This window comes from Streptomyces sp. 8N616 (assembly GCF_052246385.1).
Lineage (GTDB): Bacteria > Actinomycetota > Actinomycetes > Streptomycetales > Streptomycetaceae > Streptomyces.
This window is the reverse complement of sequence record NZ_JBQQBY010000006.1, coordinates 56,709-114,138: the sequence shown is the minus strand read 5'-3', so window position 1 is coordinate 114,138 and position 57,430 is coordinate 56,709. Positions and strand designations below refer to the sequence as shown.

Annotated in this window: 50 protein-coding genes, 2 pseudogenes and 1 riboswitch (2 of these 53 only partly in view); of the genes and pseudogenes, 27 read left to right on the top strand and 25 right to left on the bottom strand. The window is 70.8% G+C overall.

The annotated features are described in order from the left end of the window. From ACTWQC_RS07475 to ACTWQC_RS07450, 6 genes and pseudogenes are all read right to left on the bottom strand, one after another. Positions 1-363, bottom strand: partial view of a hypothetical protein gene (locus ACTWQC_RS07475; RefSeq protein ID WP_443314756.1) — the 5' portion only. Its footprint begins 1,911 nt before the window's first position; 363 of the gene's 2,274 nt are visible here — the first part of the coding sequence; it begins with the start codon at positions 361-363; its stop codon lies off the left edge, out of view. Continuing rightward, a complete protein-coding gene (locus tag ACTWQC_RS07470) occupies positions 360-1,124 on the bottom strand; it encodes a hypothetical protein (RefSeq protein ID WP_443314755.1) in 765 nt (254 codons plus the stop codon). Before ACTWQC_RS07470 ends, ACTWQC_RS07475 begins: the two co-directional genes overlap by 4 nt. A gap of 485 nt (positions 1,125-1,609) precedes the next feature. Further along, a pseudogene (locus ACTWQC_RS07465) lies at positions 1,610-2,146 on the bottom strand (hypothetical protein); the annotation flags it as partial. A 127-nt stretch (positions 2,147-2,273) separates the two neighbouring features. Further along, the gene (locus tag ACTWQC_RS07460) at positions 2,274-5,837 is read right to left on the bottom strand and encodes a beta-N-acetylglucosaminidase domain-containing protein (protein ID WP_443314754.1); all 3,564 of its coding nucleotides are present in this window, start codon (positions 5,835-5,837) and stop codon (positions 2,274-2,276) included. A gap of 721 nt (positions 5,838-6,558) precedes the next feature. After that, positions 6,559-7,254, bottom strand: a complete 696-nt coding sequence (locus ACTWQC_RS07455) for an RICIN domain-containing protein (RefSeq protein WP_443314753.1) — start codon at positions 7,252-7,254, stop codon at positions 6,559-6,561. 10 nt (positions 7,255-7,264) lie between these two features. Continuing rightward, positions 7,265-8,848: a carbohydrate-binding protein gene (locus ACTWQC_RS07450; RefSeq protein ID WP_443314752.1), complete on the bottom strand. Its 1,584-nt coding sequence runs from the start codon at positions 8,846-8,848 to the stop codon at positions 7,265-7,267. 1,435 nt (positions 8,849-10,283) lie between these two features. Between ACTWQC_RS07450 and ACTWQC_RS07445 the strand changes: the two genes are divergently transcribed. The 5 genes and pseudogenes from ACTWQC_RS07445 (at position 10,284) to ACTWQC_RS07425 (ending at position 15,119) form a co-directional block, all read left to right on the top strand. Beyond that, entirely contained in the window at positions 10,284-13,124 is a 2,841-nt protein-coding gene (locus ACTWQC_RS07445; protein ID WP_443314751.1) for a BTAD domain-containing putative transcriptional regulator, read from the top strand. Between the two features lie 14 nt (positions 13,125-13,138). Then, the gene (locus tag ACTWQC_RS07440) at positions 13,139-13,336 is read left to right on the top strand and encodes a hypothetical protein (protein ID WP_443314750.1); all 198 of its coding nucleotides are present in this window, start codon (positions 13,139-13,141) and stop codon (positions 13,334-13,336) included. A 75-nt stretch (positions 13,337-13,411) separates the two neighbouring features. Continuing rightward, positions 13,412-13,957, top strand: coding sequence for a hypothetical protein (locus ACTWQC_RS07435; RefSeq protein WP_443314749.1), 546 nt, complete (start codon positions 13,412-13,414; stop codon positions 13,955-13,957). A gap of 46 nt (positions 13,958-14,003) precedes the next feature. Next, a pseudogene (locus ACTWQC_RS07430) lies at positions 14,004-14,294 on the top strand (molybdopterin-dependent oxidoreductase); the annotation flags it as partial. 45 nt (positions 14,295-14,339) lie between these two features. Continuing rightward, positions 14,340-15,119, top strand: coding sequence for a YceI family protein (locus tag ACTWQC_RS07425; RefSeq protein ID WP_443314863.1), 780 nt, complete (start codon positions 14,340-14,342; stop codon positions 15,117-15,119). Between the two features lie 1,452 nt (positions 15,120-16,571). On the opposite strand, the gene ACTWQC_RS07420 is transcribed toward ACTWQC_RS07425, so the two are convergent. Next, positions 16,572-17,960: an MFS transporter gene (locus tag ACTWQC_RS07420; protein ID WP_443314748.1), complete on the bottom strand. Its 1,389-nt coding sequence runs from the start codon at positions 17,958-17,960 to the stop codon at positions 16,572-16,574. Positions 17,961-18,339: 379 nt separating this feature from the next. Beyond that, complete coding sequence (locus ACTWQC_RS07415; protein WP_443314746.1) at positions 18,340-19,539, bottom strand: PucR family transcriptional regulator; 1,200 nt, start codon at positions 19,537-19,539, stop codon at positions 18,340-18,342. A 169-nt stretch (positions 19,540-19,708) separates the two neighbouring features. On the opposite strand from ACTWQC_RS07415, the gene ACTWQC_RS07410 reads away from it, so the two are divergent. Further along, a complete protein-coding gene (locus ACTWQC_RS07410; RefSeq protein ID WP_443314745.1) occupies positions 19,709-20,548 on the top strand; it encodes an SDR family NAD(P)-dependent oxidoreductase in 840 nt (279 codons plus the stop codon). A gap of 213 nt (positions 20,549-20,761) precedes the next feature. Then, complete coding sequence (locus ACTWQC_RS07405) at positions 20,762-21,421, top strand: TetR/AcrR family transcriptional regulator (protein ID WP_443314744.1); 660 nt, start codon at positions 20,762-20,764, stop codon at positions 21,419-21,421. A 148-nt stretch (positions 21,422-21,569) separates the two neighbouring features. On the opposite strand, the gene cyaB is transcribed toward ACTWQC_RS07405, so the two are convergent. The 3 genes from cyaB to ACTWQC_RS07390 form a co-directional block, all read right to left on the bottom strand. Next, positions 21,570-22,130, bottom strand: coding sequence for a class IV adenylate cyclase (gene cyaB, locus ACTWQC_RS07400; RefSeq protein ID WP_443314743.1), 561 nt, complete (start codon positions 22,128-22,130; stop codon positions 21,570-21,572). A gap of 16 nt (positions 22,131-22,146) precedes the next feature. Continuing rightward, a complete protein-coding gene (locus ACTWQC_RS07395; protein ID WP_443314742.1) occupies positions 22,147-22,998 on the bottom strand; it encodes a helix-turn-helix domain-containing protein in 852 nt (283 codons plus the stop codon). Positions 22,999-23,081: 83 nt separating this feature from the next. Beyond that, positions 23,082-23,336, bottom strand: coding sequence for a hypothetical protein (locus tag ACTWQC_RS07390; protein WP_443314741.1), 255 nt, complete (start codon positions 23,334-23,336; stop codon positions 23,082-23,084). Between the two features lie 176 nt (positions 23,337-23,512). On the opposite strand from ACTWQC_RS07390, the gene ACTWQC_RS07385 reads away from it, so the two are divergent. The 3 genes from ACTWQC_RS07385 (at position 23,513) to ACTWQC_RS07375 (ending at position 25,223) form a co-directional block, all read left to right on the top strand. Beyond that, on the top strand, positions 23,513-23,797 hold the full coding sequence (locus tag ACTWQC_RS07385; protein ID WP_443314739.1) for a DUF7848 domain-containing protein: 285 nt from the start codon (positions 23,513-23,515) through the stop codon (positions 23,795-23,797). 238 nt (positions 23,798-24,035) lie between these two features. Then, positions 24,036-24,164 (top strand): hypothetical protein, encoded by a 129-nt coding sequence (locus tag ACTWQC_RS07380; protein WP_443314738.1) that lies wholly within the window; start codon positions 24,036-24,038, stop codon positions 24,162-24,164. A gap of 15 nt (positions 24,165-24,179) precedes the next feature. Then, positions 24,180-25,223, top strand: coding sequence for a methyltransferase domain-containing protein (locus tag ACTWQC_RS07375; RefSeq protein ID WP_443314737.1), 1,044 nt, complete (start codon positions 24,180-24,182; stop codon positions 25,221-25,223). 97 nt (positions 25,224-25,320) lie between these two features. On the opposite strand, the gene ACTWQC_RS07370 is transcribed toward ACTWQC_RS07375, so the two are convergent. After that, positions 25,321-26,790 (bottom strand): SDR family oxidoreductase, encoded by a 1,470-nt coding sequence (locus tag ACTWQC_RS07370; protein WP_443314736.1) that lies wholly within the window; start codon positions 26,788-26,790, stop codon positions 25,321-25,323. A 107-nt stretch (positions 26,791-26,897) separates the two neighbouring features. Between ACTWQC_RS07370 and ACTWQC_RS07365 the strand changes: the two genes are divergently transcribed. From ACTWQC_RS07365 to ACTWQC_RS07325, 9 genes are all read left to right on the top strand, one after another. Further along, positions 26,898-27,290 (top strand): MerR family transcriptional regulator, encoded by a 393-nt coding sequence (locus ACTWQC_RS07365; protein WP_443314735.1) that lies wholly within the window; start codon positions 26,898-26,900, stop codon positions 27,288-27,290. A gap of 2 nt (positions 27,291-27,292) precedes the next feature. Beyond that, entirely contained in the window at positions 27,293-27,637 is a 345-nt protein-coding gene (trxA, locus tag ACTWQC_RS07360; protein WP_443314734.1) for a thioredoxin, read from the top strand. A gap of 304 nt (positions 27,638-27,941) precedes the next feature. Continuing rightward, positions 27,942-28,568, top strand: coding sequence for a dihydroxyacetone kinase subunit DhaL (gene dhaL, locus ACTWQC_RS07355; protein ID WP_443314733.1), 627 nt, complete (start codon positions 27,942-27,944; stop codon positions 28,566-28,568). A gap of 71 nt (positions 28,569-28,639) precedes the next feature. Beyond that, complete coding sequence (locus ACTWQC_RS07350) at positions 28,640-29,323, top strand: formylglycine-generating enzyme family protein (RefSeq protein ID WP_443314732.1); 684 nt, start codon at positions 28,640-28,642, stop codon at positions 29,321-29,323. Between the two features lie 176 nt (positions 29,324-29,499). Further along, positions 29,500-30,510 carry a permease gene (locus ACTWQC_RS07345; RefSeq protein ID WP_443314731.1) on the top strand — a complete coding sequence of 337 codons (1,011 nt, stop codon included), beginning with the start codon at positions 29,500-29,502 and terminating at the stop codon, positions 30,508-30,510. Beyond that, complete coding sequence (locus ACTWQC_RS07340; protein WP_443314730.1) at positions 30,507-31,292, top strand: TIGR03943 family putative permease subunit; 786 nt, start codon at positions 30,507-30,509, stop codon at positions 31,290-31,292. The genes ACTWQC_RS07345 and ACTWQC_RS07340 overlap by 4 nt, the downstream gene beginning before the upstream one ends. 1,208 nt (positions 31,293-32,500) lie before the next feature. Then, on the top strand, positions 32,501-32,899 hold the full coding sequence (locus ACTWQC_RS07335) for a hypothetical protein (RefSeq protein ID WP_443314729.1): 399 nt from the start codon (positions 32,501-32,503) through the stop codon (positions 32,897-32,899). 78 nt (positions 32,900-32,977) lie between these two features. Further along, positions 32,978-33,559 (top strand): carbonic anhydrase, encoded by a 582-nt coding sequence (locus ACTWQC_RS07330; RefSeq protein ID WP_443314728.1) that lies wholly within the window; start codon positions 32,978-32,980, stop codon positions 33,557-33,559. Between the two features lie 17 nt (positions 33,560-33,576). Beyond that, complete coding sequence (locus ACTWQC_RS07325) at positions 33,577-35,031, top strand: SulP family inorganic anion transporter (RefSeq protein WP_443314727.1); 1,455 nt, start codon at positions 33,577-33,579, stop codon at positions 35,029-35,031. Between the two features lie 137 nt (positions 35,032-35,168). Here ACTWQC_RS07325 and ACTWQC_RS07320 read toward each other — a convergent pair whose 3' ends face one another. From ACTWQC_RS07320 to ACTWQC_RS07310, 3 genes are all read right to left on the bottom strand, one after another. Beyond that, positions 35,169-35,558: a DUF2267 domain-containing protein gene (locus tag ACTWQC_RS07320; RefSeq protein WP_443314726.1), complete on the bottom strand. Its 390-nt coding sequence runs from the start codon at positions 35,556-35,558 to the stop codon at positions 35,169-35,171. 172 nt (positions 35,559-35,730) lie between these two features. Next, positions 35,731-36,618, bottom strand: a complete 888-nt coding sequence (locus tag ACTWQC_RS07315) for a diacylglycerol kinase (RefSeq protein WP_443314725.1) — start codon at positions 36,616-36,618, stop codon at positions 35,731-35,733. Beyond that, positions 36,615-38,222, bottom strand: a complete 1,608-nt coding sequence (locus ACTWQC_RS07310) for an FAD-binding oxidoreductase (protein WP_443314724.1) — start codon at positions 38,220-38,222, stop codon at positions 36,615-36,617. The genes ACTWQC_RS07315 and ACTWQC_RS07310 overlap by 4 nt, the downstream gene beginning before the upstream one ends. A gap of 17 nt (positions 38,223-38,239) precedes the next feature. On the opposite strand from ACTWQC_RS07310, the gene ACTWQC_RS07305 reads away from it, so the two are divergent. From ACTWQC_RS07305 to ACTWQC_RS07290, 4 genes are all read left to right on the top strand, one after another. Further along, on the top strand, positions 38,240-38,830 hold the full coding sequence (locus ACTWQC_RS07305) for a TetR/AcrR family transcriptional regulator (RefSeq protein ID WP_443314723.1): 591 nt from the start codon (positions 38,240-38,242) through the stop codon (positions 38,828-38,830). Beyond that, the gene (locus ACTWQC_RS07300) at positions 38,827-40,389 is read left to right on the top strand and encodes a glycerol-3-phosphate dehydrogenase/oxidase (protein WP_443314722.1); all 1,563 of its coding nucleotides are present in this window, start codon (positions 38,827-38,829) and stop codon (positions 40,387-40,389) included. The genes ACTWQC_RS07305 and ACTWQC_RS07300 overlap by 4 nt, the downstream gene beginning before the upstream one ends. A gap of 178 nt (positions 40,390-40,567) precedes the next feature. Further along, complete coding sequence (locus tag ACTWQC_RS07295) at positions 40,568-41,290, top strand: TetR/AcrR family transcriptional regulator (RefSeq protein ID WP_443314721.1); 723 nt, start codon at positions 40,568-40,570, stop codon at positions 41,288-41,290. Between the two features lie 174 nt (positions 41,291-41,464). Next, entirely contained in the window at positions 41,465-42,337 is an 873-nt protein-coding gene (locus ACTWQC_RS07290) for an alpha/beta fold hydrolase (RefSeq protein ID WP_443314720.1), read from the top strand. Positions 42,338-42,452: 115 nt separating this feature from the next. On the opposite strand, the gene bla is transcribed toward ACTWQC_RS07290, so the two are convergent. After that, the gene (bla, locus tag ACTWQC_RS07285; protein ID WP_443314719.1) at positions 42,453-43,397 is read right to left on the bottom strand and encodes a class A beta-lactamase; all 945 of its coding nucleotides are present in this window, start codon (positions 43,395-43,397) and stop codon (positions 42,453-42,455) included. Positions 43,398-43,465: 68 nt separating this feature from the next. On the opposite strand from bla, the gene ACTWQC_RS07280 reads away from it, so the two are divergent. Both ACTWQC_RS07280 and ACTWQC_RS07275 read left to right on the top strand, forming a co-directional pair. Continuing rightward, positions 43,466-43,678, top strand: a complete 213-nt coding sequence (locus ACTWQC_RS07280; protein WP_443314718.1) for a hypothetical protein — start codon at positions 43,466-43,468, stop codon at positions 43,676-43,678. Positions 43,679-43,816: 138 nt separating this feature from the next. After that, positions 43,817-44,260, top strand: a complete 444-nt coding sequence (locus tag ACTWQC_RS07275; RefSeq protein ID WP_443314717.1) for a VOC family protein — start codon at positions 43,817-43,819, stop codon at positions 44,258-44,260. A 119-nt stretch (positions 44,261-44,379) separates the two neighbouring features. On the opposite strand, the gene ACTWQC_RS07270 is transcribed toward ACTWQC_RS07275, so the two are convergent. The 7 genes from ACTWQC_RS07270 to ACTWQC_RS07240 form a co-directional block, all read right to left on the bottom strand. After that, the gene (locus tag ACTWQC_RS07270) at positions 44,380-45,438 is read right to left on the bottom strand and encodes a chitinase (protein ID WP_443314862.1); all 1,059 of its coding nucleotides are present in this window, start codon (positions 45,436-45,438) and stop codon (positions 44,380-44,382) included. Positions 45,439-45,625: 187 nt separating this feature from the next. Beyond that, positions 45,626-45,817 (bottom strand): putative ATP-grasp-modified RiPP, encoded by a 192-nt coding sequence (gene tgmA / locus ACTWQC_RS07265; protein WP_443314716.1) that lies wholly within the window; start codon positions 45,815-45,817, stop codon positions 45,626-45,628. Between the two features lie 406 nt (positions 45,818-46,223). Beyond that, positions 46,224-46,383, bottom strand: a riboswitch (cyclic di-AMP (ydaO/yuaA leader). Between the two features lie 363 nt (positions 46,384-46,746). Then, the gene (locus ACTWQC_RS07260; protein ID WP_443314715.1) at positions 46,747-47,253 is read right to left on the bottom strand and encodes an ATP-binding protein; all 507 of its coding nucleotides are present in this window, start codon (positions 47,251-47,253) and stop codon (positions 46,747-46,749) included. Between the two features lie 36 nt (positions 47,254-47,289). After that, positions 47,290-48,006 (bottom strand): LutC/YkgG family protein, encoded by a 717-nt coding sequence (locus ACTWQC_RS07255; protein ID WP_443314714.1) that lies wholly within the window; start codon positions 48,004-48,006, stop codon positions 47,290-47,292. Continuing rightward, entirely contained in the window at positions 48,003-49,448 is a 1,446-nt protein-coding gene (locus ACTWQC_RS07250) for a lactate utilization protein B (RefSeq protein ID WP_443314713.1), read from the bottom strand. Before ACTWQC_RS07250 ends, ACTWQC_RS07255 begins: the two co-directional genes overlap by 4 nt. Further along, a complete protein-coding gene (locus ACTWQC_RS07245) occupies positions 49,445-50,281 on the bottom strand; it encodes a (Fe-S)-binding protein (RefSeq protein ID WP_443314712.1) in 837 nt (278 codons plus the stop codon). The genes ACTWQC_RS07250 and ACTWQC_RS07245 overlap by 4 nt, the downstream gene beginning before the upstream one ends. 45 nt (positions 50,282-50,326) lie before the next feature. Then, on the bottom strand, positions 50,327-52,090 hold the full coding sequence (locus tag ACTWQC_RS07240; protein ID WP_443314711.1) for an L-lactate permease: 1,764 nt from the start codon (positions 52,088-52,090) through the stop codon (positions 50,327-50,329). 218 nt (positions 52,091-52,308) lie between these two features. Here ACTWQC_RS07240 and ACTWQC_RS07235 point away from each other — a divergent pair, with 218 nt between their 5' ends. Then, entirely contained in the window at positions 52,309-53,067 is a 759-nt protein-coding gene (locus ACTWQC_RS07235; RefSeq protein ID WP_443314710.1) for a FadR/GntR family transcriptional regulator, read from the top strand. A gap of 162 nt (positions 53,068-53,229) precedes the next feature. Here the strand turns inward: ACTWQC_RS07235 and panD are convergent, their stop codons facing one another. Then, positions 53,230-53,664: an aspartate 1-decarboxylase gene (gene panD, locus ACTWQC_RS07230; protein ID WP_443314709.1), complete on the bottom strand. Its 435-nt coding sequence runs from the start codon at positions 53,662-53,664 to the stop codon at positions 53,230-53,232. 235 nt (positions 53,665-53,899) lie between these two features. Then, a complete protein-coding gene (locus ACTWQC_RS07225; RefSeq protein ID WP_443314708.1) occupies positions 53,900-55,765 on the bottom strand; it encodes a glycoside hydrolase family 3 protein in 1,866 nt (621 codons plus the stop codon). Positions 55,766-56,165: 400 nt separating this feature from the next. Between ACTWQC_RS07225 and ACTWQC_RS07220 the strand changes: the two genes are divergently transcribed. Next, positions 56,166-57,430: the 5' portion of an ATP-binding protein gene (locus tag ACTWQC_RS07220; RefSeq protein WP_443314707.1), read on the top strand. The gene runs 1,456 nt beyond the window's last position; 1,265 of the gene's 2,721 nt are visible here — the first part of the coding sequence; its start codon is at positions 56,166-56,168; its stop codon lies off the right edge, out of view.

Here is a 57,430-nt window from a genome sequence, read left to right as displayed (position 1 = left end):
GAGCTCGGCCAGGACCTCCACCGCGTAGGAGTTGTTGGAGATCTCCGGGCCCACCCTGGCCCGTTCCTCCAGTGTCGCGCAGTTGATCCGCGCGAACGGGACGCGCGGCCCTGGCCAGGGGCCCGCATCGGGCGCGTAGGCCTGCTGGAGGTCGCCCAGCAGTGCGCTCTTGCCGGTGCCGTGCCGCCCGCTGAGCAGCACCACCGGCAGGTCCTCGCCGAACTCGTGGTGCCGCCGTCTGCGGTGATGGTCGCGGTCGAGGCCGACCAGGCGCGGCACCAGCTGCCGCAGCAGGGGCTGGCGCGCGTACGCCTCCGGAATCTGCTCCTCTGCCCCGGGTGCGGGGCCCGCGGGGGCGCTCATCCCAGCCTCAGCATCGAGTTGATGATCTCCGACACGAGGCCGGACGCCATGTCCCTGCCCACCGAACCCACCGACCTGGAACCGGCCTGTACCAGGTCGCCGCTGTGCTGCAGGAAGCGCTGCAGCGTGCCCGCGTCGGGCTCGGCACCGCGCTGGGAGGCCTCGGTCAGGGCCCAGGCGAGCTCGCGCACCTGTCGCACCTCGCTGTCGGTCTCCGACAGGTCGGGGCGGGACGCCTGTACGAGCAGGGCCAGTTGCTCGAAGGACAGGAACACCCCGGCGCCCTGTTCCGCGACGCCGATGCGCACCGGGGTGGGCAGGTCCAGATGGTCCTTGGCGTACTCCAGGTCCTCGAACTCGAGCCGCCGGCCGCAGTAGAAGGCCTCCCGGGCCCAGAGGAAGTCCTCGGGGTTCGGCTCGCCCCTCTGGTGTCGCCCGGCCCGGTCCCACCAGGCGAACAGGGCAGCCTTGGCGTACCGGCGCCGGGTGTCCCGATCGGCGTACGCCTCGTCCCAGGCCCGCACCTCCGCGAGCCCCGTGCCGGTCGGGCTGACCAGCGGTGGCACGGCACCGGAGTCGTTGTGCACGGCTATCCAGCCGAGTGCGGCCAGGCGTTCCACGACGCCCTCGACCAGTTCCAGGCTGCACCGCTCATGGGGTGCGTATTCGGCGCTGGGCACTCGGTTCCCGACGACGCCGCCGGTCTCGCCGGTCAGCCACCGGAGGAAACGCGCGGACGCGGCACCTGTCTCGTCGTACACGGGGGAAAGGCCGTTCGTAGGCACTGCCCGGGATCTGATCAACGTCCGCCCCCAACTCCCCTGACCGCCACGCGCGTTCGCCTTCCCCGAAGAGTGATGTCAAACACGTAACATATGACGTCCCTTACCGGGTCGCCCGTGAACTGCAGCTACTCCTCGCGGTCTGGACCGGCGCCGGACGGACCTTCGCGTGCGCCGGGAGAAGGCTCTGGAGGTGCTTCGATGAGCACCTCGGTTTACGCGTTGTGACAAGTTGGGAGCGCACTGCGCCGGTCAGGGCGCGGATCGCGCCCTGACCGGCAGAGACTGATGCTTTCTGATCTTCCCCACCGTCTTTGCTTGGCAGTACGCGAAATCCAGCGCGTCTTGCTGCTCACTCTGCCGCCCGGTCGGGCCCAGTTAGGCCACGATCCAGCGCAGCGGCGGACGAGCGTTTAGCTGACCAGTCTGCGAGCAAGAGGGTCAGGGCCTCGTCGGCCTGACGTTCGCTGCCAGCCGGTGCGCTCGGTGGCGGTGAGCTCGGCTTCGATGTCGTGCTTGTTCAGGCCCACCCGGTAGTAGCCGGGTTCGGCCTTCTCGTCGTCGTGCGAGTACTCCGAGCGGTACTCGTCGGGGTCCACGGTGTCGACCGCGCCTGTGGTCGGCATGATGGGCAGCTCGCCCATCACGCCGCAGCCGACGCCGGAGAGGTGGGTCTGGCTGAACCCGTGGATCTTGTCCTGCTTGTAGTCGTAGCCGCCCTGGCCGCCGGTGTCCGGGCTGACCTGGACCATGCCGAAGGGCGCGCTCGCACCGGGGAAGGTGTTGCCGAAGTTCTGCGTACCGATGGACGGATTCGCCAGCGCGGCCGGGGTGTCGGCCGGTGCGGCGACGGCCCGCACCGGCCCGAGCAGCACCCTGGGCTCGTAGCCGCCGCCGCGCGCGTCACCGGCCAGCAGCGCGCCGGCCAGCACGGCCACTGTTTCAGAGCGGCTGCCAACCCCGCCGCTCCCTGCACGTATCCGGGTCGCCGGGAGTCGCATGGCCCACTCCTTGGGGGCGTTTTAACAACGTTGCCTGAACCGGGTGCGCGAACCGTGTCAAGCACCCATGGCCCTGCCGATGGACCGATCGCGACTGGCCGGTGGCCCGTGTTGGATCAATAGGGCATTACGGTGCGACCGGGTACGCCTCGAACTCGTGGATCGAGTAGCCGAACCCGGTGGCCCGGGCGAGTCCGCGCATCCGGACAAAGCGGGTGTCCGGTGCGTCCAGCCGCACTGTCTCCGTCCCGCCCCGGCTGTCCGTCACCGTCGCCGCCGTGTCCCAGTTCTCGCCGTCCGGAGAGGTCAGGATCTCGTACGCGGCGGCGTGAGCGGCCTCCCAGCGCAGGGTCACCCTGCCCACCCGCTGCGGGGTGGCCAACTTGACCTGGAGCCACTGGTCGTCGGACCACGGGGAGGACCACCGGGTCGAGACGTCGCCGTCGATGGCCTTGTCCGCGGCGAACTGAGGCAGGCTGTCCTCCACCTGCGAGGCCTCGGCCACCGCGCCTTGGGAAGCGAGAGCCACGTTCGTGTCCGAGGTGCGCTGCCAGACGTTCGCGGAGAGCGCGGTGGTCGCCTTCCCGTACTTGCTGCGCACGGTCATCGGGACACGGTGGGTGCCGGTGGTGGCATCGGCCGCGGCCTTGACCTCGAAGGTCAAGTCGGCCCTGGCACCGCGGGGAAGGACGACCTCGCGGCTGTGGGGGGCGACGGTGATGCCCTCGGGCGGGTCCGCCTCGGCCGTCACCCGCTGATCCTCCGCGCGGGCCGAGGCAACGGTCACCGTGACCTTCTTGCGGTCGCCCGTGTCGAGGTCGAGCGCGAGCGGTGTGAGGGTGAGGTCGGCCGGGGGAGCGTCGGCGTACGCGGGGATGATCTCGGTGACCCGCGGTGCCGGAGAGCCCTTCGCCCAGACCAGCCGCACGGCCGTGGCCGCCAGGTCGCGGGCGGACAGCTCGCTGTAGCCGCGGCCGGAGAGCCGGCCGATGCCGGTCCAGCGCGCCGCGGAGCCGGTCCCGGTGCGCAGTTGGACCTCCGCCCCCGCGGTGGTGCTGCCGGGCTGCAGGACGAGGAGCGTGCGCAGCGGACGGCCGGAAGGGAGTTCAGCCGTCAGCGCATCGCCCTGTGCCGGTGCGCCGGCCGCCTCGTACGCGGTGCCGAGGTTCTCGTCGGCGGCGCGTGCGAAGGCGCCACCGGTGGCGGGACCGGGACTTCCGGAGACGGTGGCCGCATCGCCACGGTGGATCGTGAACTCCCGGACGACCACCCAGTTGTTCTGCGCCTGCGTCGCCCGCAGCCGTACGTACCGTGCGGTGGATCCGGAGGGAAGGTCCACCTTCACGGTCGGATCGCCTGAGAAGGCCGGACCCTTGGACCACGTGGTCCCGTCGGCGGAGTATTCGACGACGCCGGTGTGGATGTAGTCATCCGGGCTGTCGCTCTTGGCCATCCGCACCTCGACGCCGGTGACCGGCTTGACCCTGCCCAGGTCGACGCCGACGTGGTGCCCCGGCTGGGCACCCGCGGCGCCCCAGAAGTACGTCTCCGGGTCGCCGTCGATCATGTTGGTGGCCGGGAACCGGCCGTCCAGGGGCGGCAGGTTGGTGGTGGGGCTCACCTCTGAGATCCCGAGCCACCTGTCGCTCTCCGCCAGGGCGTCCTGGACGAAGTCCTCCAGGGGCCGGTCGATCTCGACCATCACCTTGCGGTTCGGGTCGAGGCCGGTCCACGTGAAGGACTTGGCCTTCTCGACGAGCCCGGGCAGGGCCTGGCGACTGGCCCAGGCCTCGGCGCCGTCGCCCTCGCGCTGGGCGGCCAGCATGTCGAGCGCGGTGACCGCCGCCTTGCCCCAGGCGCGGGTGGCGTCGAGCCACGGCTTCGTCTCGGCCAGGAACCAGGGGTCGTTCAGGCGGTCGCGCAGCACCACGGGAGCGTCGCGCACCTCGCTCAGGGCTCGGCCCAGCCGATCGGCCGCGGCGGTCTCGCCTGCGGACCAGGCGGGCCAGAACCGCGCGAGCTCGGCGGACAGCCGCGGCCCGGGCCGCGGGTCGAGCCGGGAGGAGTGGTTGACGTCGGCGAAGGCGCGCAGCGCGGCGGCCGTGCGGTCGTCGCCGCGCGCCATCTCGTCGAGGCCCGCCGCCCACGACCGCTCGGGGGCGTACGCGGAGTCGTTCCAGGTGTAGTCGGCGACCGTGAAGAGGGAGGTCTTCGACGCCTGCGCCTGCGGCATGGGATTGGCGGTCAGCCCGGTGACGGACTCGGACAGACCGGACTCGCGGCCGACGAACGGGCCGAGCAGCAGGCGGCCCTGGACGTAGTCGTTGACCGGGTAGTTGTCCCAGAGCAGGATCGGATGGCCGAACACGTCGCGGGCGGCGGTGACATCGGCGCGGGTGATCTTCGGCGCGATCACGTCCACGCCGGTCCACTGGACGACGACCTCGGGGTCGACCTCGCTCGCGATCCGCCGGGTGTAGTCGGTCTTGCTGGTGCCCCAGTACTCGGTCGGGACCGTCTGGAGGGGCTCGGCGCCGGCGTGGGTGGCGATGAAGTCGCGCTGGATCGTGTTGACGAGGTGCGCCTGGGCCGCCGCCGAGGCCGCGGGCCCCGTGCCGTACTCGGCCCGGTCCTCCTCGCAGTTCCACCGCTGGTAGTCGATGTCGTCGAAGGCCACGACGAAGGTGCGCACGCCGATCGACCACAGCGACTCGAACTTGGCTGCCAGCGCCTCGGCCTCGGACTGCTTCGAGTAGCAGACGGAGAGGCCCGGCGAGAGCACGTAGCTGAACTCGACGTGGTCGGTCCTGGCGCGCTTCACCAGCTCCTCGATGCGCGCGAGCTCCGCCGCCGGGTACGGCTTGCGCCACTCGGCCCGCAGGAACGGGTCGTCCTTGGGCGTGTAGACGTAGATGTTCATCTTGTGCCGGCCGAACCAGTCGAGATCGGACAGCCGCTGGTCATGGGACCACGGCGGTCCGTAGAAGCCCTCGACCACGCCCCGCCACCGCAAGGACGGCCAGTCGCGGATTTCCGTGGCCGCCATGGCAGAGCCGTCGGAGGTGCGGTGCACCAGCTGACGGAACGTCTGGGCGGCGTAGTACGTGCCGTCGGCGTCGACCCCGTCGAGGACGATGCGGGCCCGGCCGTCCTGGCCCTTGCCGGCCGCCAGCACGTACCCCTCTGCGGTCGTCATGCCCTCGCTGCCCTTGACGCCCAGGGCTTTCAGGGCGCCCGCGGTGGCGGCGTCCTCGCCCCGGCCACCCACGTGGACCGTGAGGCCGCTGCTGCTCGCATCACCTTCGTCGGCTTCGTCGACGACCTGCCGGACCGTACGCACGCCCGCGCGCTCCAGCACGTCCCGGACGACGGCGAGGGCGGAGGAGTCGGTCGAGGCATTGGCGACGAGGGTGACTGCCGACGGGATGCGTACGACGCCTGAACGCCTCTCGACCGACTGGGGTGCGGGGTACACGGTCGGAGTGTCTGATTCGCCGGTTTCGCCGGTTGCGCTGGTGTCGAGCGCGGCGGTGCGGCCGGCGGTGGCGGTCGGTGGTGCGGCGGAGCGGACGCCGGTGGGGGCGGCGGAGCGGACGCCGGAGGGGACGCCGGAGGACGTGCCGGAGGAGAGGCCAGTGCCGAGCAGGAGAGACAGCACCAGGGTGGCGATGAAGGCTCCGCGGGACCGCAACGGATGCCAGCAAGCCGAGGATTTCGGGGATATCAGAGATCTCAGGGATCTCGGTCGGCCGAGGGACACGGTGCGGCCTCCTCCCGCCGCCAGGGCAGTCCGAGGGGCGAACCGGGCGGCAGAGTCAGGTACCGGTGGTGGGAGTGGACTAGACCACGCTCAGACATCGTTGTCAATGGGTGTGTCGACGCCGAAATCCTGCTGACCCGCACATTGACGTCTGCTAATCCTCGCCCTCCGTGTGCTCGCTGCGGGCGGCGTGCAGACCGGTAGGGCTTCGGCGATGAACGCTTATGCGGCGTCGAGGCTTTGGCGGACGTCGCGGTCGTCGCCGCTGTTGAGATAGGCGCCGATCAGGTTCGCGCCCGCAACGCGGCATTGCCCGCCGCCTCCATCGCCGACGGCTCCGGGTCGCCCTCGCTCTCCGCCTGCGGGACGTCGAGCGCGCACCGCTGGAGGCGGTTGGCCAGGATGGCGAGCCCGGCGTCTACCGGTGGTTTGATTCGCTGCTGCCTGGCCCGCGATGCACAGGCTGACTGACACACAGGGCGAACCTGCCGCGGAACGGGGCACAATGAGGCCGTTGGCGGGCGGGTTCCCCAGCGACGCCATCCGAGGATCTGCGACTCGCGCGCTCTTCGGCGGAACCGAGGAAAACGCGAATCGCCGACAGATGCGGGACGCATGGCTCCTTGCACCGAGCGTCTCACCGTGCAGGTTGTCACTGGTAGGTGGTGACCAGCATCAGCCAGCCCTGGTGCGGGCTCGCGTAGGGCCCTCCCTGGAGGATCGAGGTTCCGTCGGGGCCGACCTCCAGTGCCCGCCCGCTGGCGGCGTTGACGACACGCACATGCCTTATCGAGGTATCTGCGCCGTGCCAGTTGCCGAACTGGAAGAAGTGGAAGTGCTGCCAACCGTCGTGCGCCCGGCATACCTGCAGTGACGGCGCGGGGGCGGGCGCGTGTGACGAGGACGGCGGAGTGAAGGTCAGGCAGGCGTTCGTGGCCCTGTTCCGCAGCCGGTGGGGTCCGGTCCCGTCCTGGTCGGCGGACCATGACTGGGTCGGCCACGAACCGCACTCCGCTGCCTCGGGCCGCACCTGCTCCCGGATCTTGATCGCCGTCAGGCACTTCCCTCCCGCTCCGTCGCTGAGCAGGGACAGGCCTGCGCCCGGGGCGCCTGAAGTGCCCGCCCGGTCACTCCTGCGCGTGGGCTCGGCCGGGGCCACGGCGGACGGCCGGTCGTCGGTCTCGGCTCGGCCGTCCTGCCGGGTCAGCCCGGCCGCGCAGCCGGTCAGAGCCGTACCGGCCAGGACCGCGGCCAGTACTCCGAGTGGGCGAGGGCGGCGGCTGCGCGGCGGGATCGCAGCGGACGGCCGTCGCGGCTTCCCGGCGCCTCGCCGGGAGATGTGGAACACGGTTGCTCTCCTACCCTCGGGGTGTGGTGGTGCGGGGTACCGACCTGTGCAGGGACCGGGTCCGGAACGGATCGGCCGCCCACTGGCCCGCACCGAACCACAGCACCTCGGTGCACGGCGCGAGCGACGGTGAGCAGCGGGCGGTCAGGAACACCTCGTGCACGCCCTTGGTCGCAGGGATCGGGACGGTCACCTCGCCCAGTGAGCCGTCGGCCGGTGGCGCCAGCATCGCGACCGGACGTGCGGCGAGCGAGTCCAGTCGCACTTCCAGCACACCGTGCCGGCCGGCGGGGGCCACGATTCCGGCGCTGAATCGGGTCGCCGCGGTGTCGGTGAAGTCCACCCGGTCATAGCGCAACCAGGAGAAGGGGCCGAGCGCACGGGCCCGCGGGTGCTCGCCGCTGCCGGCGGCGGTGTGGACCTGCACCGCGTAGGTGTCGGCAGGCACCGGCGGAGCGCTCGGCGCGGCCGGATCCGCCTGCAGTGTGCACACCAGGGCGACCAGCATGGCGGCGAGCCCTGTCGCGCCGAGCGCACCGGACCGCACCGCTGGCGGGTACCGTCGGCCGGACGCCCCGGGTCCGTGCCAGGGGGGCCCGCCGTCCCTGTCGGCAGGCACCGCCTCGGGAGCGGGCCCAGGAAGAGATCCGGGTACGGAATCGGGGTCGAGATCAGGTTCGGGTTGTGAAGCGGGTTCGGGCAGAGGACCTTTGATGTCCGAGCCGAGCAGTATCCGTTCGAGGAATCGCGGTTCGTGCTGCGGTGGCGCGGTGGACGCCTTGGTCGCCCGATAAGCGTCTCCCGGCCACCACCCCAGCAGCAGGGGCGGCAGCATCCGCTGCAGCCGGGTGGTCAGCTCCTTCACGTCCGTGTAGACGGCCAGGCAGGCGGAACAGGTCTGCAGATGCGGTGCGATCCCCCGCAGCACCGGCAGTCCGTCCGGCCGCGCCGCGGCCACCAGCTGCTCGGCGGTCTTGTGGCAGTCCTCGCCGACGCGCAGGGAGTAGGAGTAGGCGTCGACGACGGCCTCGCGCAGCGTGTCCATGGCCTGCTCGGTCATCGGGGCGAGCCGGTCCGGGCTCAGCCCGGTGACCCGGACCACGAGCGCGGGTTCGTCTCGCTCCACGACAGCGTGCCACAGCAGGCACTGCGCGGATTCCGGCAGGCTGGTGAACGGGATCATGAGGGACCGGCTGTCGTGCAACGGCCACTGGCAGCCACGGGCCACCCAACTGCGGAACCTCGGAGTGAGGGACATCCCGGGCTCCTGGGCCGACTGCGACTGCTGCACGGCCGCGGAGCGAACGGCGACCAGCAGTCGTAATCGCAGGCAGCCCCGGTGACGCCGGTCCGACACCGCGCCGGCCCCGAGCACGGTCGCCCGGAGCACCTCGGTGTAGGCCTGGCGGGCGAGCCGGTGCGCGTCGGCGGGACAGTCGGCGCAGTGGGCGGCATAGCCGAACACGGCGGGATAGTGACGGCGGTAGAGCGTCCGCAACGCCGTGATCCACCGCTCGCGTACCAGGTTGAGCAGTTCGGCGTCGGAGTGGGACTCCAGGCGATCGTCGGAACGGGGACCGCGGCGTGGCCGCATGGTGATTCTCCTGGGGCGGTAGGACAGAGGAAGGCGCCGGTGGCCACGCCCGCTTACCGGCCTCGCGGTGTCCGGGGCGGCGTTCGGTGTACCGGAGTGGGCGCGACCCGCTCCGAATCGGGACGCGATGGGCGACAGCAACGCCAGCGGTCGCGGGGAGTGGCGGGCCCAGCGGCTCCGGTGGGCTCTGGGCGTACGGGAGCTAAGACATGACGCAGCACTAAGTGCCGCGGTCCGCGTCCGGGGTGGCGTCGGGCCCAACGGGGCGGCGGCCGGGAACCACAGCCGATCGGGATGGCCGCCGACCGGGCCCGGGCGACTCCCGGGACCCCGCGCCCTTTGCCGGCAGTCGTCGTCGTGCCGCAGGCCGCGGACGGTTCCTCGTCAGTCGTCGTCCGCCTGCGCACGGTTCACGCTGCCCCGCTCGTCCGGTGCGGACCCATCGGAGCCGCTCACGCCGTCATGGTCGTCGCGGCCATCACGGCCGTCGCGGCAGCAGCGAAGGCCCGTCCTCGGCACGTTGATCCGTAGTCGTGGTCGCGGCACGTTGATCCGTAGTCGTAGTCGCGGCACGTTGATCCGTAGTCGTAGTCGCGGTCCCGCCTTCGAGTGCTCGCTCGGCGTGACGGGCGGGAACCGTGTCCGCGGCATCGTTGTCGGCACCTTCCTCGTCCAGCGGACAGGGGCGACCCACCGCCCGTCGGCACTGGCACGGTGGCCACGCGGACTGGCAACCCGACGCCGCGGGTGGATCGATCGCCGCCACCTCCACACGGGGGTCCTCGCGCACGACCACACCTTTCCCATCCACTGTGTAGACACGCAGATTCATCCGATGGGCGCGCATCGCTCATCCCTCTCATGTGCTCGGCCTGATGTGCTCGGCAGGGCGGTGGTGTCCGGCAGGCTTCGGGTCGATGGACTCCTGCATCCGGTTGCCGACAGGATCCGATCCACACGCCTGATACTCGGCTGCTTCTCCTCACCTCGTCGGATCGCCGGGAGTGACCGTGATCAACGGCCCCTGGCGGTGCCCCTCAGCGGCAAACGGCATCAGTGTGCTCGGTCGACCATGGATAAAACTTCGCTGATTCTTGATATCCGCTGGCTGGATTCCCCATGGGGAGGACGGACTTGGGCAGTCGAGGTTGGTCTCCGCAAAAAGCGGCGGAACCGGCGCCGGGCACCGCCGTGCCGCGGCAGGGCAGGTCCGCCCGCAGGTCCGCCCGCAGGACAGCCCGCATGGCCCCCCGCATGACGGCCCGTACGGCAATCCCGGGGGGCGCGCACACGCTTCCGCACTCCCCCCAGGGTCGCCCGCGCCCCTTGGTACGCACCAATCCGCTCCTCGATGTCCCACCGACACGCGCTGAACCCGCCGGTAGGGCCCACTATCCGGAAGACGGAGATCCAATCGGCAAGGAGTGTGGCCACAGTGGCGGTGGAATTCGGGATCCTCGGTGTCATCGAGGCGCGCGTCGACGGCCGTCTGGTCGATCTCGGCCATGCCCGGCAGCGGCTGCTGCTGGCAGCGCTGCTGGTGGATCACAACCATGAGGTGACGGTGGATCAGATAGTCGAGCGGGTCTGGGGGGACCGTCCGGTCCAGCGCGGCACGCTCCACAGCTACCTGTCCCGGCTGCGGCAGACCCTGACCGCCACCGACGGGGTACGCATCACACGACGGCCCGCGGGCTATGTGATCACCGGTGACGCGCAGGCGGTGGATCTGCACCGGTTCCGCCACCGTGTCGCCCAGGCCCGCAGGACTTCCGACGACGAGCATGCCGCAGCCCTGCTGGAGCAGGCCCTCGGCCTGTGGCGCGGGGAGGCCCTGGCCACGGTGGACACCCCCTGGGCCAACACCCTGCGCGAGACCCTGCGCCACGAGCGTCGCGCCGCCGAGCTGGATGCCGCCGACATCGGACTGCGCCTGAACCGGCACACCGAGCTGCTGCCCGGCTTACGCGATCGCACCCATGACCACCCGCTCGATGAGCGCCTCGCCGGGCAGCTCATCCTCGCTCTGCACCGATGCGGGCGCACGGCCGAAGCCCTGGAGTGCTACACGAGCACCCGGCGGCGGCTTGCCGAGGAACTGGGCATCGATCCCGGTCCGCCGCTCAAGCGCCTGCATCAGCAGATCCTCACCGGCGACCCCGCCCTCACCCCACGCACCGGACCCACGGTGATCACCCGGTCCGCACCGGCCACCGTGCCCGCCCCCGTACCGCGCCAGTTGCCCGCGCCGCCAGCACTGTTCACCGGCCGTACCCGGGAGCTGGCCGCGTTGTCGGCCGCCCTGGACCAGCACGCCGATCCCGGCGGCACGGTGGTGATCTCAGCGATCGGCGGCACCGGCGGCATCGGCAAGACCTATCTGGCCCTGCGCTGGGCCCACGATCACACCGAGCGCTTTCCCGACGGCCAGCTCTACATCGACCTGCGCGGCTTCGACCCCTCCGGCGAGTCGGTGCCCCCCTCAGTGGCCATACGGGGCTTCCTCGGTGCCCTGGGCGCGCAACCCTCCGCCGTCCCGGTGAACCCCGACGCCCAGACCGCGCTGTACCGCAGTCTGGTCGCCGACAAACGGATGCTCATCGTGCTGGACAACGCCCGCGACACCGCCCAGGTCACCCCGCTGCTGCCGGGCAGCCCGAGCTGCACCGTCCTGGTCACCAGCCGTCGCCAGCTGAGTGGCCTGCGCACCGCCCAGGGAGCCCGGCCGCTGACCTTGGGCACGCTCTCCGAGGCCGAGGCCCGCCAGCTTCTCGTCCGCCACCTCGGCGAGGCCCGGATCGCCGCCGAACCCGACGCCGTCACCGCGATCCTGGAGCACTGCGCCGGACTTCCTCTGGCGCTGAGCATCATCGCCGCACGCGCCGCCGCCTACCCCGACTTCCCCCTCACCCACCTCGCCGCGGAACTTGCCGAGTCCGCAACCCGGCTCGACGCACTCGACGCCGGGGACCTCGCCGCCGACCTGCGCGCCGTGTTCTCCGCCTCCTACCAGGCCCTGGAGCCCGAAGCAGCACGCGCCTTCGCCCTGCTCGGCCTGGCCCCCGGTCCGGACATCAGTCTGCCCGCCGCGGCCGGCCTGACCAGCTGCACCCCCGCCCGCGCCCGCACCCTGCTACGCACCCTGGAGACCGCCCACCTGCTGCGGCAGCACATCCCGGGTCGCTACCAACTGCACGACCTGGTCCGCCTCTACGCCGCCGAACGCGGCCAGCGCGACCTGGACGAGCCCGACCGCACCACCGCCCTGCGCCGCGTGCTCGCCTTCTACCTGCACACCGCCCACCGAGCCGACCGCCTGGTCGAACCCCACCCCGCCATGCCGGTCGAACTGGACCCGCCCGCCCTCGGTTGTCTCCACCAGCCCCTGGCCGACCAAAAGGAGGCGCTGGCCTGGTTCGTCGCCGAATACCCCTGCCTGCTGGCCGCCCAGCAGCTGGCCGCCGACCACCACTGGCACACCCCCGCCTGGCAACTGCCCTGCACCCTCGACGCCTTCCAGCTCTACCACGGTCGTCACCGCGACCGGCTTCCGATGTGGCGGGCCGCCCTCGCCGCCACCCAGCACCTCACCGACCCCGCCCTGCAAGCCCGGGCCCACGTCGGCCTGGGATGGGCCTGCGGCAGGGAGGGGCAGCACGCCGAGGGCGGCGGCCACCTCAGTCGAGCGCTCGCCGTGTTCGAGCAGACCGGCCACCTGCGCGGCCAGGCGTGTGCCCACTGGGGGCTGGCAAGCTCCTGGTCGCAGCAGGGCGACGCCGAGCGGGCCTTGCCCCACGCCGAGCACGCCCTGCAGCTCTACCGCCGCCTCGGCGACCCCGCGTTGGAGGCCACGATGCTCAACAATGCGGGCTGGATCCATGCCCAACTCGGCCACTACGAGCAGGCCCGCGCCCACTGCACGCAGTCCCGGGACCTGGCCCGGCGGCTCGGCGACGACCGCTGCGAGGCCGGCGCCCTGGACAGCCTGGGCTACATCGCCCACCACACCGGCCGGCACACCCAGGCCCTGGACCACTACCACCAAGCCCTCACCCTGTTCCGCAAGGCCAACACCCCCCATGACGAAGCCGGCAGCCTCGAAGACCTCGGCGAGATTTACCGCGCCCTGGGCCAGCACACCCAGGCCCGCCACGCCTGGCAGCAGGCCCTGGAGCTGTACCGCGCCCAGCACCGCGCCACGGACGCGACACGCGTCCAGGAACAACTCGACGCCTCCGACCAGGCGCAAACGCAAACCGATGCGGCCAAGGGGTAGGCCGCGGGCGGCTGGTGACGTGGCTGCGCAACCGCAGGTCCGGGGCGCCGACACCCTGGCCGACGCCGCGCTGGACGCCGCTGAACGGCAGCAATATGCGGCGTCAGGACGGCACTCGCCGCGACTCTCTGTACTACAGCCTGCTCGCAGACGAGTGGCCCGCCGTTCGCGACGTGCTGCGCGCCAGGGTCGCCGCCAAGACGACCGCCTGATCCGGGGCCCTGAGCTTGTTCGTCCTGGGCATCTCGGGCTTCTTTCGCGCGGACGAGTGGCTTCGCCAGCGGTTCGTGGGGTCTGGCGCAAGCCTGGAGGCCGTGCTCTTCGCCGCGGCCGCCCTGCGCCGGGGCCGGGCGAGCCGCGTGCTGGCCACCGCGACCGAAGAGACCGTCGTGGGCCAGGCCCTGGGCGGCGCCGCCGCGTTGGTGCTCGACTCGAGCACGACCGCACCGCTGGGAGTGGTGGTTGACGGGGTGTCACGATTCGTGCCCGCACGCGCGGACGGCACCCCGCAACCGTCGGCCCTGGCCGCCGCGGTACGACGGGTGACCGCCCTGGCCGCAGGCCCGGGCGAGCTGCGGTACAGGTTCTGCGGGCCGGTCGACGCGACCCCGGTGGACACGGCGATCCGCACGTCGCTGGCCTCTGCAAGAGTGACCCTCACCGACCCCGCCGGGCCCTCCGTCGGCGCGGAATTCGGCGCCGTCTCCCCGCTCCTGCACGTGGCCGAGTCGCTGCCCGCGCCCGGACTCACGATGGTCGTGGCGGCATCCGGGGCCGGACACCTCGTCGCGCTGACCCTCCAGGGCGCTGGGCCGGGCGAAGCCCGCGAGTGACCGCGACCGACCGCGCCGCGGCACCTCGGCCCCCGGGAATTGGTGGAGGGACCGGGGCCAGAAGGTCGTGGTGGTCTCCCCGGACTACGCGGACGACACCGAGTTCGCCGACGAGTGGCTGCCCGCGCGGCCGGGTACCGACGCGGCGCCGGCCATGTCCATGGGGCATGTGATCCTCAAGGAGTTCTTCGTCGACAAGACGACACCGCGGTTCACCGACTTCGTCAGGCGCTGCACCGACCTGCCCTTCCTGGTCACCCTCACCGAACACGGTGACGCCTACGTGCCCGGCAAGTTCCCTGTCGGCCAGGAGAAGTCCCGGCCGATCACGGGGTGGGCGACGCTCGCCTTCGGACTGGACTGGCAGCGGCCACCGCGCCAGATGCAGGCCACGGTGGCTCCACCATGTGACGGCGGGCCGCGGCGGCCCACTCGTGGTGTTCGTGTCCGGCGGAAACGGCTCGTGGTCGGGAAGGCAGGGGTCCGTGCGTCCTGGTGGGCACAGCCGGGCGGCCGCCCCCTGGTTCGTTCTCTCGCCCACCGCCGCCCGGAACTGGTTGCATGGACGAGCTCAGCGAGGGTTCATAGACTGATCAATGTGGCTGTTGCAGCAGGGACGTACGAGCTCGGCCCGCGGACCGGCCGTATCCTGCTGCGCACCCTCCGTGAAGGCTTGGTGGCGAAAGCCGGTCACGACCTGGTCATCGAGGCGACGCAGTGGGAGGGCACACTCACCGTCCCCGCGGATCCCACGGCCCCGACGGAGCTGTCGGTACGCGTGGACATGGATGCGCTACGGGTACGGGAGGGTACCGGCGGGGTGAAGGCCCTCACCGATGCCGACCGTCGGCAGATCGAGCAGACCATGCATGACGTGCTCCACGTCGACGACCATCCGCACACGGTGTACACCTCCACGAACGTGGAGATCGAGGACCGCAGCGCGATGGTCGACGGACAGTTGACCCTGGCCGGGCAGACCCATCCCCTCCGCCTCGTGGTACGGCAACGCGAGGACGACACACTCGGCGCCGCAGCCAGTGTGGTGCAGAGCCACTGGGGCGTCCGGCCGTACTCGGGGTTCTTCGGTGCCCTCAAACTCCGCGACGCAGTCGAGATCGAGGTCACCCTCCGCCTGCCCGAGGGAGCACTGACGGCGTAGGAGGATCTCGAGGTCACTGGCTGACGAGGGTTTGTGCCGGAGTTCGAGCGGCGCCGCCCCTCGGCGCAGCGGTCTGGTCCCCTCGGTTCTCCTCCACACGTCGCGGGTGCCCTTGCCGCCTGCCCGCCCCCGGGAGCCTGGCCGTTCACACTTGGCCCCGGAGCGAGGACCTCCCGCCCAGCACCCAGCGGACGCCGGCCCGCGCCCGACCACCACCGTGGCGCCGGCGATCGCGGTGAGGCCGCCCGCCGATGACCGTGAACAAAGCTGGCCGCCCGGCTGCAGATCGCACCGACGACAGTGAGCCTGCTGGCTGGCGGCCTGAGCCGGATGGGGATCCTGAAGCGGCGCGAGGACGAGGCGGACCGGCGTCGGCGGATCATCGGCATCGCGGCCGACCAGCGACCCGCGATCACTGCCTGGCACTGTGGGCGCTTCGGCTGCGCGCTATCCGTCCCGACGGACCTTCGCGTGCGCGGGAAGCAGACCAATCGGGGGCGCCTCGATCAGAACCTCGCTTCTCGCGTTGTGACAAGTTGGGAGCGCTCAGCTCGCACGACGCGTCAGCTTTCCTCCCCGGAGGGCTTTTTTGCTGGTCAGGGGGGACATTAGCGGGTCAGGCGTAGCGGACGCGTAGGCGCTGGACCACCCTCGGGTGATCATGAGGATGGTCCGGCGCCTCCGGCTGTCACCGGGTTTCTGCGGGGCGCCCTGTCGATCTACGAGGAGTCCCCCGATGAAGCAGGTGCCGCAGCCTCCTGGGAACCGCGGCCCGGCACCAGCAGGACCAATGTGCTGCGGGCCTCGCGTCGACGACCGGAATCACGCGCGAAAGCAGAGACCAGAGCCAGTAGCGAAACTGTTGCGGTGTAGATCCCCCCAGCGACCACAGTCGCCAGACCGAGCCCCATCGGGCACGCACCTTTCATCCCCCGCTCGTGGGATACCCGGCCCTCGATGCCGGGCAGGCTCCGCACCGCCATCGTACGCAACACCACGCCCCCTGCACACAGGAACTACCGGCTGCTTCCCTCCCTCAACTACCAAGGCATACGTGGCGTTTGTTCCCTCGCTCAATGACCCGGGTCGTCATCAGCAGCAAGTACGACCTCCACCGCGCCAGGGACGCGAGTGACGCATCGCGTACGTCGGCGCGCAAGAACCGAGAGCGCTCGAAGGAACAGGCCCGCACCGCCGATCGCCCGCGTTCGGCCCCCAGCCCCCAGCCCTCAGCCCCCAGCCCCCAGCCAGCTGCCAGCTGCCAGCTGCCAGCTGCCAGCTGCCCGGCCAACGACTAAAACCGATGGCGGCCATCGGCGCGGCGTTCAACCGCGGGTGCCGATGGCCGCCTGTGACGGGCAAGGGAAGACGGGCAAGGGAACTGAGTTGTCGCCCGTAGCCCGGCGCCGTACGCCCGAAGCCGGCGCGCCGGTAAGGCGCCGAACGGTGGCATCACTGCTGGGGCGAGGCCATGGCGGGCTCGGCCGTCGCGGGTTCGTCCGCGTCGATGTCGCGCAGATCCTTGTGGCGGCCTTCGCGGAGGGTGAGGGCGGATACGAGGGTGACGCCGCAGAGCGCGACGACGTACCACGGGAATACACCCGACAAATTCCGGGAGTTGAGCCACTCGATGATGAAAGGCGCCGTTCCGCCGAAGAGGGCGACCGAAAGCGCGTACGGCAGTCCGAGCCCGGCCGCCCTTACCTCGGTGGGAAGTTGCTCGGCCATGGTCGATCCGACGGCGGATCCGCAGACGGCGAAAATCACCAGGCCGATGCTCTGCACCAGGACCAGGGAACCGAAAGTGGGCTGCAGAACCGCGAACAGGGGAAGGGAGGCGAGAGCGCTGAGAATGCCGAACAGCACCAGGTTCAGGCGGTGCCCCACCCGGTCCGAGAGCACGCCGAGCACCGGAAGAACGCCGATGAGCACGGCCTGGGCGATGATGCTCGCGGTGAGGGCGGCGCCGTGCTCCAGCCCCCGGTGGGCCGCGTATTCGGGGAGGTACGAAGCGAAGGTGTAGTACCACACCGCCCCTCCGGCGGTGAGCCCGAAAATCTTCAACGCAACGCGTGGATGCCGCGTCAGGATGTCGAACATGCCCGTCCTGGGCTGCGCTCCGCCGCTCGCCCTGCTCTCCCGGGCACGTTCGAACGCCTCGGTCTCCGGGAGCGACCGGCGCAGGTACATGCTCCACAGGCCCAGAAGCGCGCCGAAACCGAATCCGAGCCGCCAGCCCCAGTCCGACACCGCCTGCGCATCGAGAACTGCGTTCACTCCCAGGCCGACCGCGTTGGCGGTCAGGACGCCCACGGTCGCCGAGACGTAACCGAGGCTCCCGAAGAGACCGCGGCGCCCGCTCGGTGCCGATTCGGCGAGATAGGTGTAACTGGCGCCGGCCTCGCCGCCCGTGGAAATGCCCTGCAGGACCCGGGCGATGACCATGATCGCGGGAGCGAACACTCCCGCCGTCTCATAGCTGGGCGCCACCGCGATGAGCAGCGCACCTCCCGCCATCAGGAGCATGGCCACGATCATTCCGGCGCGGCGGCCGCGGCGGTCGGTGAACGAGCCGAGGAGGAGCCCGCCGAGCGGACGGAAGAAGAATCCCACCGCGTAGACCGCGAGTGCTCCGAGCAGTGCGGCTACCGGATCGTCACCGGGAAAGAACTTCGGGGCGAAAGTTGCGGCGAAGACGGTGAAGACTCCCCAGTCGTACCATTCCAGGCCGTTGCCGACGAGGACGGAGAAGAGGTGTTTTCTGGAGGGCTTCTGAGGCTGCTGGTCGCGCGGTGCGCGCTGTTCGCGCGATGCGGACCGGACTTCATTCGATGTGTCCACGTCGTCCCTTCGATTGGATGGCAGTAGCGCACTCGTGATCGCGACACGGGATATGCGGGTCGAAAGGAACTCCCGATACCGGGAAACACCTGATGACACAGGGAGAATCGTGCGTGAGGCTTGCGGAGATCTTTTCCGGGGCCCTGTGAAATGCCCTACCGGAAGTGCCCAGGGATATGTCAGGGAGTTGGAGGACGGCCCTTGGTGTCATATGGCGCTGTGATCGGGGTCGAGCCGATCACCACACCAGCGAGGGGTGTTGCTTCTACGAGTTCTACGAAATTCCGCTTCCGTGTCGGCCAGGTGCACCCACTATGAAGTGGCACTGCCGGGCCGTCGATGGGCGCTCCGACAACGCTGATACCGCGCTCGTTGTGCGTCAGTCCAACGCGTCGCGAGGTGAGGGGGACGACCGTGCGGGCCGCAGCGCGCGAGCCGCCAGGGCCCAGCTGATCTCGATCAGCGTGTCCGGTTCTTCGAGGCTCGCCCCGGTCAGCTCCTCGTAGCGCCGCAGCCGGTAGCGCACGGTGTTGACGTGGACGTGCAGGCTCTGCGCGACGGCGCCGATATGCCGCCCCGACTCCAGATACGACCGCACGGACTCCTCGATGAGCGCCCCGAACTCGCCCTCCGCGGCGAGCGGTCGCAGGTACTGGTCGAGGAGCAGCTCGGCGAGCTCGGGCTCCGAGGCGACCGCCACCCGCCACGACAGGTCTCCCAGCTCGTACACGCCGCGCAGCCCGTACGCCCGGGCGGCGTCCAGCAGACGGCCTGCGGTGCGGAAGGAACGGTGGACCTGTCCCAGGGCAGTCGCCGGGCCGAGACCCGCCGTCACCGCGAGTTCCCCGGGGGCGGGCCTGGCCTCGACCACTCCCGCGACGGCGTCGTCCACCACCGCGACCATCGCGGTCCGGCCGTGGGCGCGGCAGAGCGCATCCAGCGGCCGCTCCAGCCGCTCCAGCCGCTCCGCATCGGAATCGGTGCTCGACCGGGCTCTGATGGCGTGGTACGCCCGGGAGGGATCGAGGCCGTAGATCGCCGCGCCGCTGTGGATCTCCGCCGCGCTCAGGGTTCCGAAGAGCAGTCCGCGCAGGAAAGCCGCCCGCCGGTGGGCATCGAACAGCGCCGCGGAGACCTCCGCCTCCCGGTGCACCGAGGCGATCTGCAGGCTCTCGGCGTCGGCCAGCTCCCACAGGGCCCTGGTGCGGTCGACGACGACGAGCGGATCCAGGCCGTGGCGGGTCGCCTCGGCGATGAAGAGGTCCCGTATCGCGCCGAGGGCTCGCCGGAAGGCGCGGAGGCCGTCGCCCAACGACACCCCGCGGGCCACGCGGTCATGGGCCACCTCCGCCTCGTCGATCTCCTGGGACGCCGGCACCCGGCCGTCGCGCAGCACCTCAAGCGTGCGTGCGAAGTGCCTGGCCCAGACCTCGTCGAGCAGCTCGAGGGGGACGGCGCGGTAGGACGGCACATGATCGGCCACGTCCGCGTGCACCCGGCTGCCGAGCTCTTCCTCCTGAGCCCGCATCCCGGTGATCACGGCTTCCAGGGCGTCTGCGCCCGGCTGCGCCTCGGTCATGAACGTTCACCTCTTGCGTGACCCCGCGGATTGGAGAAACGAACAATATGTCGACCGTCGCGCTTTGTGGACGCTCCATCGACAGGGAATCCGTCCAGCTCGCAGAGTGATCACAGGGGACGGGGCGCAATGAATCACACACCCGACAAACCCAATGAAGGGGATGTTCATGGACGAGCCGACGGGACTGCAGGGCCAGGTCGCCATCGTGACCGGAGCCGGTTCGCGGGGCGACGGGATCGGCAATGGCCGCGCGGCGGCGGTGCTGCTGGCCCGTCGCGGTGCGCACGTCGCCCTGGTGGACAACGTGACCGACTGGGCCGAGAGAACCCACTCCATGATCGGGGCGGAGGGCGGGACGAGTGTCGTGGTCGACGCCGACGTCTCCGATCCCGACTCCTGCTCCTCCTGCGTGGCGCAGGTCCTCGATCGATGGGGACGGGTGGACATTCTGGTCAACAACGTCGGTGTCGGCGGGCCCGTGGGCGATGTCGTCGACGTCGGCCTGGAGGCGTGGGAGCAGTGCTACAGGACCAACCTCACGTCGATGATGCTGATGTCGAAGTTCTGCGTACCACCGATGCGGCGGGCAGGCGGCGGCGCGATCGTCCATGTCTCCTCGGTGGCCGGACTGCTGGGCGGACACCCCAACATCGCCTACCCGGTCACCAAGGGCGCGATCATCCCGCTGACCCGCGCCATGGCCGCGCAGCACGGGCCGGAGGGCATCCGGGTCAACGCGGTGGCCCCCGGCATGGTGTACACCCCGATGGTCGCCACCACGCCCGGGATGACCGAGGAGGTGCGGGAGACCCGCCGAGGCCGGTCCCTGCTCGGCACCGAAGGCAGCGGCTGGGACGTCGGGGAGGCGGTCGCGTTCCTCGCCAGCCGCCGCGCCGGATGGATCACCGGGGTGGTGCTTCCGGTCGACGCGGGCTCAACGGCGGGCCGCGAGTTCGCGCCGAACCTGGCGCTGGACCGGGTGCCGGCTCAGGTGACCAGCGGCTAGAGCACCGCGCGGGACAGCCGCCCGGACAGGGCCCGTATCCCTGCGTACGGGTACGCGTGGCGTACGGGGACGCGTGGCGTACGGGGACGCGTGGCGTACGGGGACGCGTGGCGTACGGGGGCGCGTCCGGGGCGGGTTCGCCGATCCGCGGGAGACCACAGACCACCCTGTCGCGGCTGGTCCTGGAGGCACGGATGGCATACTGCGGTGGCGATGAGCGAATCCACCGCGGCGGCCGGACGCCGCCCGACCAGGCGCGATGACCAGCGGGAGACGTCCCGGCGCAAGTTGCTGGACGCGGCGCTGGAGATCCTCGCCGAGGAGGGCTACCGCGGCCTGACGGTCAAGCGGGTCGGTGATCGCGCCGGAGTCAGCCGCGGCTTGGTCAACTACCACTTCACCTCCAAGGCCGGACTCGTCGAAGCCGTGGTCACCGACATCCGCGAGGTCTTCGTCGACCAACTCCGGGCGCTGCCCGGGTACGGCACGATGAGCGGTCTCGAGACCGTGGTGGCCAGGGTCGACCAGTTCTTCGTACGCCTTGCGGAGCCGGAGCCGGGCGTACGGGCGCGCGCCTTGCTGGTGCTCCTCGTCGAGGCGGTCGGCAGTCCCGGCGGGATGAAGAGCACCATGGCCGGCCACCTCAGCCTCGTCCGCACCGCTGTCGAGGACGACATCCGGCGAGGGATCGCGGACGGGAGCATCCGTCAGGACGCCGACCCCGTCGCGGAGGCTTTCCTGGTGGAGAGCATCGCCCGGGGCGTGCTGCTCCAGTACCAACTGGGCTCGGCGCGTGACCGGTTGGCCGACATCGGGCGGGCCGCACACGTGATGCTGGTCCGCGGCCTCTCCCCGGCGCGGGACGCGGACTGAGCCCGTGCGGTCCGGGATCAAGCGGCCGAGGGCGTGGTCAAGGAGCTGCAGAAGAAGCAGGACGCCATCGAGAAGGCGATGCTGAAGATCACCAAGTTGGCCAGGGCGTAGCCGACGGCGTACCTGGAGGTGCCGGGCGCAGCACTGCCTACCTTTCACGTGTGGCCGTGACCGCGTCTGTGTACAACTCCGTCGTCAGGTCGCCGTCCTCGATGCCCAGCTCCTGCAGCACCGCCCGCACGTCCTCGAGCGCGGCCGCCACGTCGCCGTCCTCGTCGACGAGCGTCTCCAGCTCCAGGAATGTCCCATTGATCTCCGGCACCCGCACGAGCGTGGCGAGCATGTGCCGTCCCAGCGCCTCGAACTCGTAGTTCCGGCAGCGCTTCTCGAATGCGATGACCGGCACATAGCCGAGTCCGCGCAAAATCCCGTGCATGGCCTCCGGATCGGTCACGTGCGTCTCGTGCTCCGGCTTCGACCCGGACGCTTCATCGACCCTCGCGCCCTTGTAGGTGAGAAGTGAGCGAGTCTCCTGCGGGCCGTGAACGGTGCGTACTCGTAGCTCCCGATCCTGTGCAGCGAGGCCGCTGGCCGGGTCGTCGTAGTACGTGTCCTGATATACCTCAGCCCGCCCCGTGGCCCGCTTCTCCAGCGCTCGCAGCACCTCTTCCGGCGCGTGCACGCGGGCCTTCAACTCCGCTTCGATCACCGACCGCTCCCCTTCCTCACACCGTCCGCTCAGCTTCCCGCACGATGGCCTGGAACATCCGCCGAAACCCGCGGTACAGCGGTCCGTGCGGTGTCTCCAACACCTTGTACGTGGCCGACTCATGCCCTTCCCACCCGGCGTCGAAGGCGCCGACGAACATGGTGGAATCAGTGCGGATCATCCGCCAGGTCGGCAGCATGGCGTACCGGTACACCTGCACGTCGCAGCGGTCGGCCAGCTCCCGCAGTCGCGCTTCCGCCAACTCCACCCCGGCGGCCAGCGCCTCGGATGACTCCCCGATCTCCGCAGCGCGCTGGGCGAGCGCGGACGACTCCGGGTCGAGCAGGAGCACCCGAACCCGCAGGCCGCTGCCGCCCTGCTCCCGCGGCAAGCATGCTCGCAGCAGTGAGTCATTCAGCCCGATGAACCCGAGGCCGCGCACCGCAAGCACGTCCACCTCCGATGCGCTGCGCGCCTGCTGCTGAATCTCCTCTGCCGCGGATGCCTGCGCCGCGTAGACGCGCACCACCTCGGGGAAGGCTGCCAGGTCGAAAGCCTTCCCTCCGCCGTGGACCTCGCGGCTCGCGGCCAGCCCGAGGAGGTGCCGAGCATCGTCGGGCATGCGCAGCCCGTCGGCGATGCGCTCGTACACGTCGAGCCGTGACACCTCCCGGCGGCCGTTGATGATCTCGTTCACGCGGGCCTGCGTCATGCCCGCGGCGGTGGCGATCCTGGCTTGGCTGGCGCCGGCGTACTGCTGCACATAGCGGAAGACTGCGCCGACGTCACGAGCCCGCAGCGCCTGCCGTACCTCGGCGCGCTCCCATGCCCAATCGGGCAGTTCGATCGGTGCGAGCGGCGTCGACATGGGCGGCCCCCGGTATCCACGAACGGTATGGAAAGTCATCCCACCGTGAGATTACCGGTCGGGTATCGAGCGCACACGGTGCGTCACACGATCCTGAGCGGGTGAGCAATAGGACCGCACCACCCATGGAATGGCTGCCTTCTGGCCGCGTCGTCGCCATGCGCCCGGCCGGGCAGTGGTGGGACGCCGTACGCGTACCCCGACGCCTCGGGCTCGATGTCCTCGCGCGGCTTGGAGAGCACACCGGGGCCGTCATCGAAGACCCCGATGGCGCGCTCCTGTACTGGCTTGTGCAGCCTGGCGAGGCGACCGGCTGGCAGCTCCACCCGAGCGCTCACGTTCAGGTGTTGGGCGACACAGCACACCTCGCCGTGCCGGGTCCTCAGTGCACCGCGGGCCCGCATTGGCGTGTACCGCCCACCCGCGGGCGGTGCCTGACAGAGCCGGGTGGTTTGCGGGACGCCCTGGCGGCGGCCGTCCATGCGGCGATGGGCCCGCGACCGGGGGCGGTGCGGTGAGCGCGCACACCATCATTCGCGCGGCGGACTGGACACTCGGGCCGGAGACGGCCGAAGGCGCGCCTCGGGAGCCGCTGCATGAGTCGCAGTGCACGACGTGCGGCGAGTCGTCGGACGCGACCGAGGGCGACCGGCTCGGCCCCGAACTGTGGGCACTGAAGCACACCGGCATGCATCCCAACCACCGTACGTTCCGAGCCGTCGTGACCTCGTTCTGGCGCACTGAGCCCGCCCCCGGCAACCCCCTCCACCAGGGGGCAGAGGAGGACGCGGGGTGCTGAGACTGGTGCAGCCGGCACGGGGACTACGCCGAGGGCATGCTCTACGCCTGCGGCGAGTGCCGTGAAGGGCGCGGGCTCACCCAGCTCGTGGACGAAACAACGCCGAGGCGGCGCGCCACACAGCCCACCCAGGACCGGGCCACCGAGGTGACGGCGGATCCATAACACGTCGGCGGTCCGTAAGACCCCGCCCGGACCCGGGCGGGTTAACACGCAACCCACACCGAGGAGTACGCCCATGACCATCCCTGGACCCAACCAAGCCGCGACCACCGAGGCGGACGACGGCAAGCGCGGCGGTAACCCCGCGCCGATCAAGCCGTGGACGCCGCCGGCGCCGCCGTCCCCTGACGGCGACGGATCCTGACAGGAGGCTGACGCCATGACGGACCCAGAGCTGCGGGTCTCCGGTCACCGATCGCTGGTCAATGCCCTCGAGGAGCGCGGCTTACTCGCCGACCCGTGGCGGCGCGTGTGGGACGCGGTGCCTCGCGACCTGTTCATCCCGTCGCAGATCTGGCGGCAGCGCCCGACGCGGTGCGAGCCGGTGACGACGGACGCCGAATGGTGGGACCTGGTGTACAGCGACGAACCTGTCGTGATCCAGGTGGACGACGGGCAGGAGGACGGACCCGGCATCGCCACGTCGTCCAACTCGATGCCGTCCATGGTCGCGCGCATGCTGGGCCTGCTGGAGGTCGAGGACGGGCATCGCGTGCTGGAGATCGGCACCGCCTCGGGGTTCGTTGCGGCGCTCCTGTCCGAACGCCTCGGTGAGGAACGGGTCTTCAGCGTCGAGCTCGACCCGGTCCTCGCCGAGCGCGGCAAGCAGAACCTTGCGGCCGCAGGCTACGCGCCGACCGTTGTGCACGCTGATGGAGAGCGGGGCTGGCCACAGGCCGCGCCCTATGACCGGCTGATCGCGACGTGCGCACTGCGGCACGTGCCGTTCGGCTTGGTCCGCCAGGTCCGGCCCGGCGGTGTACTGGTGGCGCCGCTCGCCCGGGAGTTCGGGAGCGGAGCGCTGGTACAGCTCACTGTCCAGGCGGACGGCACGGCGTTCGGACCGTTCCGGGGCGGCGCGTCGTACATGCCCATGCGATCTCACCGTCCGGCGGCGGGAGCACCGGTGGACGAGTCCACCGGCCGGTGCCGGTCCACAGATGTGAACCCGGGGCGCATCGCCACGCTTCCTTTCGCGCTCTACGCCGGCGCCCGCATGCCGGGCTTGTCGATGGTGAGTCAACGGGAGGAGGACGGGCCCGTGTCTGGCTGGATGACGGGCACGGATCCGGCGCCACGGTTGGGCACGGCGAACCTGTGTGGCTGTACGGGCCTCGGGACCTGTGGTCCGACGTTGAACGTGCCCTCGAGGAGTACACCGGGCTCGGCTCACCGGACACCGAAGAGTTCGGCCTCACCGTGACCACAATTGAGAACGGCGCATGGAGAGCGCACGGCCACCGAGCCCGCACGGACGAGTCCGCGCGGGCCGGTGGCCGTAGTGCTGCCGGGGCGGGCGGTCAGACAGCGTCCAGTCCGCCGTCCACCACCAGGCTCTGCCCCGTGATGTAGGAGGCCCGGTCGGAGAGCAGGAACGTGACGGCCTCCGCCACCTCCCACGCGGTGCCCTGGCGGCCCAGCGGGATCCGCGTGAACGCGGCCGTCCTGGATGCCCGCCTCGCCGACGCCTGCCGCCCCATCGGGGTGTCGATCAGTCCGGGGACGACGAGGTTGGCGCGGATCCCGCGCGCCCCGCCCTCCTTCGCGACATGGCGCGTCAGTCCGTACAGGCCGGCCTTGGAGCTGTCGTACGCCGGTGAGTTGGTGGCGGCGCGCAGCCCGGCCGTCGACCCGATGAAGACGATCGCGCCGCCGTCGGCCATCGCCGGAAGCCCGTACTTGGCGGCCAGGAAAGGCGCACGGAGATTGAGGGCGAGCACCCGGTCCCAGTCCTCCGGTGACGAGCCCGCCAGCCCGGCGCCGAGGCCGACCCCGACGTTGACCACGACCCCATCCAGACCCCCCAGTTCGCGTACCGCCTCCTCCACCATGGCGGCCGAGGCGTGCGCATCCGTGGCGTCACTCACCAGGGCAACGCCGCGAGCACCTTCGGCGGCCACCAGCGCGGCGGTCGCGGTGGCGGCCTCTGCGACGACATCGGCGCAGGCGACGCTCCCGCCTTCACGGGCGGCGAGAACGGAGATCGCCCGGCCGTTGCCGACCGGTGCTTCCGGGTCGTCGTCGGGACGGGTGCCCGCTCCTATCACCAGCACCCTGCGTCCGGCCAGGCGGCGGTCGGCCGTACGCCCCGGCTTCCGGCCCTCCGCGGCAGGCTCTCCCAACTCACCCATGCTTGCGAGCTCCCCTTCGAACCCCTCGCTGTCGAAGCCGGGGTCCAGCTCCACACCAGCGGAGTTCAGGAAGAACGCCACCATGTGGTACTGCCCGACGAGCATGGTGATCTCGATCAGGTCCTTCTTGTCGAAGTGGGCGGCGAGGAAGCCCCAGGTGGCGTCGGACAGCCGGGCGTCGCGGTGCAGCTCGTCCGCGGCTCGCAGCAGATGCCGCTCGAGGTCCGGCCATCCCTCGGCGTCCGGGCCCAGCGGTATGCGCTCGATTTCGGCGTCCGTGACGCCCGCCGCCCTCGCCAACGGGGTGTGACGGCCCCATTCGTACGAGGCGGACGTGTTGTACGAGGTCCGCAGGATCAGCAGCTCGCGGACCCTCCCCGGCAGCCGTCCCGCACGGAGCAGCCGACCGCCGAAGGGCATGAACTTCTCGTACAGGTCGGGGTGGCGAACCAGGGTGGTGAAGATGTTGGGGACCCGGCCTCCCGGGTCCCGCGTGGCATGGGCCATCAGTTCGCGCGTCCTCGTATCCCAGCGATCTTCGGACAGCGGCAGGAGCCGGGGGCGGGCGGCACCGTCGCGGTCGTGGCCGCGTTCGCTGGTGCCGTCTGTGGTGTGTGTTGCCGGAACTCTTTCGGACATGGAAACCTCCCGCCGCCACAATAGAAACTGGCTGAACGCCTAGCAAGGGAGCAGAAGGGCGACGGTCCGTTGCCTTGACCTCGGCGTCAAGGTCTAGCGTCCCTGTCATGCGCATTGGTGAGCTTGCGGAACGGGCAGGGGTCAGCACCCGGACGCTGCGGTACTACGAGTCCCGCGGGCTGCTCCCCGCCCGTCGCGCGGTCAACGGATACCGCGTGTACGGCGACGATGACCTGCGGCTGGTGGAGCAGATCCGCACACTTCAGGACTTCGGGTTCGGCCTGGAGGAGACCCGGCCCTTCGTGGAGTGCCTGCAGGCGGGGCATCCGGCCGGGGACGCCTGTCCTGCCTCGCTCGAGGTCTACCGCAGCAAGCTCGCCGAACTCGATGCGCTGATCGACCAGCTGCGGGCGGTGCGTGCCCAGGTGAGTGCGCAGCTGCTGCGGGCCGAGGCGGAACTGCCGGACGGGCCCGAGCCACGGTGCCAACTGAGAGGATGACGATGATCGAGACAGCGGGCGTGGACGAGATCACGGACGCCACCTTCACCGACGAGGTGCTGAACGCGGACCGCCCGGTGCTGGTGAAGTTCACCGCCGACTGGTGCCCGCCGTGCCGGCAGCTGGCCCCGGTGCTGAGCGCGATCGCCGCAGAAGAGGCCGGCCGGATCAAGGTCGTACAGCTCGACGTCGACACCAATCCCGGGACAACGGCTGCCTACGGTGTCCTGTCGATGCCCACGCTGATCGTCTTCCGCAACGGTGAGCCGGTGAAGTCGATGGTGGGCTCCAGGCCCAAGCGGTGGCTGCTCCAGGAGCTCGAAGAGGTCATAGAGAAGACGTCATAGAGAAGACGTCATGTGAACCTGCCGTATATGAACCTCCCGCCCTCACTGCCGCGGCGTTGGCGGTGAGGGTGGGGCGAGCTTTATTCGGCGGTGGCGAGGATCTCGGCGGGACCGGTGGCGGCCTGGTCCGCGTCGCGGCCTTCGGCGTGGACGCGGACCTGGTCGGAAACCAGGTCCCCAGCCTGGACATGGCAGGCGTTTCGATCACCATAGGCAAGGTCACAGGAGACATGCTCGACCTGTGGGCCGCACCCGTGCACCCCTGCCCTGCCCTGGGGCGCACGCCCCGACGAACGGAGACACCGTGGACATCACCCTCGCCCGCACCTGGGTGCAGGCCATCGCCGCGGCCGTGGACGAGCACCAGGACTACCTGACCCAGCTCGACTCGGCCATCGGCGACGCCGACCACGGCACCAACATGCACCGCGGCTTCCGCGCGGTCACCGCCGCCCTCCCCGGAACCGAGCCCGCCACCGTCGGGGAGGTTCTGGTCAAAACCGGAAGCCTCTTGATCTCCGCCGTCGGCGGCGCCTCCGGCCCTTTGTACGGCAGTGCCTTCCGCGCCATGGGCCGGGCACTCGACATACCCACCGCCGACACGGCGCAGTTCGCCGCAGCGCTCGCCGCCGGCCTGGCAAGCGTGCAGAATCTCGGCGCGGCCGTCCCCGGGGACAAGACGATGATCGACGCATTCGCCCCCGCGGTGGAGGCCTTCCAGCACATCGCCCAGGCCGGCGGTGACTTCGCCGCCGCTGCCGGCGCCGCCGCCGATGCCGCGGAGGACGGCATGCGCGCGACGACCCCCCTGCAGGCCCGGAAGGGGCGCGCCTCCTACCTCGGCCCACGCAGCATCGGCCACCAGGACCCCGGCGCCACCTCTACCGCGCTGATCTTCCGCGCCCTCGCCGAGACGGCGGCTGCCCGATGACCCGGGGCCGCTACTCCGGCCACGGCACCTCCCACGGCACGGCCCGAGGACGTCAGTAGGATCGCCTGACCATGGATGTGATCGCGGGAAACGAGATGATGGCCGTCCCGGCGGGGCGGGTGACGCTCTCGGACCGGCGAACGCAGCGCAGTTGGGCGGTCGAGCTTGCGCCGTACGAGCTCGCGGTGTTCCCGATCACCCAGGGGCGGTACGCACGAGTCACCGGCCGGCGGCCGAGCAACGCGCAAGGCGACCAGGTGCCTGTCGAGGGCGTTTCGTGGCTGGACGCGATTCGGTTCTGCAACGCCCTGTCCCGACGTGAGGGGCTGGCACCCGCGTATCGCCTCCATGCCGGTGCCGACGGCGTCGACGGCGTCGAGTGGGACGCATCCGCTGACGGGTACCGGCTACCGACCGAGGCCGAGTGGGAGCACGCATGTCGTGCGGGTACGACCGGCGCGCGGTACGGGCGGCTCGACGACATCGCTTGGCACCGTGGCAACTCGCACGAGCGGATTCACGAGGTGGGCGGCAAGCAGCCCAACGCATGGGGCCTGTACGACATGCTGGGCAACGTGTGGGAGTGGTGCTGGGACCTCTACGATGCCGACGTCTACGGCGCCTACCGGGTGCTGCGTGGCGGTGGGTGGTTCGACGAGCACTGGAGCTGCCGGGCCTCGGTGCGGCGTCGCAGCCACCCGACCTTCCGGATCGACGACGTGGGATTCCGCATCGCGCGTTCCACTGGCGGCTGATGCCGTAGTACCCCTGCATCCCTCGCCGCCCGACTGCTGCCCTCACAAGCCGGCGCACGGAACGAGCCGGCACACGGAGGTTGCACCTCACGATGAGCGGCTGTGCCTGAACCGGCGTATTGGAGGGAGAGGGGAACCAACCCGCGAAGCCCTTACATCCCGGAGGTACCTCACCCGTGGCCACCACCAAAGCAGCCCCGCCCCGGGTCGAGCACCGCGACGCGGACGATCGTGAAGGTTGGGAGTTCAACTCACCCCTCGTCCTGACCATGTTGCTGCTGGTGGTGGTTGCGCTGCAGGGGCCGATCCGCCGGGGGCTGTCCGCTCCGGTGATGCAGAGCTGGATGACCGTGTTCGTCGCGGTGGTCGTCCAGGCTCTGCCCTTCCTCGTCCTCGGCGTGCTGCTGTCGGCGATCATCGCGGTGTTCGTACCACCGTCGTTCTTCGCCCGCGCGCTGCCGGGACAACCCGCCCTGGCCGTGCCGGTCGCCGGCTTGGCCGGGGCGGTCCTGCCCGGCTGCGAGTGCGCCTCCGTTCCGGTGGCCGGGGCGCTGGTGCGCCGGGGCGTCACCCCCGCGGCGGCGTTGGCGTTCCTGCTGTCCGCCCCGGCGATCAACCCGATCGTGCTGACCGCCACCGCCGTCGCTTTTCCCGGCAACCCACGGATGGTCCTCGCCCGGTTCGCGGCGAGTCTGCTCGTGGCCTGCGCGATGGGCTGGTTGTGGCAGCGGCTGGGGCGCACCGGCTGGCTGCGCCCACCGGACCGCCCGTCGTTCGACGGCCTCGGCAAGGGGGCGGCGTTCTGGGGATCCGTACGGCACGACGTGATGCACGCCGGCGGCTTCCTCGTCGTCGGCGCGATGGCCGCGGCCACCCTCAAGGCCGTGGTCCCGGCAAGCTGGCTGCACACCGCGGCCCATAACCCTGTGGTGTCAGTCCTCGCCCTGGCGATCCTCGCGGTGCTGTTGTCGATCTGCTCCGAGGCCGACGCGTTCGTGGCCGCGTCGCTGTCCCAGTTCTCGCTCACCGCCCGGCTGGCGTTCCTCGTCGTCGGGCCGATGATCGACCTCAAACTGTTCGCCATGCAGGCCGCCACGTTCGGCCGCGGGTTCGCGCTGCGGTTCGCCCCCGCCACCTTCACCCTGGCCGTCCTGATGTCGGTCCTGGTCGGGGCGGTCCTGCTGTGAACCGGCAGGCGCAAGCAGTCGTGCTGTTCCTCGTCGGCGTGGCGGTGTTGCGGGCCGGCTTCACCGACCTCTACCTGCGCTACGTCAAGGCCGGGTTGCGCCCGTTGCTGCTCGTGGCCGGCATCGTCCTGATCGTCGCCGCCATCGCCACCGTCTGGTACGAACGGCGACGGCCGCGCGCGACCCAGGAGGCCCAGAAGACCCAGGAGACGGAGGAAACCCAGGAGACCCAGCACGAGCGTGAGCACCACGACCAGCGCGGCCGGCGCGGCCACGCCCACCGCGAACCGCGCATCTCCTGGCTCCTCGTCCTGCCCCTCTTCGCTCTCATCCTGGTCGCCCCACCCGCACTGGGCTCCTACAGCGCCATGCACACCGGCACGGCCCTGCAACAACCCTGGGGCTTCCCCACCCTCCCCGCCGGCGACCCCCTCCGGCTCAGCGTCGTCGACTACGCCGGGCGCGCGGTCTACGACCACGGACGTTCCCTCGGCGACCGGCGGATCAAGGTGACCGGCTTCATCGCCCTCGACCGCAGCGGCGCACCCTACCTCGTCCGCATGGCCCTCAACTGCTGCGCAGCCGATGCCCAACCCATCAAGATCGGCCTGTCCGGGCAGATACCCCCCGTCCTGGCACCGGACACCTGGCTCGAAGTCATCGGCACCTACACCGGCAAACAGACAAAAGACCCCGTCAACGGCGGCGTCATCCCCTTCATCGACGTCAGCCGGGCCAGACCGGTCCCGGCCCCACACGACCCCTACGAAAGCTGGAACTGAGCCCAGCCCTGTACTCCCTCTACGGCGAGCCCGCCTCGGCGGCATCGAGTATGCGATTCCGCCGCACCAGGGTGCGCGCGGGCGGTAGTTGACTGGCCCTGGAGCCTCGCGCCGGCCGGCGCGCGCTCCTTGGGAAACCTTCCACTTCCACAGGTAGCCCCGCGGTCCAGGCCGTCCAAGATCAAGGGACCGACGCCCTCGTGCACTGCCCCGAGGCCGGCGCTGCGGCTTCCGAGCCCCAAGAAACTGCAGGTCACAGGCGCCAGAGAGGAGATCCAGCCCCAGCTGAGAGACGATCGAGGCAGAGAGGACGGAGCCATGGCGCTGCTGGTTTTGGACGGCGAGGATCTCGTAGTCCGTCTGCGGTGGTGGGAGAAAGCTGCTGCTGGACGCCGACGCAGCATACGCATACCCGTTGCGTCGGTGGACGGGGTGAGAGCCGAGCCCGACTGGTGGCGCGCCGTCCGCGGCGTGCGCGGCCGAGGGCTCTGGATGCCGAATGTGCTCTGTATCGGCACGCGGCGGCATTCGGGAGGGGAGGATTTCGTGGCGCTCCGGCCGCCGAACCTGCCCGTCGTGTGCGTGGAATTGCGTCCGCCGTTCCCATTCTCGCGGGTGGCAATCTCGACCAGGACTCCCGAAGCCACGGTCCGATCCATCCAGAATTCTCCGCGAAGAGACGCAGTCGGTTGATCCAGGCGAGGCTGAACATGTACACGTCCAGCTCACACACAGCATGAGCGTGACCGCGGACGGCGAACTCGTCGAAACCTGGCCCCCGCCATCACCGCCTGCCCCCCGGGGCTAGCACGTCGCCCAAGCCGGAACCGTCCACCAGCGAGGATCCGCGCGCAGGGCAGATGCAGTTCGACGTCGCACGTGAAGCACCGTCCTGGCCTCGGACTTGCCCTTCGACGAGCTGTTCAACGCGGAGATGCTGCGGGGCGGCCGCCCGTAAGAGCACTACCGGGAATCTTCCAGCTCACCGCGCTGACCCGGGACGCGAGGTGCTCGTCGAGCCCCATAGCCGATCAACTCCGTGAGATCAAGGGCCAGTTCGCGCCAAGCAACCCCCAGTTTTCGGGCCCTCTCCAGCTCGAAACGTTGAGTTAACCCGGCAAACAACTTCGACAGGCTAACGTGTTTCTTGACCAGTCATTGACTAACACTTGGCACGCACAAGAGGTGCAAACTTCCTGGAGGGGCGCATGTTCCGAGGTGCGAGGGCCCGGACCGCGCTTGTGGTCCTCGCCGCCGTCCTGATCGCCCTCCCGTTCTCGGCACCCGAGGCGCCGTTCGCATCCGCGCACACGGCCCATCATGCTGATACCGAAGCCCAGTCCGGAATCAAGTCCTCTGCGAAAGTGCTGCGCGGCGAGGCCGTCACCTGTCGCGACGCCGGCTACCTCGGCGGCCCGGCAGGCCCCTCGCGCACCCTCGACCGGCAATGCGCCGCCGACTCCGCGCCCCAGCCGCCCGTGCGCACCCTGCCGGCGCAGGATCCGGCGGCCGCGGACGAACCGGTCGCGCCCAGAGCCGGGCACCATCGCTCCTCGGGATCCTCAACGGCCCACTTCCCGGCCGCACTCCAGGTCTTCCGCTGCTGACAGCGGAGCAGTTCCCACCCCCCACGTTGTCCTGCCCGTCCGACGCGCCCCACGGCGCGCCAGGAGGAATCAGCACACATGCAGCCCCTCATCGACAACGCCCGCACGTTCGGACAACGCCCTGAGGAGTTCGCCAAGCTCGCCGACGGCCAGTTCCCGCAGGTCCTCTTCATCACCTGCTCCGACTCCCGGGTCGTACCGGCCCTGATCACGGGCGCCCGCCCCGGCGAGCTCTTCGAGCTGCGCACCGCGGGCAACATCGTCCCTCCGTACGGCTCCGAGCCCCCCACCTCCGAGGCCGCCACCATCGAGTACGCCGTGGAGGTGCTCGGCGTTAAGGACATCGTCGTCTGCGGCCACTCGCACTGCGGTGCCATCGGCGCGCTGGTGCGCGGCGACGACCTGGACACCGTCCCCGCCGTACGCGACTGGCTCGCGCACGCCGCGGACAAGCCGGCGTCGGCCGACCCGGGCGACCCGGCGGTCGCCGCGGCCGTGCAGCACCACGTGCTCGCCCAGCTGCTCCGCCTGCGCACCTACCCCTGTGTGGAAAAGGGATTGGCCGCGGCACGGCTGCGGGTGCGCGGCTGGTACTACGAAGTGCACACCGGGGCCGTACGCGAACACCGCGCGGACACCGACGCCTTCAAGGCCCTGTGAGCGGCGCCATGACTGCTATGACCAAGTTCCCTTACCTCAAGCAGGACTTCGCCGCCTCCCTCGTCGTCTTCCTGGTCGCGCTGCCGCTGTGCGTCGGCGTGGCCGTCGCCTCCGGCGTTCCGGCAGAGCTCGGCCTGGTCACCGGCATCGTGGGCGGCATCCTCACGGGGCTGATGCCCGGCAGCAGCCTCCAGGTGTCCGGGCCGGCCGCGGGTCTGACCGTGCTCGTCTTCGAGGCCGTCCGCGAGTTCGGGCTGCCCGCGCTCGGCGTGATCGTGCTGGCCGCCGGGCTGCTCCAACTCGTCACGGGCGCACTGAAGCTGGGCCGCTGGTTCAGGGCCATCTCGGTCTCGGTGGTCGAGGGCATGCTGGCCGGCATCGGGCTCGTGATCATCGCGGGCCAGCTGTACGCGGCGGCGGGCCTGAGGGCCCCGGCGTCCGGCATCGACAAGATCGCGGGACTGCCGGAGGCGGTCGTCCGCGCCGTCGGCAGCACCGAGGCCATGGCCTCGCTCGGGGTCGGCGCGGGCACCATCGCCGTGATGGTCCTGTGGAAGCGGATGCCGAAGCGGGCCCAGGTGGTGCCGGGCGCGCTCGCGGCGGTGGCGCTGGCCACGCTCGCCTCGATGGCGTTCAGCCTGCCGGTCGCCACCGTCGAGGTGCAGGGACTGCTCGGCGCGATCCAGCCGCCCGGAGTCGACGCCTTCGGCGAGCTGGCCGACCCGGCCATCTTCGGCACGATCCTCGCGTTCGCACTGATCGCCTCCGCCGAGAGCCTGTTCAGCGCGGCGGCCGTGGACCGGCTGCACAACGGCCCGCGCACCGCTTACGACAAGGAGCTCATGGCGCAGGGCGCGGGCAATGCCGTGTGCGGGCTGCTCGGCGCGCTGCCGATGACCGCCGTGATCGTGCGCAGCTCGGCCAACGTCCAGGCAGGCGCGAAGACCAAAGCCTCCCGCGTGCTGCACGGCGCGTGGCTGCTGCTGTTCGCGGCACTGCTGCCATCCACCCTGGCGCTGATCCCGCTGCCCGCCCTCGCCGGCATCCTCGTGCACGCGGGCTGGAAGCTGATCCCGTTCCGGCCGATCGTGTCGCTGTGGCGGGAGCACCGCGGTGAGGCGCTGATCCTGGTGGTCACGGCCGTAGCGATCGTCGCGGTCAACATGTTCGAGGGCGTACTGATCGGTCTGGCCCTGTCGGTCGCCAAGACCGCCTGGGAGGCCTCGCACGTCAAGCTGGAGGTCATCGACAAGGGCGCCGGCCCCGTCCAGGCGTACCTGTCGGGCAACGCGACCTTCCTGCGGCTGCCGAAGATCCTCGACACCCTGGAGACGCTGCCCCAGAACCGCCCGATCGAGCTGGACCTTTCAGGGCTGCACCACCTGGACCACGCCTGCCGCACAGCGCTGGAGAACTGGGCCGAGCGGCACAGCGCAGCAGACACCGAACCGGTGAGGGTCACGACGCCGTAGGCACCCGCCTCGTCCGGTCCAGGGCCAGGCCCTGCTGTCACATTCTCGCCGTCCGCCCGAAGGGCGGGCCCGCGGCATCGTGGGGACGCCCCCGCGCGAGCTGGTTCACGGCGCAGACGGGAATATGACGGCAGGGCCTAGGTGCGCTGAGGGCGTCCGAAGAGGAGGTCGTAGCCAGGGGGGAGCTGGATCAGGACGCGGCGGATGAGCTCTTCGCCCGCAGCGTCGGCGGTCACGCTCAACACGGCGCCGACGTCCCAGGTCGCGGTCTGTTCGGTGGCTCCCTCGATCCATGCCGCGGTGGCCCGCACGAACCGGTCCGGGGAGAGCGGTTCGGCGGCCTGCAGCGGGTTGAGCAGGATCAAAGCGAAGGTTTCCGGGAGCCGGGCGGCCAGCTCGGCCCGTACTTCGCCCACCAGGTGCGCGCCCAACAGCGCCAGAACGGTGCGTGCTGCCCGTTCGGCTTCCCGGCTTGTGGCGTACTCGCCGCGTTCCTGGATCTGTTCGAGGAACGCTTCCCATCGCATGGCCACCGCTGCCCCCTTTTCCTTGGTGCAGAGCGCAGAGCACGGGGCTGGGGGAAATCGCTTCCTTCCGGCCCTCCGCCGCCGGCGCCGGTGAGAATGCGGCTCATCCGCTGATGTGCCTACGTGTGGATTCTACGCCGACAGCGATCTTGCGGTGGTGCGGCCGCGTCGGTCACTCCTGGCCGGGGGTCATGACCGTCACCGCCGCGGGGACGCACTGCACCCGCAGCGGCAGATCGCCCACGAGCTCCCCGTCGGCGTAGCCGAACACGCCCGGCGATTCGACGGTCACCGACCGGGCCGTGAAGGTCCGCACCCGCGGGTGCGTCGTGTGCGTGCCCTTGTAGACGCGCGGAAAGACCCTGACGAGTTCGCTCCGCCCCACCGCTTCCACCACCGTCACGGCCAAGCGCCCATTGGACAGGGCCGCTTCGGGGCACATCCTCATGCCGCCCCCGTAGTAGGGACCGTTCCCGACGGCCACCAGCGTCGCCTCGGCCTCCAGGACTCGTTCGTCGAGCCGCAGGGTGAAGTGCAGGGGCCGCAGCCGGGCCAGCTCGGCGAGGATCGCCAGGTTGTAACGGGCCCTGCCCCGCGGCCACGCCATGCTGTTCGCCCGGTGTGTGACGAGCGAGTCGAAGCCGGAGGTCAGTACGGTCCCGAACCACCGGTCGCCGCAGCGGCCGAGGTCCACTGACCGTGGTACGCCCTCCGCTATGAGGCGCGCCGCCGCCGAGGTGTCGTCGCGCGGGATCCCCAGGGACCGCGCGAAGTCGTTGCCGGTGCCCGCCGGGATGACCGCGAGCGGCGTCGGGGTGCCGGCCACCGACTGCAGGCCGATGCTCACCATGCCGTCGCCCCCGGCCACCGCGAGCACATCGGCACCCGACGCCACGCACTCCCGCGCGCGGGCGCGGGCGTCGGCGGCATCCCGGCCGGTGACGGTCAGCGGCTGCCACCCGGCCGCCTGCAGCACCCGTACGGTCTGCTCGGCGGCGCGGCCCGCAGCTCCACGTCCCGCGGCCGGGTTGACCAGCACCGCGACGCGACGGCCGGTCATGACAGCGTGGGGATGAGCTTGCCGGGATTGAGGACGCCGACCGGGTCCACGGTCTTTTTGACCGCCGTCAGCACCTCGACACCGAGGGGGCCGATCTCCGCCTCCATCCAAGGGCGGTGGTCGATGCCCACCGCGTGGTGATGGGTGATGGTAGCGCCGCTCGCGGCGATGGCCTCGCTCGCCTTCCGCTTGGCCGCCCGCCACCGCGCTTCCGGCTCGGCTCCCGCGTCGGCGGCGACGGTGAAGTACAGCGAGGCGCCGGTCGGATACGCGTGGGAGAGGTGGCAGAAGACCACGGGGTCCGGGCCGTCCCGCCCAAGGCTCTCGGTGAGCGCCCCCCTCACCTGCTCGCGCAGGGGCGCGAGGCGGGACCAGGCCGCCGCGGTCTCCAGCGTCTCGGTCAGCACGCCGGTGTCCAGCAGGGCGTCCCTCAGATACGGCCCGGAGAAGCGGGACCTGCGCCAGGCCTGCGCCGTCTCCTCGCCGAGCGGGGAAGCTCCGTGCTCCCGGAGTACGGCGTCCACCGCGGCGCGGCGCTCGCCGTTCTGCCGCGCCGTTCCCTCGTAACCGACCACCGCCAGGCACCCCTTCGGCGCGGGAGAGCCCGCCACGGCGGCGTTGACGAACGTCTCCGTCTCGTCCGAGACGCGCATCGCGGTCGGCAGCGTGCCCGACTGCGCGAGCCTGCGCACCGCGGCGATCCCGCTCCCGAAGTCGGGGAACGACCACGCCTCGTCGCGGCGTTCCTCCGGAAGCTCGCGCACCCGCACGGTGACCTCGGTGATGACGCCGAAGGTGCCCTCGGAGCCGAGGAAGAGCTGCCGGAGGTCGGGGCCGGCGGCGGACGCGGGGGCGCGTCCGAGGTCCAGCGTGCCGCGCGGGGTGGCCACCCGGAGCCCCGTCACCATGTCGTCGAACCGCCCGTAGCCGGCCGAGGCCTGGCCGGACGACCGGGTGGCCGCGTACCCGCCGATGGTCGCGTACTCGAAACTCTGCGGGAAGTGGCCGAGCGTGAGGCCCTGGGGATTCAGCAGCTCTTCGGCCTCGGGGGTGCGCAGCCCCGCCTCCAGGGTCGCGGTCCCCGACTCCGTGTCCAGTCCGGCCAGGCGGTCCATGCGGCGGAGGTCCAGGCTCACCAGGGAGTCGAACCCGCCGCGCAAGGGTTCCACTCCGCCGACCACGCTGGTGCCGCCGCCGAAGGGCACGACGGCGACCTGGTGCCAGGCACAGGCGGCGAGGAGTTCCTCCACCTGCTGGTGAGTGGCGGGCCGGACCACGGCATCCGGGGCGCGGGAGACGTCACCGGCGCGGCGGCGCAGCAGGTCGGGGGTGCTCTTGCCGCCGGTGTGCCGGATGCGGGACTCCGGGTCGGTGAGGACGTGCTCCGGGCCGACCACGGTCACGAGGGCCGCGTGGGCGGCTTCGGGAAGCGCGCTCGGCGCGAGGGAGAGTTCGCTCTCCGGGACCGGGGCGGGAGCCTCGGCGGAGACGCTCAGCACCTGGGTTATCAACTGGCGTACGGAATCGCTGAGTATGCGCGCCTGCCCGGGGTCGCCCCAGGCGTTCCAGGCCATCTCACCGACGCGGTGGCGGGGACGAGTCATGCCGTACAGTGTTACACATGACGTCAATGCGTAAAAGAGAGGACGCGATCCTCGATGCGGCCCGGCAGTGCATCGAGGCTTTCGGGGTCCGGCGCACCACGCTCACCGATGTCGCCCGGCGGGCCGGCGTCAGCAGGCCCACCGTCTACCGGCACTGGCCCGACATCTCCTCGCTGGTCGGTGATCTGCTCACCCGCGAACTGCGCGCGGTGTTCGACGCCAGCGCCCTCCACGCGCCCGACACCGGCGCCCGTGAGCGTCTGATCCACCAGTGCGCGGGCACCGTCGCGGCGCTCTGGGCCCACCCGCTGTTCAACCGCCTCGTGGACACCGAGACCGACGTACTGGCCACGTACGTCTTCCACCGGCTCGGCTCCAGCCAGCGCGCCGCGCTGGAGCTGATCCACGCCGAGATCGAGGCCGGGCACGCCGACGGCTCCATCCGGGACGGCGATCCCGCCGAGCTCTCCCGGATCGTGCTGCTCACCGTCCAGTCCGTCACGACCTCACGGCGCCTCGTCGAGGACGCCCTCTCCGACGACCGGCTCCTGGACGGACTCCGCCGGCTGCTGGCCGGATACCTGCAACCGCTGGAGGCCACGCGATGACCCCCCGCCCGGGACACCGCCCCGGCTCACTGAAGTCCGCACACCGCCCCGGCTCACTGAACTCCGCGCAGCGCGAGCGGTCCCTGGACCATCTCACCCACCAACCCGGCGTCGACGTCGTGGTGGTCGGCGGCGGAGTCACCGGAGCGGGCATCGCTCTGGACGCCGCATCCCGCGGCCTGCGCGTGGTCCTCGCCGAGCGCCACGACCTCGCCTTCGGCACCAGCCGCTGGAGCTCGAAGCTGGTCCACGGCGGGCTGCGCTACCTCGCCTCCGGTGATGTCTCCATCGCCTACGAGAGCGCCCGCGAGCGGGGCCTGCTCATGAGCCGCACCGCTCCGCATCTGGTGCGCGCCCTGCCCATGGTGCTTCCCGTCCACCGCGAGGTCACCCGCCTCCGGGCCGCCACCACCCGCACCGGCTTCCTCCTCGGCGACGTCCTCCGCCTCGCCGCGGGAGCCGGAGCGCGCGCTCTGCCGCCCGCGCGCGGCATCTCCGCCGCCCTCACGCTCGCCCTCGCCCCCGCCCTGCGCCCGGCCGGGCTGCGCGGCGGCCAGCTCTCGTACGACGGCCAACTCGTCGACGACGCACGGCTGGTGGTTGCCCTGGCCAGGACCGCCGCGGCGCACGGCGCGCACATCGTCACCCGGTGCGCAGCGGTGGAGCTGGACGGAAACGCCGCTGTGCTGCGGGACGAACTCTCCGGACAGACCCTGGAAATACGCGCGCGGTGCGTCATCAACGCCACCGGTGTCTGGGCCGACACCCTTGCCTCCGGCGTCCGGCTGCGGCCGAGCCGCGGCACCCATATCGTGCTCCCGGCCTCGGCCCTCGGCCATCCGCGAGCCGCACTGACCGTCCCCGTCCCCGGCGAGACCAACCGGTTCGTCTTCGCGCTGCCGCAGCCCGACGGCCGTATCTACGCGGGCCTCACCGACGAGCCGCTGGACACACCGGTCCCCGACATCCCCGAAGCGCCCGGCCACGACATCGACTTCCTGCTCGACGTCCTGTCCGGGGTGCTCGCCACACCCCTGACCCGCGAGCACGTCATCGGCTCGTTCGCGGGACTGCGTCCCCTCCTGGACTCGGGGTCGGGGCGCAGCGCCGACCTGTCACGGCGGCACGCCATCCTCACCTCGCCCTCCGGTGTGATCACCGCGGTGGGCGGCAAACTCACCACGTACCGCGCCATGGCCGAGGACGCGGTCGACGCGGCTGTCGCCAGGGCCGGCATCGCAGCACAGCCCTGCCGCACGCGGTCGCTGCCGCTCATCGGAGCCGCCGCACCGCACAGGCCCGCGGGGGTGGACGCCCCGCCGCGGCTGGTCGCCCGGTACGGGAGCGAGGCCGGTGCCGTCCTGGCCGAGGCGGCGGAGGACCCCGCTCTCCTCGAGCCCGTCGCCGCGGGCGTCACCGGGGCGGAACTGCGCTGGGCCGTACGGCACGAAGGGGCCCTGGACGTCGGCGACCTGCTGGACCGCCGCACCCGTATCGGCCTGGTGCCCGGCGACCGGGAGCGCGCGCTGCCCGCGGCCCGGGCGGCGCTCGGGAGCTGACCCGGCCGCTCCACGCCGCGGGCGGCACTGCTGTCTCTCCGGCCGCTCCCCCGACGGCCTTGGGTTGCCGGCCGGGCCGCGGGAGCTTCCGGAGACCCGCACACCGTTGGGCATATGGAAAACTTTGGCTATAGGGTGTAACCCTTTGGGCTTCCAGCGCACGAGAGGTTGATCGCCCATGCCGACCGGCCGGGACACACCACGGCAGCGCTACCGGAACCAGGTGCGCAACGAGATCAAGCAGGCGGCGCTGGCCCAGATGGGCACCGGCGGTGCCGGAGCCCTCAGCCTCAACGCCATCGCCAGGACACTGGGCATGACCGGGCCGGCCCTTTACAAGTACTTCGGAAGCCGCGACGACCTGCTCACCGAGCTGATCCGCGACGCTTACGACGACGCAGCCGCCGCCGTACGGAGAGCGGCGAGGGCGACTGCCGCCGGCTCGCCGCGCGAGCGGCTTCATGCCCTGGCCGCCGCCTACCGGGAGTGGGCGGTGAAGGCGCCCCACCTCTACCAACTGCTGGCGGGTACACCGTCACCCACGTACCAGGCGCCTGCTGAGACGGTCGAGAACGCCAGAGCGGTGCTCGGCCCGTTCCTGACCGTGCTGGCACACGGACAGTGCTGGCCCGCGGCCGAAGGACTCCGGGCCGAACTGGAGCGTTGGCTCTCGCGGACGCCGGCCGCCGCCGCGTGGGTTCATGACTACGCGCCGGAGGCCGACGCGGCCACCGCGCTCGCCGGCACGATCATCGTGTGGGCCCGGCTGCACGGCATCGTCAGTCTCGAAGTGCAGGGGCAGTTCGACGGGATGGGTCACCGCGCCGCCACCCTGCTCGCCGTCGAAGTGGAGTCGATCGCCGACTCCATGCAGCTGTCCGGCAGCCAGCCGCCGGCATAACGACCCGGCTGACCACAGCGGCCGCGCGGGCCGGGGCGCAGGACGGGCGGTGCCACGGCTTGCGCAGGAAGGTGCGAAGGTGCGGCGGCCTGGTCGATGGCGACTTCAGCGGCGTGGGTCTCGCACAGGGCTGTCCGCGGTGTGCGGTAACTGTCCCCCAAACAGGAGGTCGTTGTGGCCCTCACTCCGCCCCAGGCCCCGCGCCGTCACGCGTCCGGGGTCGAGCTCCGCCGTATCGCAGCCAACGGGGTCGAACTCAATGTGGCCCTGGCCGGTGAGGGGCCGGCCGTTCTGCTGTTGCACGGTTTTCCGCACACCTGGCAGCTGTGGACCGAGGTCCTGGACGGGCTGGCCGGGCAGCACCGGGTGATCGCTCCGGATCTGCGGGGCTTCGGCGCGAGCACGCGGGCGGCGGACGGCTACGACGCCGGGACCCTCGCCACCGACGCCGAAGACCTCCTGGACGCCCTCGGCGTGACCTCCGCTGCCGTGGTCGGCATCGACGCGGGCACCCCGCCGGCATTCCTGCTCGGCATGCGCCGCCCCGACCTCGTCCGGCGACTGGTGGTCATGGAGTCGCTCCTGGGCAGGCTGCCGGGCGCCGAAGGGTTCCTCGCGGGCGGGGCGCCGTGGTGGTTCGGCTTCCACGCGGTGCCCGGCCTGGCCGAGTCCGTCCTGACCGGCCATGAAGCGCAGTACGTCGACTGGTTCCTCGAATCCGGCACTCTCGGCCGAGGTGTGCGCCCCGCCCTCCGGGAGGCCTTCGTCCGCGCCTACACCGGAAGCGAGGCCCTGCGCTGCGCCTTCTCGTACTACCGCGCACTGCCCACCAGTGCACAACAGATCCAGGACGCCGTCGATACGGGCCGGCTCACCGTGCCCACCATGGCCATCGGCGCCCGCCCGGTCGGTGCGGCGCTCGAACGGCAACTCCGGCCCGTGGCCGACGACATCGTCGGCCATGTCCTCGAGGACTGCGGGCACATCATTCCGCTCCACCGCCCCGAAGCGCTGCTCAGCCTGGTGCGGCCATTCCTCGCCGCTTGACCCGCGCCATCAATTCCTCGCTTCTCCATTCCTCACTTTCCGAAAACGACTGATCGGACGCCAGCCGGCGCAGAGTGCCGGGGTGACGCCCCGGTACGCCGCTGGGTCGATCGCGTCAGGTGAGTGCTGTCGCCAGCAATGCGGCGGCCTTGGCGACCAGTGGGTTGTCGGCCGGCGCGTCCGGTTCGTGTTTGGTCGTCAGGACGGCCAGCACGATCGGTGACCGGTCCGGAGGCCACGTGATGCCCACGTCGTTGTTGGTCCCGTACTCCCCGCCGCCGGTCTTGTCGGCGAGGGTCCAGTCGGCGGGAAGGCCCGCACGAAAGCGCTCGCCGCTGGTTGTGTTGGCCAGCAGCCACTCGGTCAGCTGCCCCCGGTCCTGGGGTGTGAGCGCGTCGCGGAGAGTGAGGCGCGCGTAGGTCTGTCCGATGGCTCGGGGGCTGGTGGTGTCGGTCATCCGCCACGGTTCCGCGGAGTTCAGTTCGGGCTCCCACCGGTCGAGCCGGGTCGTCCCGTCCCCGATCGATCGGCAGAAGCGCGTGACGGCGGTCGGTCCTCCCAGCTCGCGGAGGAGGAGGTTTGCCGCGGCATTGTCGCTGTAGCAGATGGTGGCGGCGCACAGTTCGCCGACGGTCATGCCGTTGGCGAGGTTCTCGGGCTTGCCGGTGATCGGGGCGTGGCCGGAATCCGTGACGTCCTTCTCGCTGTACCGGATGCGCTTGGCCAGGAACGTGCCGTCCCGGTCGAGGTCCCGCAGGACGGCCGCGACGGCGAGCGTCTTGAACAGCGAGCACATCGGGAACCGCTCGTCCGCGCGGTACAGCACCGTTCTGCCCGTGGCAGTATTGCGGGCGAACACACCCAGACGGGCGGAGTGCTCCTGCTCAAGCTCTCTCAATTGCCTGGATATCCCGTCTCCGCAGGGCGCTGAAGCGTACGCCCTCCCTCCCGTGGACAAGGCGGCGGTCAGTGCTGTCCCAGCGCCGAGGGCCAGTACCGCGCGGCGGGACGGGCGTGGTCCTGTGGTCTCCAAGACTCTCTTCTTTCTCCTGCGGGTCATGACGTTGCTCAAGACGCCCCCGACAGGCCGACTGGTTCAACTTCGGTGCTGTCTACGGCTTCGGGGCGATGGGAGGAAGCCGGGCACGGCCCGGCCACTGGGCCACCGGCCCGGCGCCCCCGACAGCCCCCTGCCCCGGGCAGGCCGCCTTCTACGGCGACACCTCCAAGCGCTGGAGCTGGGGGCACGTCGAGGACCTGGCCCAGGCCTACGTGAAGATCCTGGACGATCCGGCGGCGGTCGACGGTGTCGCCCGGCAGGCCTCCCAGTCCACCACCTGACCGCAGCGGCGGTCTGTCTCTCACTCAACCAGCCCTCTCGATCGCGCCCCGTGACCGCCGCTCACGCAGACTCGTCAACGGCCGACCCATCGCGCCAGCCGCCGACGGTGGCGGCGGTGACCCGATCTGGAGCAGCACATGAAGCCCAATGATCTTCCTGCACCGACCGAAGGCCTCGTGCTCACGCACTTTCTCACGGTCAGCGACGTCCCTCGCTCGCGGGCGTTCTACGCCGACGTGCTGGGCGGAGAGGTGGTGCTGGAGGAGAACCCGTGCATCATCAAGATCGCCAACAGCTGGATCATCATGAACCCGGGCGGCGGCCCCACCGAGGACAAACCCGATGTCGTCCTGCGGACACCCGATGACCCCAACACCGTGTCCAGCTTTCTGAATGTACGGGTGGCAGACATTCACGGCTTCTATGCCGCGGCGAGCGCCAAGGGCGCTCGATTCCTCACCCCACCCATCGACCGTCGTGCCGAACTGCGCTGCTACATGCGTGATCCGGACGGGTACCTCATCGAGGTCGGCCAGGCGACGGGGCTGCTCGAAGGCATCCTGGCTCGCACCGACACCTGAGCCCAGGGTCTCGGCGGAATCCCCGGACACCGCTGGCCCGAGCACTACCGGTCGGTCGCGGACCCGCTCGTCGCCCATGGGGGGTGCGATCGACCTACTTGACTCCGGAAGTTCCGGCTTCAGCGGCCCTGCAGAGCCTTGACGTTGTCCCCGAACGTCCATCCCTTCGACCCGTCCCAGTTGATCGACCAGGTCATCAGGCCCTTCAATCCGTTGTTGTAGGTGTTCCAGGCCTGCGACACCAGGTCGGGCGACATGTGGCCGCCCCCGGCGCCCGGTTGCGCCGGCAATCCCGGTACCTGCTTGTCGTAGGGAACCCGGATCGTGGTGCCCTGGACGACCAGGCCCCTGTTCAGGCAGTCCGTCTGCGCGGTGAACCCTTCGACCGTGCCGGCGGAGTACGAGTCGCCGGAGCACCCGTACATGCTGCCGTTGTAGTACTGCATGTTCAGCCACCAGAGCCGGCCGTTGTCGGCGTACTTCTTCACGATCGGCAGGTAGGCGCCCCAGATCGAGCCGTATGTCACGCTGCCCCCGGTGACGTAGGCCGTCTCGGGCGCCATCGTCAGGCCGAAGTCCGGGGGCATCCGGGCGAGCACGCCGTCGATGATGTGCACGAGGTTGGCCTGCGAGGTCGACAGCTCGTTGATGTTGCCGCTGCCGACGAGGCCGGTCTCGATGTCGATGTCGATGCCGTCGAAGTTGTACTCCTTGAGGATCGGCACCACGGTCTCGATGAAGCGGTCGGCGACCGTACGGGAGCTGAGGTCGATACCGGCCGCCGCACCGCCGATGGACATCAGGATTGTGGCACCGGCCCCCTTGGCCTGGCACATCTCGGCCGGGGTCGCCACCTTCACCGTCGCGTCCATCCCGTCCTCCCACAGGACGGTGCCGTCCGAGCGGATGACCGGGAATGCCGCATTGATCACGTTGTAACCGTGATCGCGGATACGGGTGTCAGTGATCGGAGTCCATCCGAACGGCGGGTGAACGCCGTTCGCCGCGCCGTCCCAGTTCTCCCAGTACCCCTGGAGCACCTTGCCCGAGGGCTTCGGCTTGACCGCGCAGGTTTCGTCCCGCGGTGCGCTCGGCGCACTCGGTGCCGCGGCGACCGGCATCTGCACGGCGAAAGCCATCGCCAGGCCGACCACCAGCAGACGTGCCGTCCGACCCATCATGCTGCGCTCCCTCGCATGCCGGTGACCGCATTCTGCGTAACACGCGTTGAACGTAAGTTGGTCGAGACCTATCGTCAATAGGTCTGGACCAACGTGAGCGTTGCCGCCTCCAGGACGTGGTCAGCAGGCCGGTATCAGCCGACAGGCGGAGACTGACCCGCCCAGCACCTGTCCGAGGTCACGCTCAGTCGTCGAAGTGCGTTTTGGAACCGGCGGTGGACGTAGTGGTGCCGGTCGCCAGCAGCAGAGCCTGGTCGCTGATGGCCGGGCGTCCGTCGGGCAGGACGTTCAACTGCCGTGTGGATTCATAGACGTAAGGAATCGCGAGGGGTGGGTGTACGGCCGGGCGGGCGTAGTTCAGCGCGAAAGGTCTCATCGTGTCTCCTCCTGCCTGCCGGGAGGGGTGGCAGGTCCTGGGTTTGCCCATCGGGCAGGGGAATTCAGCAGGTGGGGGTAGGTGGGAACGCAGGGGAACGCGTGGCCGATCACCGCACCGGGCCTGTGACGGAATCTTCGGTCCGGGGTGAGGCGTCAGCTCTGCGGGCCGTGGGCCGGCAGCCGGTCCAGCGAGTCGACGGCGGACCCGTACTCCGGGGTGGTGTGCACCTCGAAGTGCAGGTGAGGCCCGGTGATGTCGCCGGTGGCGGCGGAGAGTGCGATGCGGTCGCCCCTGCTTACCGTGGCGCCGGGGGCGCGCCGGCGGCGGAGCCGCGGCCGGCGGGGCGGCGGGTGGCGTTCCGGGGACGTGGGACGCGGTGTCGTCCGACTGCAGACGTCATGGAGGCTCCGTACTCCGAACGCCTGCGAGGTGAGCTGTCGGGTTCGGGCTGGAGACTCGCCCGGCCGTGCGGCTGCCACGGCTTCACCCCAAGCCGTCCGGAACATACGGTCCGTACGGCACAAAGTGGGTCCCCCGCTCCTGCCCGGCGGCGATGACGTGCTGCCGCGCGCCGGGGGCAGGATTCGGCGGTCCGGCCACGCGGTGTTCGTCTCTCGAACGCCGAGCACGTTAGAGGTACCTTGCGATTGAACACAAGGTCTTCACAAACGGATACGGAGTCAACTCACTTTCATCACAGGGCAGTTCGGGATGGGTAAGCACGATATCTCCGGCAAAGCGGCGCAGGCTCGGCCTCATGGTTGGACGGCGTACCGTCGCACGTGGCCGTCCACGGAGCCCACATGCACCAGGTCGGCCCGCCGCCCCTGGGCCCCGGCGTGGACGGATGCGGGTTAGGTGCTGGGGGACGTTCCGTTCGACGCATTCACCGAGCGCGTCCTCAGGGAGCTGGCCGGAAACGCGCGCTAGGCGTGCGCTGCCGGGGGTGTCACCAGCAGCGCCCAGGCGCACGTGCCGTGGGGCGTGACGTGGACGCCGTACCGCCGTGCCAGGGCGTCCACCAGGGGGAAGCCCCGGCCGCACTCGGCGAGGTCCGCGTCCAGGTCCATGCCGGGAACTGAAGGGCCCGGAACGGAAGGGCCGGGAGCGGGCCGCCACCGGCCGCCGTCGAAGACCTCGATCCACACCTCCGGAGGGGCGTGGGCCAGCCGTACGCTGACGTCGGCGGCGCCGCTGTGCCGCACGGCGTTGGTGACGAACTCCGTGACGATGATGCGCGCCGACTCGGCCAGGTCGTCGCCCGTCCGCCACGCCATGAGCTGTGCGCGGGCGAAGGACCTGGCCCGGTGCACCGCCCAGTCCTCGGCGGGCAGCGCGCAGAACGCCATGGCTCTGGGGTGCTCCGGACGCGGGACGGTGCGCTCAGGCACCGCAGCCCGCGTGAGGCTCGGGTATCGGTCGAGGACGGTCATGGCAACTCCCTGCAAAAATAAGGGCACTCGCGGACATCAGACGACGATCAGGGCCTCGAGCGTGCGCGGTCCGTGCACGCCTTCGACCCGGTCGAGTTCGATGTCGCTGGTGGCCGAAGGGCCGGAGATGAAAGTCAGCGGCCGGGCGGGATCCAGCCGGGCCAGAGCCTCCGGCACGGAGGCCACGATCTGGTCGGCCCGGATCAGGCACAGGTGGTAGTCGGGCACCAGGGTCAGGGCTCGCCGGCCCTGGCCGGGGCCGCCGTCGAGGACCAGCGTTCCGGTGTCCGCAATGGCCGCGGCCACCGTCGTCACCGTGCCGTCGACGCGGTCGAGTTCACGTACGGGCAGCCGCGGATCGTCGCTGAGCACCCGCTCCGGGGGCAGCCCGGCCCGCCACGCGGGCGGAAATCCGTGGGGCACGACGACGCAGCCCGCGCGGCGAGCGGCGAGAGCCTCCGCGACGGCCGTGGCCACGGCGCCGTAGGCCGCGCCGCCGGAGGCCGCGCTGTCGACGCCCGCCCCCACCGCTTCGGCGCCCCCAGCCACGTCGTCGGCGGTCACCAGCCGCACCACAGCCCCGTAGTCCGCCATCCGTTCCGCCAGCAGCTTCACCGCCGCCGGCGACCCGGTGGGCGGGGATCCGCCCCGGGAGTAGTGCCGGGCCACCGGCACGTCCTCCGGACGCTCGCCCTCCGGTACGTCCGCCAGCGCGCGGCGAATGCGGTCCAGCACTTCAGTGCGTGCGTTCACGAGTGTGTCCTCCTCCACCAGGCCCGGAAGCTCTCCTCGGCCGGGAGCGGTGCGTCGCGGGCGTCGGTCCAGGCGGACAGCGGCCCCGGCAACCGGCGTACGCCCCGGCGCCCGCCCAGCAGCCGCCCGGCCACGGCCCCCACCCGCTGTACCGCCGCCAGACGGGACGGACGGGAGAGCACCCAGCCCGCCACCGCCATCGCCGCCCGCTCGAGCCCCGGCACCCGGCGCCGCCTGGCACCGTCCACCACCCGGGCCCGCAGATGGACGAGCACCTCCGGGATATTGATCTTGACCGGGCAGACCTCGTAACAGGCCCCGCACAAGCTCGACGCATACGGCAGGGAGCGGTCCACCGGCGACGTCGCGCCCCGCAGTTGCGGGCTGAGGATGGCGCCGATCGGGCCGGGATAGACGGACCCGTAAGCGTGTCCGCCGACCCGCTCGTACACCGGGCACACATTCAGGCAGGCCGAGCAGCGGATGCAGTTCAGCGCCTGGCGGCCGACCGGGTCGGCGAGGGTGTCCGTCCGGCCGCCGTCCAGCAGCACCAGATGGAAGGTGCGGGGCCCGTCGCCGCCCGCGGTCCCGGTCCAGGTGGAGGTGTACGGGTTCATCCGCTCGCCCGTGGAGGAGCGGGGCAGGAGCTGCAGAAAGACCTCCAGGTCCTGCCACGTCGGCACGACCTTCTCGATGCCGACGACGGAGATGAGGGTCTCGGGGAGCGTGAGGCACATCCGCCCGTTGCCCTCCGACTCCACCACCACCGCGGTGCCGGTCTCGGCCACCAGGAAGTTGGCCCCGCAGACGGCGACCTTCGCCCGCAGGAACTTCTCCCGCAGATGCCGCCGCGCCGCCTCGGCCAACTCCCGTGGATCGTCACTGAGTCCGGCGGGTGCGGCGGCGCCGTACTCCCCCATCGCGCGCAGGAAGATCTCCCTGATCTCCGCCCGGTTGCGGTGGATGGCCGGCACCAGGATGTGCGAGGGCAGGTCCTGCCCGAGCTGGACGATCAGCTCGGCCAGGTCGGTCTCGTACGCGGCGATGCCGGCCTCGGCCAGCGCCTCGTTCAGGCCTATCTCCTGGGTGGCCATCGACTTGACCTTGACCACCTCCCGCTCGCCCGTGCCGCGGACGAGGTCGGCGACGATCCGGCTCGCCTCCTCGCCGTCGCGCGCCCAGTGCACCCGGCCGCCTGCGGCCGTCACCCGCTCCTCGAGCTGGAGCAGATACCGGTCCAGGTGGCGCAGCGTGCGCTCCTTGACGGCACGCCCGGCCTCGCGCAGCTCCTGCCAGTCGTCCAGCTCGCCGACGGCCTCCGCCCGCTTGTCCCGGATGGTGGCGGTGGCGTGGGCGAGATTGCTGCGCAGCTGCGTGTCGGCGAGAGCGGATCGTGCCGCGTCGGGGAACGCCGGCATACCGAGGAACGTCCGGCCGCTCATGCGGACTTCACCCCTTCCGCGCCGCACTGGGAAGGACGGGGCGGCCCCGTCCTGCCCACCACCTGGACCGACTCGCTGGAAGCGGCGGACGAGATGGACGCCGTGGACTCGGTGGAGGCGAGGATCTCGGCCAGGTGCACCGTGCGGACGCCCGTGCGCAGCCGGGAGAGCATCCCGCCGATGTGCACCAGGCAGGAGTTGTCGCCCGCGCACAGCACCTCGGCTCCGCTGTCCAGCGCGTGCCGCACCTTGTCCGCGCACATCGCCACCGACGTGTCGGCGTTCTTCAGAGCGAAGGTGCCGCCGAAGCCGCAGCACTGCTCGGCCGCGGGCAGCTCGACCAGATCGATGCCGCGCACCGCACGCAGCAGCGCCAGGGGCCTGTCGCCGATGCCGAGCGCGCGCAGCCCGTGGCACGTCGGGTGGTACGTGACCCGGTGCGGGAAGTGGGCCCCGACATCGGTCACGCCGAGGACGTCGACGAGGAACTCGGAGAGCTCGTACACCTTCGGCGCTGCGCTCACCGCCGCGGACAGCCGGCCGTCGTCGTCGGCCGCGCCTGCCACCCGCCCGTGGTACTCGCGCACCATGGCGGCGCACGACCCCGAAGGCGTCACCACCGCGTCGTAGCCCGCGAAGGCACCGGCGAAGCGCCGTACGAGCGGCACGCACTCCCGTACGTAACCGGTGTTGAAGTGCATCTGCCCGCAGCAGGTCTGGGCCTGCGGGAACTCCACCTCGCAGCCCAGCCGTTCCAGCAGGCTGACCACCGCCCGGCCGGTCGCCGGGGCGAGGGTGTCGTCCAGGCAGCTGATGAACAGCGCGATCCGCATGATTCCTCCGGTGCGCAGGCGCCGTGCGGCGGCGCCCGCGGGGATCTAGGGGAGCATCCAGGCGAGGGCGCCCGACTGCAGGAAGACCAGCACGCACATGGCCAGGAGGAGCAGCAGGCTCCACTTGATCGCGCCCCGGAACAGGACGGACTCCCGGCCGACGAGGCCGACGGCGGTGGCGGCGATCGTCAGATTCTGAGGGCTGATCATCTTGCCGACGACCCCGCCCGAGGTGTTGGCCGCGACGAGCAGGGTCGGATCGAGGCCGGCCTTGTTGCCCGCGGCCTGCTGGAGGGTCGCGAACAGGGCGTTGGCCGAGGTGTCCGAGCCGGTGACGGCCGTACCCAGCCAGCCCAGTACGGGAGAGAGGAACGCGAAGGCAGCGCCCGTCCCGGCAATCCACGTGCCGATGGTGATGGTCTGTCCCGACAGGTTCATCACGTAGGCGAGGGCGAGGACGGACGCGACGGTGAGCAGGGCCCACCGCAGCTTGGCCACGGTGGCGGTGAACTCGCGGGCGGCGGCCGCCGGGCTCACGCGGTAGACGCCGGCGACGACGAGGCCGGACAGCAGGAGCAGCGTGCCGGGCGAGGACAGCCACGGGAAGGTGTAGACGGTGGTGGTCGACGGCTCGCCCGCGGCCGTGAGGACCTGGCCGTCGAGACCCGGCCAGCTGATCTTGAGATCGCTGGACGCCAGGAACTCCTTGACCGGCTCCCACAGTTTCGCCAGCGAGAAGACCGCGATCACGATGAGGTAGGGCAGGAACGCCATGACGACCCGGGAGCCGCTGGCGCGGTCCTCGGGGGCCGCCGTGCTGCCCGCCGCCGAGCGCGTACGGGTCGCGGCGCCGGAGACGCCGGAGCCAGGCCCGCCCGGGGCGCGGCCACGGTGCGGTCCTGCGCCCGCGCCATCCGCCGGCTCGTCCCCGCCGGCGGTGCCGACGGGCCCGGAATCGCCGTCGCGCGCCAGGGCTGCCCTGGCCTCGTCGCCGCCCCGAGGCCGCCAGACCCGGAGGAAGAGGACGATCGCCGCCAGAGCCGCGAGCGAGGCGATGATGTCGGTCAGCTCCACCGAGATGTAGTTGGCGCTGACGAACTGGGCGAGCGCGAACACGACACCGCACACCACCGCCACCGGCCAGGTCTGGCGGACCCCGCGCCGGCCGTCGACGAGCGCCACGAGCAGCAGCGGCACGAAGAGGGCGATCAGCGGCGTCTGGCGGCCCACGTAGGCGCCGATGTCGGTGTACGGGATCTTGGTGAGGTTGCCCGCCGTGATGATCGGAATCGCGATCGCGCCGAACGCGACGGGTGCGGTGTTCGCGACCAGAACGGTGATCGCCGCCCGTACGGGAGCGAAGCCCAGCGCCATGAGCATGACGCCGGTGATCGCCACCGGGGCGCCGAATCCGGCGAGCGCTTCGAGCAGGCCGCCGAAGCAGAACGCGATGATCACGGCTTGGACCCGCGGATCATCGCTGATCAGGCCGAAAGCCCGGCGAAGATCCTCGAAGCGACCGCTCACGACGGTGAGTTGATAGACCCAGATCGCCGTGACGACGATCCACATGATCGGGAACAGGCCGAAGGCCGCTCCCTCACTGGCCGACAGGGCCGCGAGGCCCGCGGGCATGTCGTAACAGGCCACGGCGACGGCGGCGGCCACGGCGAGTGATGCGAGGCCGGCCCAGTGCGCCTTCAGCCGGAACCCGCCGAGCAGGACGAAGAGCGTAAGGAGCGGAAGCGCGGCGAGGAGCGAGGACAGGGCGAGGCTGTCGGCGACGGGGGACAGATCAGGCTGGTACATGCGACCCTCACATTGGTCAGACCATGCTTTGGATATCTCACGCTAAGCACGCTCGGGGAATCGTGTCCAGGGGTGCGTCACAGAAATTTCGCTTGGTCCGACCAAGCATCGGGTGCCTCAAGCTATGATCGGATGCGAGCGGGGGCTCACCCCGACCCGCAGCGATGAGGAATCCATGCGGCTATCGATGCGGCCATCACCGGGTGAAAGGGCTTTCCATGGCTCAGACGACCGCGGCCTGGGAGCCAGTGCCGCGATCCCGTACCTTCGAGCTCGTCCTCGCCCGGATCGAGGAACAGATCCTGGCGGGCAACCTGCGCGTGGGAGACCGCCTGCCCCCGGAACGGGAGCTGGTCGAGCTGCTGGGCGTGAGCCGCGCCGCCGTGCGGGAGGCGCTGCGGGTGCTGGAGGCCCAGGGCGTGCTGCGCTCCCGCGTCGGAACGGGCCCGGCGTCCGGCAGCGTGATCGCCGCCATGCCCAGTGAGGGCCTGACCCAGCTCCTCCGCCTCCACATGGCGCTGGCCAACTTCCCGCTCGGCGACGTCGCCGAGGCGCGCGCCACGCTGGAGCGGTCGAGCGCCCGCCTCGCGGCCGAGCGCGCCACCGAGGACGATCTCGCCCGCATGCGCGAGCCCCTTCTCCGTATGGATCAAGGGGGACTGGCCCGCGAGCAGTTCAACGACAGCGACACCGAATTCCACGTCGCCATCGCCGAGGCCGGAGGCAACCGGCTGATGGCCGACATGACGATCGCCGTCCGCAACGCGGTACGGCACACCCTGCTCTCCGCGTTCAACAAGCTGTCGGACTGGGAAGCCGTCCGCGCCCGGCTGCGGGCGGAGCACCACGCGATCTACGACGCCGTGGTGGCGAAGGACGCCGAGCTGGCCGGGAACCTCGTGGAGGCGCACATCCGCGGCTTCCACAAGGACATCGTCCACACGGTCCTGGAGACACCGGAAAGCGCGCCGGAGTAGCACAAGGCGGGCGGGGGCGGCTCAGGCGGCCCGCGACGCCCGGGAGACCCGCGACGCCCTGCATGCCCGCGACCCCGGCGACCCCCGGGTCCCCGGCCGGGCCCCGCGGCCCGGGCACGTCGAGGCCTCCCGGATCACGGCACAGCTCGGCGGCGCCGCCGTTCAGCCTGCCGAAGCCGGGGCGGGAACGGCGTGCGGACTGCGCTCGTCGCCGCTCCCGGGCACCGGCTCGGATGCGTCCGCGCCGAGGCCGGTGATGCGGTTGCTCGCGTCGACGTGGACGACCCGGGGACGGAGGCGGCGGGCCTCGGCGTCGTCCACCTGCGCGTAGCTGATCAGAATGACCAGGTCCCCCGGGTGTACGAGATGGGCCGCCGCTCCGTTGATCCCGATGACGCCGGAGCCGCGCCGGCCCTCGATGACGTAGGTCTCCAGGCGAGCACCGTTGTCGATGTCGACGATGTGGACCAGCTCACCGGGCAGCAGGTCGGCCGCCTCCATGAGGTCGGCGTCCACCGTGACGGATCCCACGTAGTGCAGGTCGGCCTCGGTCACCGTGGCGCGGTGGATCTTGGACTTGAACATGGTGCGCAGCACAGCGTCACACTCCTGACAGACAAGGGTCGCGCCCCCGGACCGGGGTACGCGCCGATGACGCCATGCTAAGGGCACGGCGGGCCGTACGGGAGCCGTGGGGCACCCCGCCCGCCCGTTGCCGGAGGTCAGGGGTGGGGCGCGAGCTTGCGGGCGGAGGGCGGACGGGCCACCAGCGCTGCTGGTGGCCCCTCGCGATGTTCGGCGATGCCGCAGAGTTCCGCTCCAGGGATACGTGTCACGGATACGTCTGGCCGTAGCCGTACGGGAACAGCGCCTCCTTGCCGTCGCCGTCGTTGATCGGCTGCTGGCTCGCGCTCCGCATCCAGGTCACCGGCAGCTTGCCCGTCGGCTTGTAGTCGCCGAACAGAACGTCCGCGACGCCGTTGCCCTCGGTGCCCGGCAGCCATGCGGCCATCAGCGCGTCCCACGACGGCAGTTCGGAGGCGATGTCCAGCGGGCGCCCGGAGACGAGGACCACGACCACCGGCACGCCCGATGCCTTCAGCCTGGCCAGCGTGTCGAGGTCCTCGGTGTCCAGCCCGAGCCCCTCGGGACGGTCGCCCTTGCCCTCCGCATAGGGCGTCTCGCCGACGACGGCGATGGCGGCCTTGTAGCTGCCGTCGATGCCGTTGCCATTGCGGTCGTACGTGACGGTCGTGGCGGGTGACACGGCCGAGCGGATGCCCTCGAGGATCGTGGTTCCCGGTGTGATCGGGCCGCTCTTGCCCTGCCATTCGATGGTCCAGCCACCGCTCTGGTTGCCGATGTCGTCGGCGTTCTTGCCGGCCACGAAGACCTTGTCGGCGGTCTTGGGCAGCGGCAGGACGTCCTTCTCGTTCTTCAGCAGGACCTGCGACTTGCGCACGGCCTCACGGGCCAGCTGCCGGTGCTCCGCGCTGCCGACCGTGCCGGTGTACGAGCGGTCGGTGTACGGATTCTCGAACAGCCCCAGCTCGAACTTCTTCGTCAGGATGCGGCGGTTGGCGTCGTCGATACGGGACATCGGCACACGGCCGGCCTCCACCTCGGACTTGAGCGTCGTGATGAACGTACGCCACTCCTGCGGCACCATGATCATGTCCAGGCCCGCGTTGATCGCGGTGCGCACCTCCTCGGCCGTGAAGCCGGGCTGCCCGTCGATCTGGTCGATGGCGTTCCAGTCCGAGACGACGAAGCCCTTGAAGCCCAGCTCGTTCTTGAGAACGTCGGTGATCAGGTGGCGGTGGGCGTGCAGCTTCAGCCCGTTCCAGCTGCTGTAGGAGATCATCACCGAACCGACGTTCCTGGCCACTGCCTCGCGGAAGGGCGGCAGGTGGGTGGCGCGCAGCTCGCCCTCGCTCACCTCGGTGTCGCCCTGGTCCTTGCCGCCCGTGGTGCCGCCGTCACCGACGTAGTGCTTGGCGGTGGCGAGCACCGAGCCGGGGTCGTTGAGCTCGGCGCCCTGGAGCCCGGTGATGAGCGTGGTCATCGACGTGGCGATCTCGGGCTTCTCGCCGTAGGACTCGTACGTCCGGCCCCAGCGGTCGTTCTGCGCGACGCACAGGCAGGGGGCGAAGTCCCAGTCGATGCCGGTGCCCGAGACCTCCTCGGCCGTGGCCCTGCCGATCTGCTGCACGAGTGCCGGGTCGCGGGTGGCGCCCAGGCCGATGTTGTGCGGGAAGATCGTCGCCCCGTGGACGTTGTTGTGGCCGTGCACCGCGTCGACGCCGTAGATCATGGGGATGCCAAGCGGGGTGGCCATCGAAGCGCGCTGGAAGTCGTCGTACATGTCGGCCCAGGCGGTCGCCGTGTTGGGCGACGGGGCCGAGCCGCCACCGGACAGCAGTGAGCCGAGGCGGTAGTCGGTGAGATCGGCGGCGGTGACTGCGTTCCGCTCGGCCTGTGTCATCTGGCCGATCTTCTCGTCGAGCGACATTCTGCCGAGCAGGTCTTCGACCCGCTCCGGGATGGGCCGGTCCGGGTCCCTGTAGGGCGGCTCGATCGCGGCCGACGCGGACGCGGACATGGACGCGGGGACGGTGACGGCCACGGCCGTCAGCAGCGCGGCCACGGCCGACAGCAGCAACCGACCGCGCCGGCGTGGGGGGTGGGGCCATCGCATGAGTAACAAACCTCCTGGGCGAACGCTTCCGGGCATGGGCACGTCCGTGGGGGCGCAGGACGGAACACGCGCGACGGGACGCGCGCGGCACCCTAGTGGACCGGGGACACATGGTCTAGACCAGAAAGACCGCCGAGCGACAATCGGAGCACCACCACCGCCGCGGCCGCCACGCGCCGGCTCATCGCGCGAAGCGGGGCAGTATAGGGCCGCGGCCACTCCTCAGGATGTATCTGCGCCATGGTCCTCTGTCTGACGGTTAGTCGGGGGATACGCTGAGTCAAGAGCAAAGAGCGATATCGCCGACGTGCATGCTCACCGCGCCGGGAGGAATCGGGTGGTCACGGACCGGTCCGAAACACAGCCAGCCGTAACCCCAAAGATGGACGAGGAGCCGCGCGTGCGGGCCGCGCGGATCGTCCCGAGGACCCTTGAGCGAGATGCCGAACTCGTCGTCACAGCCGCGGCGTTGGATACCGTCAGCGGCCGTTCGGCGACCGGTGCGGTCCCCCCCTCCCCCTCCGCACGCCGCGGCGGCCTGCTGGCCTTCACAGGACCGGCCGGAGCGGGCAAGACGACCCTCCTGGAGGAGGTGCGCGGCCTCGCGGCCGCCCGCGACTGCACAGGGCTCTTCGCCAAGGGCGGCGAGCAGGAGAAGAGCCTCGCCTTCCATGTGGTGCGGCAGTTGTTCCAGCCGCTGCTGGCCTCGTACTCCGAGAGCGAGCGCCGCGAGATGCTCGGCGACTGGTACGGCATCGTAGGCCCGTGTGTCGGCCTGTGCCCCGCCGCGGACGGCGCGGTGCCGGATCCGGAGGGCGTGCGGGACGGGCTGGACTGGGTGGTGACCCATGTGGCGGTGCGGCGCGGGCCGTTGGTCCTCGTCGTCGACGACCTTCACTGGGCGGACGCGGAGTCCCTGGCGTGGCTGACGTCCTTCGCCGGGCGGGTGGAGGAACTGCCGGTGCTGCTGGTCGTCGCCTACCGCAGGGACGAACTCCGCGAGAATGCCCACGCGTTCGGCGACATGGTCGTGCGCAACCGGGTGCGTCCGCTGGACCTGGCGCCGCTGACGCCGGCCGCCGTCGCCGATCTGATGCGCGAGGCGCTGGGCACCGAGGCCGACGACGACTTCTGTCACGAAGCCTGGCTGGTCACCGGCGGCAACCCCTTCGAGACGGTCGAGCTGGTGGCGAAGGTGCGCGACCGTCGCCTGGCCCCCGCGCGGGAGAACGCCTGCGCCTTGCGTGACCTCGCGGCCGAGACCAAGGACGGCGGCCTGGTGGAGCGGCTGGAGCAGCTCGGCTCGGTCGCGGTGCGGCTGGCCTGGGCCGTGGCCGTCCTCGGCTCGGAGGCGACCTTCGGCCTCGCCTCATCCCTGGCGGCGCTGGGACAGGCCGAGGCCGCGGAAGCGGCGGACGTGCTGCGGACCGAGCGCATTCTGACGTACAGCATGAAGCCGGAGTTCGTACATCCGCTGATCGCGACGGCGGTCTACCGCGCCATCCCGCCCGCGATGCGGGTGGCACTGCACGGCAAGGCCGCCTGGGAGCTCGTCGAGGCAGGCGAGAGCCCGGCCGCGGTGGCCCGCCATCTGCTGGAGACACAGCCGGAAGGCGATGCCTGGGTGGCGGAGCAACTGCTCGAAGCCGCCCGGGAATACGTGCG

Bases quoted from the DNA above. Each gene is read 5' to 3' on its own strand.
- ACTWQC_RS07450 (WP_443314752.1), bottom strand. From the start codon at position 8,848: ATGCGGCCACGCCGCGGTCCCCGTTCCGACGATCGCCTGGAGTCCCAC.
- ACTWQC_RS07425 (WP_443314863.1), top strand. From the start codon at position 14,340: ATGCAGGCCACGGTGGCTCCACCATGTGACGGCGGGCCGCGGCGGCCC.
- ACTWQC_RS07415 (WP_443314746.1), bottom strand. From the start codon at position 19,539: ATGACCGAGGCGCAGCCGGGCGCAGACGCCCTGGAAGCCGTGATCACC.
- ACTWQC_RS07410 (WP_443314745.1), top strand. From the start codon at position 19,709: ATGGACGAGCCGACGGGACTGCAGGGCCAGGTCGCCATCGTGACCGGA.
- ACTWQC_RS07405 (WP_443314744.1), top strand. From the start codon at position 20,762: ATGAGCGAATCCACCGCGGCGGCCGGACGCCGCCCGACCAGGCGCGAT.
- ACTWQC_RS07395 (WP_443314742.1), bottom strand. From the start codon at position 22,998: ATGTCGACGCCGCTCGCACCGATCGAACTGCCCGATTGGGCATGGGAG.
- ACTWQC_RS07380 (WP_443314738.1), top strand. From the start codon at position 24,036: ATGACCATCCCTGGACCCAACCAAGCCGCGACCACCGAGGCGGACGAC.
- ACTWQC_RS07375 (WP_443314737.1), top strand. From the start codon at position 24,180: ATGACGGACCCAGAGCTGCGGGTCTCCGGTCACCGATCGCTGGTCAAT.
- ACTWQC_RS07370 (WP_443314736.1), bottom strand. From the start codon at position 26,790: ATGTCCGAAAGAGTTCCGGCAACACACACCACAGACGGCACCAGCGAA.
- ACTWQC_RS07365 (WP_443314735.1), top strand. From the start codon at position 26,898: ATGCGCATTGGTGAGCTTGCGGAACGGGCAGGGGTCAGCACCCGGACG.
- trxA (WP_443314734.1), top strand. From the start codon at position 27,293: ATGATCGAGACAGCGGGCGTGGACGAGATCACGGACGCCACCTTCACC.
- ACTWQC_RS07350 (WP_443314732.1), top strand. From the start codon at position 28,640: ATGGATGTGATCGCGGGAAACGAGATGATGGCCGTCCCGGCGGGGCGG.
- ACTWQC_RS07335 (WP_443314729.1), top strand. From the start codon at position 32,501: ATGTTCCGAGGTGCGAGGGCCCGGACCGCGCTTGTGGTCCTCGCCGCC.
- ACTWQC_RS07330 (WP_443314728.1), top strand. From the start codon at position 32,978: ATGCAGCCCCTCATCGACAACGCCCGCACGTTCGGACAACGCCCTGAG.
- ACTWQC_RS07325 (WP_443314727.1), top strand. From the start codon at position 33,577: ATGACCAAGTTCCCTTACCTCAAGCAGGACTTCGCCGCCTCCCTCGTC.
- ACTWQC_RS07320 (WP_443314726.1), bottom strand. From the start codon at position 35,558: ATGCGATGGGAAGCGTTCCTCGAACAGATCCAGGAACGCGGCGAGTAC.
- ACTWQC_RS07315 (WP_443314725.1), bottom strand. From the start codon at position 36,618: ATGACCGGCCGTCGCGTCGCGGTGCTGGTCAACCCGGCCGCGGGACGT.
- ACTWQC_RS07310 (WP_443314724.1), bottom strand. From the start codon at position 38,222: ATGACTCGTCCCCGCCACCGCGTCGGTGAGATGGCCTGGAACGCCTGG.
- ACTWQC_RS07305 (WP_443314723.1), top strand. From the start codon at position 38,240: ATGACGTCAATGCGTAAAAGAGAGGACGCGATCCTCGATGCGGCCCGG.
- ACTWQC_RS07300 (WP_443314722.1), top strand. From the start codon at position 38,827: ATGACCCCCCGCCCGGGACACCGCCCCGGCTCACTGAAGTCCGCACAC.
- ACTWQC_RS07295 (WP_443314721.1), top strand. From the start codon at position 40,568: ATGCCGACCGGCCGGGACACACCACGGCAGCGCTACCGGAACCAGGTG.
- bla (WP_443314719.1), bottom strand. From the start codon at position 43,397: ATGACCCGCAGGAGAAAGAAGAGAGTCTTGGAGACCACAGGACCACGC.
- ACTWQC_RS07280 (WP_443314718.1), top strand. From the start codon at position 43,466: ATGGGAGGAAGCCGGGCACGGCCCGGCCACTGGGCCACCGGCCCGGCG.
- ACTWQC_RS07275 (WP_443314717.1), top strand. From the start codon at position 43,817: ATGAAGCCCAATGATCTTCCTGCACCGACCGAAGGCCTCGTGCTCACG.
- ACTWQC_RS07270 (WP_443314862.1), bottom strand. From the start codon at position 45,438: ATGGGTCGGACGGCACGTCTGCTGGTGGTCGGCCTGGCGATGGCTTTC.
- tgmA (WP_443314716.1), bottom strand. From the start codon at position 45,817: ATGAGACCTTTCGCGCTGAACTACGCCCGCCCGGCCGTACACCCACCC.
- ACTWQC_RS07260 (WP_443314715.1), bottom strand. From the start codon at position 47,253: ATGACCGTCCTCGACCGATACCCGAGCCTCACGCGGGCTGCGGTGCCT.
- ACTWQC_RS07250 (WP_443314713.1), bottom strand. From the start codon at position 49,448: ATGAGCGGCCGGACGTTCCTCGGTATGCCGGCGTTCCCCGACGCGGCA.
- ACTWQC_RS07245 (WP_443314712.1), bottom strand. From the start codon at position 50,281: ATGCGGATCGCGCTGTTCATCAGCTGCCTGGACGACACCCTCGCCCCG.
- ACTWQC_RS07240 (WP_443314711.1), bottom strand. From the start codon at position 52,090: ATGTACCAGCCTGATCTGTCCCCCGTCGCCGACAGCCTCGCCCTGTCC.
- ACTWQC_RS07235 (WP_443314710.1), top strand. From the start codon at position 52,309: ATGGCTCAGACGACCGCGGCCTGGGAGCCAGTGCCGCGATCCCGTACC.
- ACTWQC_RS07225 (WP_443314708.1), bottom strand. From the start codon at position 55,765: ATGCGATGGCCCCACCCCCCACGCCGGCGCGGTCGGTTGCTGCTGTCG.